The following is a 56,588-nucleotide window of genomic DNA, read 5'->3' on the forward strand; positions in this document are numbered from 1 at the left end:
CTGCAACCGCCGGGTGGGGAAGGTCGACGCCGTCACCGTGGCGAGCTCGGCAGCATCCTCCGGGCCGAGCTCGGCCACCGGGTCACCGTGTTCACGCAGCTCGCGCGCCCACTCCCAGAACGAGGGCCCCGGCGCGACCGGACCGTCGCAGACGACCGAGTCGTCGGTCCACATCGTGACGTCGGCGGCCATCGAGTTCATCGCCAGCAGCGGCGACTGGGCGTGCCGCCAGATCCGTCCGGCGCCCGCCGGGTAGGGATCGACCAGGTGCACGTCCAGTCCGGGACCGGCGAGCACGTCCGCGTACATGCCGGGAGCGCCCGCGACCATGCGTTCCAGCACGCCGACGCCGCGCGGACCGGCTCCGACGATCACGACGGCCGGGCTCCTCGGGCCGGTGCGCCGCGCCGGGCCACCGGCACACGGCTGGGCGCCCGGGGACGGCGGGGCAGCAGGGGACGGCGGGGTACTGGGAGTCACGGACGCTCCTCGGGAAGTGGGACCGGGCGGCGGGGCCGGGTCTCACACCGCCGTGCGCAGCCGACACAGGTCGACGTGCCTGCGCTTGACGAGGGGGACGTCCACAGGTCCACGGTAGGCCGATCACCCCGCCGTCGGCCAGCCACCGGTTCGTCACCCGCTGCGATGCGGCGGGCGGCCCCGGCCGTCCGTCGGGCGCACGATCACCCTTCGCCCCTGACGCGATCACGACCGGTCACCGCTGAATCACCTCCGGCCACCGTGTCCTGCATCGCACCTGTGTTCTACACAGTGTCAAAGACCGCCGACGCGGGTACAACGGAGATCGACCCACTGAATCGAGCCGGATGCACGACCACGTTGCAGGACCGGATGCCGCACCCGACCCCGACACGTTCAACGGAGAACGTCGCATGACCGCAGAGCTGATCCGCCCGGAGACCCCGGACGTCGCACCCACAGCAGGCGGGCCCCCGACCCCGGAGCCCGCCACCGAGCGGACGGCCGTCGACCGCCTGCTCGACTCCCTCGACGACCTGGTGCGCAGGCACCGGGCGCTCGCCGCGCACGACGGCGGATGCGCCTCACTGCACGCCGAGCTCATCGCCGCGGAGCTCGATCAGCAGCTCGCCGTGCTCCGGAAGGTACCCCGCAGGCCCCGGAACTGACGGGTCGTGGTGGTGCCGCGCCGCCCACGGGGGCGCGGCGTCACCGATTAGGGTCGTCGGCGTGGCAGACACCGTCGACAGCACCGCCGGCTCCGAACTCGTCCACCTCGACGTGGCCGAGGGCGTCGCGACGATCACCCTGGACTCGCCGCGCAACCGCAACGCGCTCTCGGCGCAGCTGCGCCGGGAGCTGATCACGCACCTGGACGACGCGCTCGCCGACGACGCGGTGCGAGTCGTCGTGCTCACCCACACCGGCACCGTGTTCTGCGCCGGGATGGACCTCAAGGAGTCGCGGGGCGCCGACGCGCAGCAGCAGGGCGTCACCGAGGTGCCCCGGATCCTGACGACACTCTGGGACTCCCCCAAGCCGGTCGTCGCCCGCCTGGCCGGCCCGGCCAGGGCGGGTGGGGTCGGGATCGTCGCCGCCTGCGACATCGCGGTGGCCGCCGAGCCCGTCACGTTCGCGTTCTCCGAGGTCCGGATCGGTGTCGTGCCGGCGGTCATCTCGGTGACGGTGCTGCCGCGGTTGACCGCCAGGGCAGCACACGAGCTGTTCCTCACCGGTGAGACCTTCGACGCCCGCCGGGCGGCCGCGATCGGCCTGATCAACAGCGCGGTGCCGGTCGAACAGCTCGACGAGGAGGTCGCCCGCTACACCGGGATGCTCCGGCTGGGCGCCCCCGGCGCACTCGCCGGGACCAAGGCGATGCTCCGCCGCGAGCGGCCGGCCACCATGGCCGAGGACTTCGCTGCGATGAACACCCTCTCGGCCTCCTACTTCGCCTCCGACGAGGGCCAGGAGGGGATCCGGGCGTTCGGGGAGAAGCGCAGGCCGTCCTGGGTTCCGCAGGACTGATCACGCGAACCCGCCTACCCTGGGTGCCATGACCAGCACCGCACCCGGGATCGGCACCGACCCGGCCACGGTCCTGGATCTCCTGGCCGGACGCCGCCTGGTCGTCCTCACCGGCGCCGGACTGTCCACCGACTCCGGGATCCCCGACTACCGGGGGCCCGGGTCGCGGCCGCGCAACCCGATGACCTACTCCGAGTTCGTCTCCGGTGAGCCCGCACAGCGCCGCTACTGGGCACGCAGCCACGTCGGATGGGCACGGATGCGCCGGGCCGAGCCGAACCCGGGACATGTCGCGCTCGCCGCGCTCGCCGCGGCCGGGCAGGTCGAGCGGTTGATCACCCAGAACGTCGACGGCCTGCACGGTGCCGCCGGTCACCGTGGCGTGATCGACCTGCACGGCCGGATCGACGAGGTGGTGTGCCTGGACTGCCGCCGGGTCAGCCCCCGCGACGAGCTGCAGGCCCGACTGACGGCGTCGAACCCGGGGTTCACCGAGGCGCACAGCGCGCAGGTGGAGACCGCCCCGGACGGTGACGCCGCCGTCGAGATCACCGACGGGTTCCGGATCGTGCCCTGCGCGAGCTGTGGCGGCACGCTCAAGCCGCACGTGGTCTTCTTCGGGGAGAACGTCCCGAAGGAGCGGGTCGCCCGCTGCTACGCGGCGGTCGCCGAACTCGGCCCGCAGGACGGCGCGCTGCTGGTCGCCGGATCGTCGCTGCAGGTCATGTCCGGGCTGCGGTTCGTCCGGGCGGCCCGCAAGGCAGGCGTGCCGGTCGTGATCGTCAACCGTGGGCCCACCCGGGGCGACGAGCTGGCCACGGTGCGGGTGGACGCCGGCTGCTCGGAGACCCTCACCGCGCTCGCCGCGCGACCGCTCTGACCGCGCCCGGTCGCTCACTCCGGCCGGTCGGGGGCCCGGTCGAAGCGCTCGGTGGCCCGGTCCAGCCCGATCGCCACGCCCGCGCACAGCGGCAGCACCACGACGGTCACGAACACGACCTGGAAGACGAACGGGAGCTGGGTCAGCCACAGCTCGAAGGCGTCCCACCCGTCGATGATCGTGCGCACACTCCACACGGTAGTACGGCGACCCAGCGGCTAGGTTCGGGCCCATGTTCGCTGTGTACGCCCAGGAGCCCAACGCCGACGCCCCGCTCGACTCCCTCGTCGTGGGCGAACGACCCGAACCGGAGGTCCCGGAGGGCTGGGTGCGGGTGAAGGTCTCCGCCGCCAGCCTCAACATGCACGACCTCTGGACCCTGCGCGGTGTCGGCATCAAGCCCGAGCAGTTCCCGATGATCCTCGGTTGCGACGGCGCCGGAACGCTGGACGACGGCACCGAGGTCGTCCTCTACCCGATCATCGGCGACCCCGACTGGCGCGGTGACGAGACGCTCGACCCGAAGCGGACCCTGCTCACCGAGAAGCACCAGGGCACGATGGCCGACACCGTGGTGGTCCCCGCCCGCAACGCGGTCCCGGCACCGAAGGGGATCACCGCGGCACAGGGCGCGGTGCTGGGCACCGCATGGCTGACCGCGTACCGGATGCTGTTCACCCGGTCGAACCTGCAGCCCGGGCAGACGGTGCTCGTCCAGGGCGCGTCGGGCGGCGTCTCCACGGCACTGGTCCAGCTCGCCTCCGCGGCCGGGCTGACGGTCTGGGTCACCGGGCGCGACGCGGAGAAGCGGGCGCTGGCCGAGCGGCTCGGCGCGCACGCCACGTTCGAGTCCGGGGCGAAGCTGCCCGGCAAGGTGGACGCGGTGATGGAGTCCGTGGGCGAGGCCACCTGGAAGCACTCGATGCGGGCGCTGAAGCCCGGCGGGCGCATCGTCATCTGCGGTTCCACGTCAGGGCCGAACCCGCCCGCGGACCTGCAGCGGCTGTTCTTCCTGCAGCTCGAGGTCGTCGGCTCGACGATGGGTACCCGCGCCGAGCTCGCGGACCTGATGGAGTTCGTCGCGACCTCCGGCATCGCTCCGGAGATCGGGACCGAGCTGCCGATGACGTCGGCGGCGGAGGCGTTCGAGGCGATGGCGGCCGGGCGGACGGCCGGCAAGATCGTGCTCACCCGCTGAGTCGCCGGTCGTTGAGCCGGACGGCCGTATCGCACCGGACGGGAGATTCGTTACGTGATCCGGATGTGATGCAGTCGTGATGCACCCGGATGGCGGTGGACGGTATATATCCACGCTGGTCCTGGCCATGTTCGTCACCGCAGTGTGACGACCGCCCGGCGCTGGGGGCAGGTTTCCCCAGGACAGGTTCGGATTTCGCCCGTTCGGCAAGTACAGTCCGTCATCGTGACCGAGCCTTTCAGTCGACGGGCGTCGGGTGCTGCCACCATGGCAGCCCCGGCGCCTGGAGCCACAGGTGTCGTCGAGTTCCTGGACCGGGTCGACCACGCCGTGGCCACAGCCCTGTCCACCAACCCCGCCGCGACCGACGTCAGCCGTGACGGCTGGCGGGTCCTGTTGATGCTCGCCCGCGGCACCGGCCGCAGCATGGGCGAGATCGCAGGGCACACGTCGCTGCCCGCCCCCACGGCGACCCGGATCGTGGACCGCCTGGTCGAGCGGAAGCTCGCCTACCGGTCGGCCGACCCGCTCGACCGCCGCCGGGTGCTGGTGCACCTCTCGGCCGAGGGACGGACCGTGGTCGAGTCGGTGTGCCAGCGGGTGCAGCGCATCCTCTCCCCGCGCCGGGCACCCGCCGCCCGTCCCGCCGCGTGCGACAGCACGATCCCCGGCCCCCGCGCAGGCAGTGCGGTGTAGAGCCGTGTAGAGCCCCCGCTCCTCCCCGTCGCCCCCCACACACCACGGGCCCGGAACCCCTGAGGGATCCGGGCCCGCTCTCGTGTTCGCGTGCGCTACTTCTTGGGCTTCTCGGTGGCCTGGCCCCCACCGGTGGACAGCGCCGCCACGAAGGCCTCCTGCGGGACCTCGACCCGGCCGATCGTCTTCATCCGCTTCTTGCCCTCCTTCTGCTTCTCCAGCAGCTTGCGCTTACGGCTGATGTCACCGCCGTAGCACTTGGCGAGCACGTCCTTGCGGATGGCGCGGATCGTCTCGCGGGCGATGATCCGGGCTCCGACCGCAGCCTGGATCGGCACCTCGTACTGCTGGCGCGGGATCAGCTCGCGCAGTTTGGTGGCCATCGCGGTGCCGTAGGCGTACGCCGAGTCCTTGTGCACGATGGCGGAGAACGCGTCCACCGGTTCGCCCTGCAGCAGGATGTCGACCTTGACCAGGTCGGCGGCCTGCTCGCCGGCCTCCTCGTAGTCGAGGCTGGCGTAGCCCCGGGTGCGCGACTTCAACGCGTCGAAGAAGTCGAAGATGATCTCGCCCATCGGGATCGTGTAACGCAGCTCGACCCGGCTCTCGGACAGGTAGTCCATCCCGCCGAGCTGGCCGCGCCGGCTCTGACAGAGCTCCATGATCGCGCCGACGAACTCGGACGGGGTGAGGATCGTGATCTTCGTGATCGGCTCGCGGACCTCGGCGATCTTGCCGGTCGGCCAGTCGCTGGGGTTGGTGACCTCCAGCTCCGTGCCGTCGTCGGTGGTGACCTGGTAGACGACGTTGGGCGCCGTCGAGATCAGGTCGAGGTCGTACTCGCGCTCCAGCCGGTCCCGGGTGATCTCGAGGTGCAGCAAACCGAGGAAACCGCAGCGGAAGCCGAACCCGAGCGCGGCCGAGGTCTCCGGCTCGTAGGTGAGGGCGGCGTCGTTGAGCTGCAGCTTGTCCAGCGCCTCACGCAGCTCCGGGTACTGGGAGCCGTCGATCGGGTACAGCCCCGAGTAGACCATCGGCTTCGGCTCGCGGTAGCCGGTCAGCGGGGCGTCCGCGCCGTGGCGCTTGCTGGTGACGGTGTCGCCGACCTTCGACTGGCGGACGTCCTTCACCCCGGTGATCAGGTAACCGACCTCGCCGACCCCGAGCCCGTCGCTGGGCTTCGGCTCCGGCGAGACGATGCCGATCTCCAGCAGCTCGTGCTCGGCGCCGGTGGACATCATCTTGATCTTCTCGCGGGGTGTGAGCTTCCCGTCGACGACCCGGACGTAGGTGACGACACCGCGATAGGTGTCGTAGACCGAGTCGAAGATCATCGCCCTGGCGGGGGCGTCGGCGTCGCCGACCGGGGCCGGCACCTGGGCGACGACCGCGTCGAGCACCGCCTCGACCCCCTCACCGGTCTTGGCCGAGCAGCGCAGCACGTCCTCGGGCTCGCAGCCGGTGATGTGCGCGATCTCCGCGGCGTAGCGCTCCGGGTCCGCCGCCGGCAGGTCGATCTTGTTCAGGACCGGGATGATGTGCAGGTCCTTCTCCATCGCCAGATACAGATTGGCCAGGGTCTGCGCCTCGATCCCCTGCGCGGCGTCGACCAGCAGGATCGCGCCCTCGCAGGCCTCCAGCGCCCGGGACACCTCGTAGGTGAAGTCCACGTGCCCCGGCGTGTCGATCAGGTGCAGGACGTACTCCGCCGGGTCACCCGCGGCACCGGGGCCCGCTTCGCCCGCGCTCGTCACGGTCCAGGGCAGGCGCACGTTCTGCGCCTTGATCGTGATGCCGCGCTCGCGCTCGATGTCCATCCGGTCGAGGTACTGCGCCCGGGCGCTGCGCTCGTCGAGCACCCCGGTCATCTGCAGCATCCGGTCGGCCAGGGTCGATTTCCCGTGGTCGATGTGGGCGATGATGCAGAAGTTCCGGATGCGCTCCGGCGGGGTGAACGTGCGGTCGGCGTACGTCGTCACTCGGTTGTACTCGGCTTTCGCTGTCGCGTCGGGTGCGCGTCCATCGTCCCATGTCGTGCCCGGCGGCCCCCCACGGCAGCCGGGTCGACCGCCGGGGGCCGCCCGCTGTCGGCCCGAGGACCCCGCGAGACCCCCGGAAGGCACGACGATAGATTCCTCCCGTACCGCGCCCCGCGAGGTCCGGTGCCGGCGGAGCGGCCCCGCAGGAGGGCCGGATTCTCCCGCTGGTAGCCTTGACCGCTGAGCGCTCGGCGTGCTCGCCCGGGACGGTACGACCGTTCGGTGCCGCCGGAGCGGACCGGACTCGAGCAGACCAGCCGAAACGCAGCAGGCAGGAAGACCAGGTAGACGTGGCCAACATCAAGTCGCAGATCAAGCGGGTCAAGACCAACGAGAAGCGCCGGCAGCGCAACAAGTCGGTGAAGTCCTCGGTCAAGACCGCCATCCGCCACTTCCGCGAGGCCGCGGAGCAGGGCGCGGACAACGCCGTCGAGCTGCAGCGCAAGGCGGCTCGGGCACTGGACAAGGCGGCCAGCAAGGGCGTCATCCACAAGAACCAGGCGGCGAACCGCAAGTCGGCGCTCGCCAAGCAGCTCAACAAGATCGACGCCTGAGCCGATCGCTCGCAGCACGACGGCGCCGTCCCGGCATCGGGGCGGCGCCGTCGTCGTGATCGTGGGCGGGGCGGTCAGCGCCCCGCGCGGGCCTCGACCACCGCCAGCACCGCCCGCTCCAGTGCATAGCCCGGATCGGCGGCGACACCCTTCACGTCGGCGTTGACGCGGGCGGTCGCGGCGATCGCCACGGCCAGCTGCTCCGGGCGCCACTGCCGGACCGTCCCCTGCGCCTTGCGGATCTTCCACGGCGGCATGCCCAGCTCGCCGGCCAACCGGTTCGGGTCACCCCGGCCCGCCGAGCCGACCTTCGCCAGGGTCCGCACCGAGTCGGCCAGCGCATCCGCGATCAGGACGTGCGGGACCCCCAGGACGAGGGCCCAGCGCAGCGCCTCCAGCGCACCCCGGCGGTCGCCGGCGACGGCCGCGTCCGCGACCGCGAAACCGGACGACTCGGCCCGGCCACGGTGGTAGCGGCGGACCCCGGCCTCGTCGATCTTCCCACCGGTGTCGGCGACGAGCTGCCCGGCCGCCGAGGCGAGTTCGCGCAGGTCCGATCCGACCGCCTCGACCAGCACCGCCAGCGCGGCCGGCGTGATGCTCCCACCGTGGCGACGCACCTCGGCGTGCACGAAGTCCGACCGCTCGTCGGCCCGGGTGATCCGGTTGCAGGTCGTGACCTGCGCCCCGGCCTTCTTCAACAGGTCGACCAGCGCCTTGCCCTTCGCACCGCCGGCGTGCTGGGCGACCAGGACGATGCCCGGCGCCGGATCCTTCGCGTACTCGGCGACCGCGGCGAGCATGTCCTTCGTCGCGTCCTGCGCGTGGGTGAGCACGATCACCCGGCTCTCCGCGAACAGCGACGGGCTGAGGTGACCGGCCAGCTCACCGGGCGCGACCTCGGAGGTACGGAAGCGGCGGAGCTCGACCTCGGGGTCCTCCTGCCGGATGCGGCGGACCAGCTCCGACACGGCCCGCTCGGCCAGGAACTCCTCGTCGCCCACCACCAGCTGCAGCGGATCGGGCGGTCCGGCGTCACGCGTCCTGCTCACGTGTCTCATCGTGGCCCACGGCACCGACGCCCGGTGAGCCGCGTCCCGTTCCGGACACGTCGGCTGGCCAGCGGCACATCTCGTCGCGTAGCGTTCCTGTCGCCAGTCCGATCACCGGCCGGCGACAATCGAATATGGCTCATCCAGAGGGGTAGAGGGAACGGCCCGTTGAAGCCCCGGCAACCGGCGTCGCACGACGATCCGCCCGCCTGCGCGTGACCGCGCGGCAGGACGTCGACGAACACGGTGCCAATTCCGACCCGCCGGCCCGGCGGGACAGATGAGGAGATCTCGTGACTCTCACTGCTGCGCCCGAAACGACGTCCGCCTACGACCTGGGCCCCGCCCGCGCGCTGTCCTGTCGCGAGTGCGGCCACGAGGTGCCACTGGCCGCGGAGTTCGCCTGCCCCCGCTGTTTCGGGCCGCTCGAGGTCGCCTACGACTTCCCGAAGGTGACCCGGGCAGCGATCGAGGCAGGCCCGAAGTCGATCTGGCGCTACCAGGACCTGCTCCCGGTGCCGAGCACCGTGCAGGAGCACCGCAACACCGAGCCCGGGCTCACCCGGCTGATCGAGGCCGACAACCTGGCCCGCGCGCTCGGGGTGCGCAAGCTGTGGGTGAAGGACGACACCGGGAACCCCACCCACTCGTTCAAGGACCGGGTCGTCGCGGTCGCCCTCGCGGCCGCCCGTGAACTCGGCTTCTCGGTGCTGTGCTGCCCCTCCACCGGGAACCTGGCCAACGCCGTCGCCGCCGCGGCGGCCCGGGCGGGCTGGGACTCGGTCGTGCTCATCCCGTCCTCGCTGGAGCAGCCGAAGATCATCACCACCGCGGTGTACGGCGGCACGCTGCTCGCGGTCGACGGCAACTACGACGACGTGAACCGGCTGGCCACCGAGCTCGCCGCGGAGCACGAGGACTGGGCGTTCGTGAACGTCAACGTCCGCCCGTACTACGCCGAGGGTTCCAAGACCCTGGGCTACGAGGTGGCGGAGCAGCTGGGCTGGCGGCTGCCGCAGCAGGTGGTCGTTCCGGTCGCCTCCGGGTCCCAGCTGACGAAGATCGACAAGGGGTTCACCGAGCTGGGCGGGCTCGGCCTGGTCGAGCCGACCCCGTACACGGTGTTCGGTGCGCAGGCCACCGGTTGTTCGCCGGTCGCCTCCGCGTTCGAAGCCGGGCACGACGTGATCCAGCCGCAGAAGCCGGACACCATCGCCCGGTCGCTCGCGATCGGGAACCCGGCCGACGGCCCGTACGTCCTCGACTCGGTCCGGCGCACCGGCGGATCGGTCGGGCACGTCTCCGACACCGAGGTCGTCGAGGGGATCCGGCTGCTCGCCGAGACCGAGGGTGTGTTCGCCGAGACCGCGGGCGGGGTCACCGTCGCCACGACGAAGAAGCTGCTCGAGGCCGGGAAGATCGACCCGGACGCCGAGACCGTCCTGATGATCACCGGAGACGGCCTGAAGACCCTGGACGCGGTGTCCGGTGAGGTCGGCCCGACCGCCACCGTGCCCTCGACCAGCGCGGCCGTCCGCGAGGCGCTGGCGCACCGCCGCTGAGCAGCCGCCGGTGGGACCGCCGGGCCGGGCGGCCGGCCGGCGGCCCCGCCGTCCGGGCGCCGGGCGGGGATCGCCCCGTTCGACGACCGCGAGCTCGGCCGGGTCGGTCCCGGTCACCGCGACGTCACCCGAGCGATCGGTTCTCGCGACCGTGACCCCGGAGCGCATCAACCGGTCGACCAGCTCCGGGTTCGGGTGGCCGTAGGTGTTGCCGTTGCCGGCGCTGACCAGTGCCGCACGCGGCCGCACCACGTCGATCAGCGCCGGTACCAGCTTCGCGGAGCCGTGGTGCGGCAGCTTCAGCACGTCGGCCCGCAGATCGCTGCCCGATCCGATCAGGTCGTCCTGCGCGGCGAGCTCGATGTCTCCGGTCAGCAGCACCGACCCGGCGGGCGTGGCGGCGTGCAGGACCAGCGAGCCGTCGTTCACGGCGGTCCCGTCCTCGCCGTCGACGGAGGCCGGCGGTCGCACCGGGCCGATCACCCGCAGATCCAGCCCGGGCCAGCGCAGCGCGTCCCCGCGGGCGAGTGCGACGACGGGGACACCGGCACGACCGGCCACCCGGACGAGTTCCCGCATCGCCGACTCCGGCTCCCGGACGGGGCCCACGGCGACCCCGCCCGCCGCCCGGTCGCGCAGCGCTCCGGCGAGTCCGCCGTGATGGTCGGAGTGCAGGTGGGTGATCACCACCAGATCGAGCACCCGGACACCGAGCCGGTCCAGGCAGACGTCGACGGCGTCGTCGGTCGGCCCGGTGTCGACCAGCACCGCATGCCCCTCGACACCGGTGGCCAGCACCAGGGCGTCACCCTGCCCGACGTCACACGCGATCACCCACCATCCCGCGGGCGGCCAGCCAGGTGGCGCGAAGCGGGTCGGGACGAGCACGAGGAGTGCCCCCACGAGCAACGCGATCAGCGCGGCCCGCAACCGGGGGATCCGGCCCATGGCCAGCAGGACCAGCAGCACCCCGGTGAGCAGCAGCGCTCCGGCCGTCCCGGCCGGCCACGGCACCTGGGCCCCCGGGACCGCGGCAGCCCGGTCCCCGACGAGCACCAGCCACCGCACGAACGGGCCGGCGGCCCAGGCGCACAGCCGCGTCGCGTCGGCGCTGACCGCCGAGAGCACGGCGCCGAGCACCCCGAGCACCGTCGCGGGAGCCACCGCGGGGGCGGCGAGGAGGTTCGCGACCACGGTGACCAGCCCGATCCGGCCGTTCAGTCCGGCGAGCAGTGGTGCGGTGGCGAGCGCCGCGACGACCGGGACGACGAGTGCCTCCGCCGGGCCGGGCGGCACGCCGCGCCGCCGCAGCGCGGCCGACCAGCGGGGCGCCACCAGGACCAGCCCGCCGGTCGCCGCCACCGACAGGCCGAACCCGGCGTCGACCGCGAGCGCCGGGTCGGCGAGCAGCAGCCCCAGTACCGCGGCGGACAGCGCCGGCAGCGCGGACCGGGCCCGCCCGACGGCCAGCGCGAGCAGGACGATCGCCCCCATCACCCCGGCCCGCAGGACCGACGGCGACGGCCGCGCGAGCACCACGAAACCGACCAGCGCCAGCATCGCCGCGGCCGCCGCGATCCGCGGGTCCACGCGGAACGCCCGGAGCAGGAGCAGCACCGCCCCCGTCACCACGGTCACGTTCGCCCCGGACACGGCGGTTAGGTGCGCGAGGCCCGCCGCGCGGAAGTCCTGCTCGGTCTCGGGCAGCTGGGCGCGGGTGTCACCGATGGCGAGCCCCGGCAGCAGCCCGGCCGGTGCCTCGGGCAGCGTCGCGAGCGAACCGTCGCGCAGCCCGTCACGTAGTCCTCCGGCGACGGTCTGCCACCACGGCGGCGGGTCGACCTCCTGCGGTGCCCCGCGCACCCGCAGCACCGCGACGGTGAGATCGCTCCGCCGGGCAGGTGCCAGCAACCCGGCGGCCGACACCGCCTGCCCCGGCAGTAGCTCGGCCCAGGTCTCGGCCGGGGCCAGCAGGACCACCTTCCCGCCGGTCGTCCACGAGCGGTCACCCGCGGTGGCGGTGAGCAGCTCGGCCGGGACCAGCGCGACGGCCCGGGCGGTGCCCGACTCGTCACCGCCGCCGGGACCGCGCAGGATCCGTGGGTCGTCGGTCAGCACCACCCGGACCTCCGCGGCCGCACCACGCACCGCCGGCTCCCGCAGCGGGTGCGCCGCCAGTGCCCAGGCGTGTCCGGTCACCAGCACCGCCGCCACCACCGCGCACCCACCGGCTGCGAGCACGATCGATCCCGGGGCGGCCGCGCGGGCACTGCTCCGCGCCCGGAGCAGCATGGTGAGCACCACCGCGGCGCCGCCCAGCGCCGCGGTGATCCCACCGGCGGGTCCGGCCAGCAGTCCGCACAGAACGGCGATCCATGTCGCCAGCGCCGCGGGGACCAGCCGGAGATCGGGCGGGGCGGGACGGACGTCGGTCTCCTCGTCCGCGCCCTCGCCGGACCGGGCGGTTCCCGGCCGGCTGTCGGCCCGCAGGCGGCCGGGCCTCCCGTGGGACGGCCGCATCAGACCCGGACCAGGTCCTGGAGCTGCGCGAACCTGCGTTCACCGATGCCGTCGATCTCGCGCAACTGTTCCACCCGGCTGAACCGCCCGTTCGCCGTGCGCCAGTCGATGATCTTCCCAGCGGTCACCGGCCCGACGCCGGGCAACGCATCCAGGTCGGCCGCCGTCGCCCGGTTGAGATCGATCTTCCCGGCGCCGGGGGCGCCCACCGAACCGGGTTCGGAGCCGGATGCCGGTTCCCCGCCCGGGGCGGGAGCCGCCGGGCCGGCCTCGACGGCACCGGGGACGCCGATCGCGATCTGCTCACCGTCGCCGAGCCGGCGGGCCAGGTTGAGCCCGGTCAGGTCGACCCCCGGGAGGGCACCCCCCACCGCGTCCACCGCATCGGCGACCCGTGACCCGTCCGGGATCCGGACCAGCCCCGGCCGCGCGACCCGGCCGACGACGCTGATCACCAGCGGACCCGCCGTCACCGGCGACGCTGCCCCGGGGTGACCGGGCGCCGCGGTCTCCGCCGGGGCCGCGCTCACCTCCGGCAACCCGGCGACCGGGTGAGCGGTGGGTCTGTTCGACCACACCCCGACACCGGCCAGGGCGGCGCCGGCGAGCACCACACCGATCAGCACCATCGCCCCCGGCCGGCCCGGGTCGACCCGTGCCCCCGACAGCGACGGCGGTAACCAGCGGATCACGACCCGGCGTAGCAGCGAGGGGCGGCCGCCGGGCGCCCGGGTGGTGCCCCCGCCGGAGGGGACCCCCGGCTCGGGCCCCCTGTGCGGTGCCGACGACGCGCTCACCGGCCCGGGCACCGGCACGAGGGGGACCGTCGGTGGGTCGCTCCCCCGGCCCGCCGCGGCACCGGGCCCCCGGCCGCTCCCGACGGCCGGACCGGTGTGGTCCGGCCGCCCGGGACCCGGGTGCACCGGCGGGCGCGCGGACAGCCCGGCGAGCCGCCGGGACGGGACTCGACTGGCATCCGACCTGGTCACGCCCTCGACGCTAGGAGCGCCGCGGGCCGTTGCGAGGGCGAGTTTCCGACCTGTGGACGTACCGGCGGGTTGTGGATGGACCGAGCCGGGACGCCACCCACCGCCGGCGCCCGCTGCTACACATCGACCGGTGCCGGCGCCCGCCGGGACGACGATCACGGAGGTGGTGGCGGTGCGGCAGAACTCACCCGGCGGGGACGACCACGACCCCGACCAGCCCGGGGCCGGCGTGCGCCCCGATCACCGCACCGACCTCCGACACGTGCGTCTCCGCGGCGTGCGGCAGCTGCGCGCGGAGCCGGTCGGCGATGTCCTCGGCACGCTCCCGGGCACCCAGGTGGTGCACGGCCAGCCTCGCCCCGGCCCCGGCTGCCGCCGCGACCGCCAGGGCGACCAGCCGTTCGGTCAGCCGAGCGGTGGTCCGCACCTTCTCCAGCGGCGCGATCCGCCCCTCGGACAGGTGCAGCAGTGGTTTCACCGCGATCGCGGCACCCAGCAGCGCCGAGGCGGCACCGATCCGCCCGCCGCGGCGCAGGCGTTCGAGGTCCTGCACCCCGAAGAGCACCCGGCACCGGGTCGCGACGTCGGCGGCGGCCGCAGCCGCCGCAGCGCCGTCGCCGGTTGCGGTCGCGATGTCCGCCGCGGACAGCACGGCGAAGCCCAGGCCCATCGCGATGGCCCGCGAGTCCACCACGCGGATCCGGCCGGGGGCCGTCTCCTGCGCCGCGAGGCGGGCCGCGTCCCAGGTCCCGGACAGCTCACGCGACAGGTGCACCGACACGATCTGCCCGGCACCGCCGCGCAGGAGGTCCTCGTACACCGCCGCGAACGACGCCGGTGCCGGTCGCGAGGTCTGGACGTCGAGCGTCCGATCGGCGAGGGCGGCGACGAGCTCGGCCGCGGTGATGTCCACCCCGTCGCGGGCGATCCGCCCGCCGAACCGCACCTCCAGCGGCACGACGTGCACGCCGTGGCGGTCGGCGGCGCCGGGCGGGAGGTAGGCGGTGGAATCGGTGACCACGGCGACCGGCGAGCTGGGCACGCGGGGACCCTACCGGTGGGCGGGGGCGCGGAGAGGTCGACGACCCGGCCCGCAGGCACCGGTCCCGCCGGCATCGGCCGGGTGCTCGGCCCGACCGCTCACCGGAAGATCGACGCCAGCGCCCGCTGGGCGTCGAGGTACCGGCCGTGGGCGTCGTCGAGCCGTTCCCGGGCCCGCGGGTCGGGTTCGAACTCGCGGTCCACCCGCACCATCCGCGCCGCGAGCTCCGGCACCGAGTCACCGGCACCGACGGCCATCCCGGCGAGCATGGCGGCGCCGAGCAACCCGGCCTCGCGTTCCGCGGTGCGGCGCATCGGCCGGCCCAGCACGTCGGCCTTCACCTGGCACCACAGGTCGCTGTTCGCCCCGCCACCGCACACGGCGAGTGCGGGAACGGGCCGACCGGCGGCGGCCTCCAGCGCGTCGAGCACGTGCCGGGCGGCGTGGGCGACCCCTTCCAGCACGGCTCGCGCCAGCTCGGCCCGCCCGGTCCCGAAGCCGGCGCCGAGCCAGTGGGCACGCAGGTGCGGGTCCCACAGCGGGGCCCGTTCCCCGGCGAGCTGCGGGAGGAACAGCACCGCCCCCGGCTGCGCGGTCGCCGCGGCGGCGAGCAGTTCCTCGGCGGTACCGCCCAGCGCGGAGCACGCCCAGTTCAGTGCGTCGCCACCGGCCTGTGTCGGTCCGGCGTGCACGTGCAGCCCGCGCCAGGTCGGGAAGGTGACGATCCCGGGCGCACCGGCGCCGGGTGTCGCCGCGACGGCCACCACCTCAGAGGTACCGGCCACGTCGATCGCGTCACCGGGGGCGGCGATACCGCCGCCGAGCAGCGCCGACCAGGCGTCCATCGTCCCGACGGCGACGGGCAGCCCCGGTGGCAGGCCGCCCGACCCGGTGGTCTCCCCCGCCACCGACGCCGGATCGGCCAGTGCCGGCAGCAGTCCGCGCAGCCCGGGGACGAGCAGGTCCAGCCAGTCCGGGTGGTCACCGTCCGGACCGACCAGGCCGATCGAGGAGAGCGGGTCCGCGACGGCCCGTCCGGTCAACCGGGCCAGGAACCAGTCCTTCGGCGCCAGCAGCTGCTCGGTTCGCCGCCACACGTCGGGGCGATGGGCCTGCAGCCATGCCGCGCGGGCGACGGGATGGGAGGCGTCGATGGTTCCGAGCCCGCCGCGCACGCGGGCCCGGTCCGCCGGAGCCAGCCGGTCGGTCAGGGCGGCCGCGGCCTCGGCACAGCGGCCGTCCTGCCAGGTGATCGCCGGGTGCAACGGCGTACCAGCGGCGTCGGCGACGAGATGGGTGTTGACCTGCGCGCACAACCCGACCGCGGTGAGGCCGCCCAGCGCCCCGGACGCCTCCAGCTCGGCGAGGGCACCGGTCAGCCCGCGCCACCAGTCCGCGGGATCCTGCTCGGCCCATCCCGGCCGGGGGCGGTGGGTGGGGTGCCTGCGGGTCGCCGCGGCCACCCGGTGGCCGTCGCCGGTGAACACCGCCGCCTTCACCGAGGTGGTGCCGAGGTCGATGCCGAGCAGCCTGCTCACGACGGTGCGCCCGTTCCGGCCGGGCTCCCGGCGACGACGGCGGCGAGCGCCGTACCGACGTCGCGGTGTGCTGCCCAGCCCCAGTGCATCCCGTCCGGGTTGCCGTGCCCGCCGAGCACGTGGGCGGCGACCAGCGATGCCACGTCGAGCAGGGACACGGCGGGCGCGGCGGCAGCCCAGGCCCGAATCGCGGCCTCGGTGGCCGCCCGGTGCGGGTGGGCCAGCCCGTAGTCGGCGGCCCGGTGCACCGACGGCAGCATCGCCACCACCGGTAGCTCCGGTCGCAGCGCGTGCACCCCCGCCCGGCAGCGTTCGAGGTACTGCACGGTGAGCCGGGGCGGGAGCGTCGCGGGCCCGCCACCGGGCAGCCGGGCCAGCGCGGGCGCGAGCAGCGGCTGCGCACGCCGGTAGCCCGAGCGTACGAGCCGGCGTAGCGACGGTGGCCGCAGGACCGGGATGAGCTCGCGCAGCGCGGTCGGCAGCGGCGAGGGCAGCGAGTCCATCCCGGACACTCCGAGCACGACGGCGTCCACCCGGGGCAACGCCGCCCACACCCGCGGGTCACCGGTGATCGCGGCCCAGGCGTGCCGGGCGGTCCAGCCGGCCCTCGCGACGAGCTCCACACCCCCACCGAGGTGGCCGGCGGCGACGTTCGGCCACAACCGTGCCTCGTCCGCCGGGTAGGGCCGGTCCGGACCGTGGAAGGCCAGCGAGTCGGCGACGACCAGGAGGTCAGGCACCGATGTTGTACCCCGACAACCGCCAGCGCGGATGGTCGTCGCGACGGGCCACCACGGCCCACTTCGCGTTGCCCATGCCGCCGATCACCGGCCATGCCGACTCCGGCAGGTCGAGCAACCCGCACACCATCCCGGCGATCATCCCGCCGTGCGCGACGAGCAGCACCGAACGTTCCACCGGGTCGTCGGCGTACTCGAGGTCCAGTTCGGCCACGACCGGCAGCGACCGGGCGACGACGTCCACCCGGGACTCGCCGCCCGGTGGCGCCCACCGCGGGTCCGACCGCCACAGGGCGATCGCACCCGGATCGCTGGCCGCTATCTCGTCGACGGTGCGGCCCTGCCAGTCACCCAGGTGGGTCTCGCGAAGCCGTTTGTCCACCGACACCGGCAGGCCCGTCGCACCGGCGACGACCATCGCGGTGTCGTAGGCGCGACTCAGGTCCGAGGTGATGATCCGGTCGAACGCCACGTCGGCGAGCAGCGGCGCCACGGCGGCGGCCTGTGCCCGCCCCTCGTCGGTCAGCTGGGTGTCGAGGTGTCCCTGCATCCGGCCACCGGCGTTGTATCCGGTCTGGCCGTGCCGGAGCAGTGTGATCCGCCGCAGCGTCATCCCGCGTCGTCCTCGTCGTCACCCGGTGGCTGTGCCCGCGGGACCTCGATGGTCGGGCAGTCCTTCCACAGCCGGTCCAGCCCGTAGAAGCCGCGCTGCTCGGTGTGCATCACGTGCACGACGATGTCGGTGAAGTCCAGCAGCACCCAGCCGTTGTCGGCGTCGCCCTCGCGTCGCGTGGGCTTGCTGCCGCGCTCGCGCAGCTTCTCCTCGACGGCGTCCACGATCGCCTGGACCTGGCGCTCGTTCTGCGCCGAGGCCAGCACGAAGCAGTCGGTGATCACCAGCTGCTCGGACACGTCGAGGGCGATGATGTCGGCGGCCTTCTTGTCCGCCGCGGCGGCCGCGGCCACCTTCGTCAGCTCGATCGCCTCCGGTGATGCCGTCACTACGCCTCACGTCCCCCGCGTGCTCGGTTCCCTCGGACGTGCTCGTCCGAGGACGACCCAGTGTGTCAGCCGGGCCGGCAGGGGTTGGGTGGCGGGCACCGCGCGAGATAGGTTCTCGCCACGGTGGACCGTCGAAGGAGACTCCCCATGGCCCTGGCCCCCGACCTCGAGGGCACGCAGTGCGAGCCGGTCAACTTCGCGTGGTCACGCGACGACGCGCTCCTCTACGCGGTCGCCGTCGGCGCCGGCGCCGAGGACCCGGCCTCCGAGTTGGCACTGACCACGGAGAACACCGCCGGGGTCCGCACGGTGGTGCTGCCCTCGTTCGCCGAGCTGGTGACGCGCCACGCCCGGGTCGATCTCGGCGACATCGACCCGCCCAGGCTGGTGCACGCCGAGCAGTCGTTCACCCTCGCCGCGCCGCTGCCGGTGCAGGGCCGGGCCCGGGTGACCTCGACGGTCACCGAGGTGTTGGACAAGGGCTCCGGGGCGCTGGTGCGGACCGAGGCCGAGGCGGTCGACGCGGAGACCGGTGCGCCGCTGCTGTCCACCGTGCGGTCGGTGTTCATCGGCGGCGAGGGCGGGTTCGGCGGTCGCCGCGGCACACGGCCGGACAATCCCGTGCCGCAGCGGGCCCCCGACCACGTCGTGGCCTACCGGACCTCCCCCGGCCAGGCCCTGCTGTACCGGCTGACCGGGGACCGCAATCCGCTGCACTCCGACCCGGAGTTCGCCGCGAAGGGCGGTTTCGACCGGCCGATCCTGCACGGCATGTGCACCTACGGCTTCACCGCGCGGGCGCTGGTCGCCACCGTCTGCGACGGGGACGCGGCGGCACTGCGCGGGATGGATGCCCGGTTCACCCGGCCGGTCCTGCCCGGCCAGGAGCTGACGGTGTCGATCTGGCGGACGGGCGACCAGGTCACCTTCCGCACAGCGGTCGGCGCCGACGTCGTGCTCGACCGGGGGATCGCGGCGCTGACCTGCTGAGCCCGGTCAGACGGCGACGGCGAGCCGGGCGGCGGAGGATCCGCCCGACCGGTCACCGCCCCGGTGGGCCAGTTCGACGAGGGCGTCGAGCGCAGCGATCTGCGGGTACCCGTGGTCGCGGTCGTGCCGGTGCGGCCATCGATGGTCGAGATCGCGGAAGGCGACCGCCCGGAGCCGGGTGGTCGCGATGTACCGCGGGTTGTCGCGGACGAACCGGGCGAAGGCGTCCCGGAGCTCGGGGCGCCGCGGGAGCCCGCCGCGGACGAAGCCCTCGATGTCGGCCCCGATCTCGTGGACGTACTCCCCGCACAACTGCACGACGAACGGGACGATCCACGCCTCGTCGAACCCGAACAGCTCACGGACCGCACGTTGACGCAGCCCCGCGTTCTCGTTGCGGGACATCCAGGCGGCGACGACGGCCTGCCGCCGAGGGCTCAACCGACTCAGGTGGGCCCGCGCGGGCCACGGGAACGCCACCCGGTAGGGGATCTGCACCGGGTCACCGTCGACGTGCACGTCGTGATCGGCGACCCCACCACCGGCGTCCTGCACGAGCTGGGCGGACACCGCACCCCACGGGGCCAGCGCTTGCATGGCGACGTGCGCGTCCCGGCGCACCCCGGGCGGAAGCGCGCGCAGCAGGAGCCCGGCGACGGCCGGGGTCGGGACCTGAATCACAAGCGGATTGTAACCCTGATGGCGCAGGGTGCGGTGACAGATGGTCACCGCACACGCTCCGCGGTCATCCCTTCGGCGGAGGGGCGACCCAGGACGACGACCGTCCCGGCGGCGACCCGCACCACCCGGCCGTCCGGACGTCTCGATCTCGTCTCGGCGAACTCATCAGCTTGCCTGCCACGAAACCAGGTCATAGGTTAGCCAACGCTAAGCGGACGGTTGCAGCCCGCGGTGGACGTCCGGAGGGGGAGGTGGGCGGGAGTGAGCGCTGTGACCAGCCCGGCGGCGCCCGGCGTCGGAGGGGATCGCCGAGGGGCCGGGACGGGCCGCCGGGCCGGCGGTCTCGTCGCCTCCGCCCTGCTCCTGCTCGCCGTCTGCGTGCTGAGCGTGACGGTCGGCGCCAAGCCGATACCGGTCCCCACCGTGGTCGACGCCTTCGCCGCGTTCGACCCCACGAACAACGATCACCTGTTCGTGCGGCTCGAGCGGGTCCCGCGCACGATCCTGGGTCTGCTCGCCGGTCTGGCACTGGGTCTGGCCGGCACGGTCATGCAGGCGGTCGCCCGCAACCCGCTCGCCGACCCGGGGGTGCTCGGCATCAACGCCGGGGCGTCGCTGCTCGTGGTCGTCGGCATCACCGCCTTCGGTCTCACCACCCTGACCGGGTACGTGTGGTTCGGCTTCATCGGCGCGGCCGTCGCGGCCGTCGTCGTCTACGGCGTCTCGTCGCTCGGCCGCGAAGGCGCGACCCCGATCAAGCTGGCGCTCGCCGGCGCCGCCGCGAACGCCGCCTTCGTCTCCTTCACCACCGCCGTGCTGCTCACCAACTCCGACGCCTTCGAGCAGTTCCGGCTCTGGCAGGTCGGCTCGCTGGCGGGCCGGGACTGGGAGGTCGTGACCTCGGTCCTGCCCTTCATCGCGGTTGGCGCCGTCGTGGCGCTGTTCTCCGGCGGGCTGTTGAACACGCTCGCCCTGGGCGACGACATGGCCCGGGCGCTCGGCCAGAACATCACCCGGGCCCGGGTGATCGCCGGTGCCGCGGTGGTCCTGTTGTGCGGGGCGGCCACCGCCGCGGCCGGGCCGATCGGGTTCGTCGGTCTCGCGATACCGCAGCTCGCCCGGCTCGTCGCGGGACCGGACAACCGCTGGCTGCTCCCCTACGCTGCACTGCTCGCGCCGGTGCTGGTCGTCGGCGCCGACGTGCTCGGCCGGATCATCGCCCGGCCGGGCGAGGTCCAGGTCGGGATCCTCACCGCGGTGGTGGGCGCCCCGGTGTTCATCGCGCTCGTGCGCGGACGACGGGTGAGCAGCCTGTGAGCGTCGACGACACCCCCCGCACCGGCCCCACCGGGGACGAGCTCGGCGCTCGTGAGCTGGCCGCCGTGCTGCGCAGCCGGGCGAGCGCGCGCACCCGCCGGATCGGGGTCGGCCTCTCGCTCGGCGCCGGCGTACTGCTCGTCGCCGCGGTCTCCCTCTGCGTCGGCGAGTCCGTCATACCGCTGCCGGACGTCCTGTCCACCCTCGCCGGACAGGGCAGCCGCAGCACCAACTACGTGATCCTGGAGCTCCGCCTGCCACGGGTGGTGACGGCCGTGCTCGTCGGGATCGGCTTCGGGCTGTCGGGGACCGTCATCCAGAGCCTGCTCGGCAACCCGCTGGCCAGCCCGGACGTCATCGGCATCAGCACCGGGGCGAGCGCCGCGGCGGTGCTGGGGATCATCCTGTTCGGTCTGGACGGCCTCGGCATCTCCGCGGTCGCACTCGCCGGGGCGTTGCTCACCGCAGCCGCGATGTACCTGCTGGCCTGGCGGAACGGGGTCACCGGATACCGGCTGATCCTGGTCGGGATCGGCCTGGCGGCGCTGCTCATGAGCGTGATCAGCTACTTCATGACCCGCGCCCAGGTCACCAGCGCGTCGGACGCTCTGGTCTGGATCAGCGGGAGCCTCAACGGCCGGAACTGGTCGCAGGCGGTCCCGCTGGCGATCGCGCTGGCCGTCCTCGTCCCGGTGACCGCGGTGCTGGCCCGGGTGCTCGGGCTGCTCGGCATGGGCGACGACGCGGCCCGCGGGCTGGGTGTACCGGTGCAGCAGGCCCGGCTCGGCCTGCTGCTCGGCGCAGTCGCCATCGCCGGCGTGGCGACCGCCGCGAGCGGACCGATCGCCTTCGTCGCGCTGCTCGCCGGGCCGATCGGCCGACGCCTCGCCAGGGACGGCGGCCCCGCGCTGCTGCCCTCCGCGCTCGTCGGCGCCCTGATCGTGCTGGTCGCGGATTTCCTCGCCCAGCACACCCCCGGCCTTCCGTTACTTCCCGTCGGCGTGCTCACCGGTGCGATCGGCGCGCCCTACCTGCTGTTCCAGCTGGCGACGATGAACCGTGCCGGCCGAGGAGGATGACCGATGACCCCGGACCAGGACGGCGCCCCCCGCCACACGCTGCGCGCCGAGCACCTCCGCCTCGCCTACGACCGGCGTGAGGTCGTGAAGGACCTCAGCCTCGACGTCCCCACCGGCGCCGTCACGATGATCATCGGCCCGAACGGTTGCGGCAAGTCCACCCTGTTGCGGGCGCTGGCCCGCCTGCTGGCGCCCGCCGACGGGAGCGTCTATCTCGACGGGCGCGACATCTCCGGGATCCCGAACCGGGAGGTCGCGACCGTGCTCGGCATCCTGCCGCAGGCACCGGTCGCCCCCGACGGGATCACCGTGACCGACCTGGTCAGTCGCGGCCGGTACCCGCATCAGGGTTGGTTCCGGAAGTGGACGGCCGAGGACGACGCGGCCGTCGCCGAGGCGCTGGCCGTGACCTCGACCGGGGAGCTCGCCGACCGTCCGGTCGACCAGCTCTCCGGGGGCCAGCGGCAACGCGTGTGGATCGCGATGGCCCTCGCGCAGCGCACCGATTTGCTCCTGCTCGACGAGCCGACGACCTACCTCGACCTCGCCAACCAGGTCGAGCTGCTGGACCTGCTGACCGACCTGAACCGCCGGTCGGGAACGACCATCGCGGTCGTCCTGCACGACCTGAACCTGGCCTGCCGGTACGCCGACCATCTCGTCGCGATGCGCGCCGGGGCGATCCTCGCGGAGGGCAGCCCGTCCGAGATCGTCACCCCGGGCATGATCGAGGAGGTGTTCCGGATGAAGGCGGACGTCCTGCGCGACCCCGTGTCCGGAACACCCATGATCGTGCCGATCGGGCGGCACCACGTCTCGGCCGCAACCGCACGGACCAGCACGAACGAAGTGGAGAACACAGCATGACGTTCCAGCGACGACGCCTGGCGACAGGTGTGGCGGCACTGCTCGCGGGACTGCTCGTCCTGGCCGGGTGCGGGCAGGTCGAGGAGGAACAGGCAGCCGAGGGGGCGACGATCGAGACGATGTTCGGCCCGGTGACCGTTCCCGCCGACCCGCAGCGGGTGGTCGCCCTCGGCTGGTCCGACGCCGAGGCCGCGCTGGCCCTCGGGGTCCAACCGGTCGGCGTCAGTGACTGGATCCCGTTCGGCGGCAACGGTGTCGGTCCGTGGGCGGACGACCTGGTCACCGAGCCACCGACCATCCTCGGCACGCTGGAGCTCAGCTACGAGCAGATCTCCTCGCTCGAACCGGACCTGATCCTCAACACCCGGTCGGACAACAGCCGCGAGAAGCACGACGAGCTGTCCAAGATCGCTCCGACCGTGTCGCCGCCGCCCGGTGTCGTCGCCTACGGCACGACGTGGGTCCAGCAGACCGAGATGGTCGCCGCGGCGCTCGGCAAGCAGGAGGAGGGCGCCCGCCAGATCGCCGAGGTCGAGCAGGCCTTCGCCGACGCCCGGGCCGCTCACCCGGAGTTCGAGGGCAAGACGGTGGCGGTCGGCGCCTACTTCAGCGACCAGTACGGCGGCTACGTCCGGGGTGACGCCCGGGTCGACTTCATGGAGAGCCTCGGGTTCGTCAACAAGCCTGAGATCCAGGCCCAGGCCGGTGACACCTTCTTCATCGAGCTTGCCCGCGAGCAGATCGAGCAGCTCAGCGCCGACCTGACGGTGATGTTCCCGATCGGTGGTGACGCCACCCCGCTCCGCGAGGACCCGGTGCTGAACCAGATCCCGTCGGCCCGGGCGGGCAACCTGCTGATCCTGGACGACGAGGGCGTGGTCCAGGCGTTCTCCGCCGGTTCGGTCCTGTCGACCCGGTACGCGATCGACAACGCCGTTCCGATCTTCGCCGACGCGCTGTCCTGATCCGCTCGGCCATGGGCGGCCCCGGTGGCTGCCACATCGCCGCCGGGACCGCCGCGGCACGAGGTCAGCACGGTGCCGGGCGTGGGTGCCGGTCGTGCGGTCAGCGGGGGCGCAGCACGTAGCCGGTGTAGCCGAACTCCGACCCGAACTCCTCGCGGATCCGGATCTCCCGCCCGACCTCGTCGAGCACACCGGGATCGACGCCGTCGGCCCGGAGCAGCTCCAGCCGCGCGGCAAGCGGGCGGTAGTAGGAGTCCCAGTCGCTGTCCGGGAGCAGGTAGGCGGCGTGCACCGTGTACCCGGCCTGCTGTGCGGCGGCGACGTTGCCGGCCGTCGTCCGCATCGCCGGGTACCCGGCGTCCCAGAACTCCCTCGCGCCCGGCGACGGGTCGGTCGTCGTCCACTCGGCCTCGGTGAGCACCAGTGCACCGCCGGGTGCGAGCAGCCGGCGCCAGGACGCCAGGGCCGCGTCGAACCCCATGATGTACGCTGAGCCCTCCGCCCACACCAGGTCGGCCGCGCCGTCGGGCAGTGGCAGGTCGTCCATCGACGCGACGAGCGGGCGGACCCGTTCGCCGAGCCCGGAGATCGCGGCGCGCGCCTGCAGCCGGTGCAGGTAGGGCTCGTACGCGTCGACGGCGACGACCTCACCGCCGGTCGCGGCGGCCAGCGCCAGCGTCGCCGGCCCGGTACCACTGCCGATGTCGACGATCCGCGGTGCCTCCGGCAGCCGCCCGACGAGTTGCAGCAGCAGCGCCGTCGTCCCCTCCGATCCGGGGGCCTCGCGCGGCAGGTCCTCGTGAGCGGCCCGGAAGGCCTGCTCCAGCGGTGTGGTCACGGCCGCGGATCATGCCGGTCCCGGCCCGTCCCCGCAGCAGATACGCCCGGACACGAACGGATCCGCCCGCATCGGCACGGGACGACGGTGCTGCGGCCACCGCCGTGACCCGGCCAGGCCGCGGTGCCCGGGCAGACCGGGCCACCTGGCCGAGCCGGGCCCGGCGCCGCGGCCGACGGGGGCTCAGGGCCGGATGACGACCTTCAGCGCCTGGTTGGCGGCCGCGTTCTTGAAGACGTCGTAGGCCTCGTCGATCTGGTCGAAGGTGAACTCGTGCGTCCCCATCTTCTCGGCCGGGATCCGCCCGCCGGCCACCATCTTCAGCAGCGTCGGGATGGAGACGGTGTCGACCAGCCCCATGGTCAGCGTGACGTTCGAGATCCACATGTCCTGCATCGGCAGCTCCACCGGGGTGCCGTGCACGCCGACGTTGGCGATGGTGCCGCCGGGTCGCACCAGCGATGCGGCCGTCAGCAGGGTCTCCGGGTAGCCGACCGCCTCGATGGCGACGTCCACGCCGAGCCCGTCGGTCAGCGCCGTCACGTCCCCGACGGTGCCGGGCCCGACCTCGACCGCGTCGGTCGCGCCGAACTCGAGCGCCTTCTCCAGCCGGAACTTGTTGGAGTCGATGGCGATCACCTTCGACGCGCCCCACAATCCGGTCGTGAGCACCGCGGACAGTCCGACCGCACCGGCCCCCACGACGGCCACGGTGTCACCGGGGCGGACGTTGCCGGCCAGCACACCCACCTCGTACCCGGTGGGCAGCGAGTCGGCCAGGAAGATCGCCTGCTCGTCGGTGACGCCCTGCGGTACCGCGTAGAGCGAGGTGTCGGCGTAGGGCACCCGGACGTACTCGGCCTGGGTCCCGTCGATCAGGTGCCCGAAGATCCAGCCGATGCCGCCGACGGTCTGGCAGTGCGACGGCATCCCGCGCTGGCAGTACGCGCAGCGGCCGCACTTGGTGATCGCCGGGACGAGCACCCGGTCACCGACCGAGAACCCGCTGACCGCGTCACCGACCGCGGTGATGGTGCCGACCGCCTCGTGACCGAGGATCCGGCCGTCGGTGACCGCAGGGACGTCACCCTGGAGGATGTGCAGGTCGGTACCGCAGATGGTGGTGGTGTCGACCTTGACGACGACGTCGGTCGGGTCCTGGACGGCCGCGTCCGGGACGTCCTCCCATGCCTTGTTGTCCGGGCCGTGGTAGACGAGTGCCTTCATCTGCTGCCTCCGCGTGTCGGTGAGCGGGTTTCGTTGTCCGGCGTCATGGACGCTAGTGACCCGAAACACATTCGAGTGTCGCGATATAGGACTATCCCGCGGGTGGACGGCCCGGCCGCAGGGCCGGTCGTCCCGGGATCGGGACACTCTCAGCCGATGTAGCTGATCCCGAAGGCGTCGATCTTGCGGTACAGCGACGAACGGGCGAGCCCGAGCATCTCGGCGGCCTTGTAGCGGTTGCCGCGCGACTCGTAGAGCGCCTGGATGATCGCGTCGCACTGGGCGGCCTCGAGCATCGACATCCGTGGGGCCCGGCCGGTGAAGCAGGACGCGGGCAGGTCCGGCGCCTGGATCACGCCGATCGGCTTGCGGGCCACGACGTAGCGCAGGACGTCGGTCAGCTCGCGCAGGTTCCCCGGCCAGGCGTACCCCTCCAGGACCCGCACGACCTGCAACGACAACCGGAGCGAGCGGCCGCCGGAGAGCGAGTGCAGGATCGACAGCGCGATGTCGCCGAGCTCGTCGGCGCGGTAGCGCAACGCCGGGACCCGGACGGTCTCGTGGAAGTGGCGGAGCAGCAGTCCGTAGGGGCGGGTCGCGTCCACCGAGGCGGAGTCCACGCAGCCGGCCACGACCAGCGGCCCCGGCATCGCCACCAGGGTGCGCAGCGACTCGTCGAGCCGGCGCGCGGCGACCGGCCCGAGCAGGTTCATCTGGGACAGCACCAACAGCTGCGACCGGTCCCCCGGATCGCGGGCGACGCCGGCGAGCGGGTCGGGGCCGCCGTTGCCGATCGTGGCGCAGTCGACGATCCGGGTCCGGCCTCGCGGGTGTGCGCGGCGGAACTGTTCGACGGCCAGCGTCCGCTTCCCGGACCCGGCCTCCCCGACGAGCAACTGGTGGCGGCCCTGGCCGATCGCCGCGGCGACCTCGTGCCGGGCCCGCAGGTAGGGGCTGAGCAGCTCGCGGTTGGCGCGGCGACGGGCCTCGGAGTGGGTGCGGCCCTCGCCGTCGCGCAGGTCGGCGGCGTAGTCACGGCGCCCGGTCGGGGCGACGTGCGAGCCCTGCCGCCGCACCGCCTCCGGGACGACGGCGGCCCGGGACTCGTCGACCGGCCCGCCGGCGACCACGCAACCACCCCCCGGCACCGGGGTCACGGCGATCTGCGCGCACCGCCCGGACGGCAGGTCGGTGTGCCGCGGACCGTCCTCGCACAGCACGGCGCCGCCGATCGCGAGATCACCGAGCACCTGCTGGTCCGCGGCGGGCATCCGGCGCACCCCCGGTGAGCTGAGCAGGAACGCGCCGTCGGTGGCGAGCACCCAGGTGTGACCTGCGGCCTCGGCGGCGGCGTAACTGTCGTGCACCGCCCTGGCCAGCCGGGTGCGGCGGCCCCGGACGAGCGCGCCGACCTCCGCGGCGAGCGCCCGGGCGAGGGCGAGCCCCAGCTCACCGGGCGGCACGCTCACGTGCCCGAGGACGACGACGACGTCGTCCGGCCCCCCGCCGTCCCCGGTGACGACGGCGGCGGCCTCCGCCAGCCAGGTGAGGTCCGGATGCAGGTGCTCGGGACCGTCGACGCGCGCCGCACCGCCGGTGTGCGGGGCGAGTGCGGCGGCGGTCGTGCCGACGACGTCCTCGGCGATCCGGAACCCGGGCGTGAGCAGGACGGCGTCCAGCAGTGCGGCGAGGTCGTCGTCGCCGTCCCGGCGGACCCGCAGCACCCCGTCCCCGCCGACCAGGGCCAGCGAGAACGGCAGGTCCGGGGTGAGCGCCAGGAACCCGGCGAACGCCTCGGCGGCCTCGACGACCGCCGACCCGGCGTTCTCGTGCCCGGCGAAGACCGGTTCGCCGAGTTTCGAACGCTCCCAGGAGCGGAGCACCTCGGGGCGCACCGCGGGCGACGGACCGAACCGGCCCGCCCCGAGGAAGCTGCGGCGCGCCGACTCGACCGCGACCAGGTCCGCCACCCCGTCGCCGGCCATCACACCTCGGTGTCGAGCAGTTCCTGGAGGTGATGGTCGATCTGCCCGATGTAGGTCGGCGAGACACCGAACAGGGCGAGGTGCCCGAGCAGGTCGTCGATCACCCGGATCGTGGCGTGCGGGGTGAGTTCCAGCTCGGCCTCGTGGTCGCGGACCGGGAAGAACATGTCCTCGTTGATCGGCATGATCCGGGCGACGGCCGTGTTGCGGCCCAGCGCCGCCTCCAGGTCACCGCCGGTGTGCCGGGCGACGTCACCGCGCTGCCACTTCCAGGCCATGCAGAGCAGGTCGTTGGGATCCATCTGGGTGAAGTAGGGCTCCAGGAACCCCTCGACGAACTGTTCCTTCGACTCGAACTCCAGCCCCCGCCACAGCTCCTGCTTCCAGAACTCGGTGGAGAAGCCCATGACCGCCCAGATGCCGGCGTGCCGCTTGAGCCCGTCGACGACGTCGGTGTTCGAGGAGTACTCGCCACCCTTGAAGCCGGGATCGGAGGTGATCGCCTCGACCAGGGCCTTGGTGTAGAGGAAGTCGTGCGGCGTGTTCTGCGCGGTGCCCGCGATCGGGGCGGCGCGCTTGACCCTGCCGGGGAAGCGCACCATCCACTCGTAGGTCTGCTGGGCCCCCATCGACCCGCCGACGACCAGCTGCAGCGTCTCGATGCCGAAGTGCTCGCGCAGCAGCCGCTCCTGGGCGCGGACGTCGTCGCCGATCCGCACGTGCGGGAACCGCGACATCGCGATCCCGGCGTTCGCGCCGGCGGCGTTGTGCGGGCTGGTGGACAGCCCGTTGCCGATCTGGTTGATCACGACGATGAAGTAGCGGTCCGGGTTCAGCGCCCGGTCTGGCCCGATGTAGACGTCGCGGAAGATCTGGTGGGTTCCCGAGTACCACGTCGTCACCAGGATCGCGTTGTCCCTGGCCTCGTTCAGCGTGCCGAAGGTGGCGACGGCGAGGTTCAGGTCAGGGATCACCCCGCCCTCCTCCAGGGCGAACTCCCCGAGGCTGATCAGGTCGTAGTCACCGTGGAACTCGTGCGTGTAGTAGGGGTTCTCGATCGCCATTGATCCTCTGCTCCTCGACGCCGCGGGCCTGCTCCGCGACTCTCCCCCGTCGTGAACCGGGGCACAAGGATCGGCGCGGGCCGCGATCGGCGGGCCCTGCCCGAGGGTCAGGTCCAGAGCACGACGAGCACGAGCATGCCCAGCACGACGAGGTTCCCGAGCACGACGAGCGCCAACCAGGGCCAGGCGGGCGAGGGAGCGGGCCCGGCGGGGTGCCGGGTCGCGGCCGCGGGTTCGTCGTGCCGCCGGTGGCGGGGGCCGGAACGGCGCAGCGACTCGATGTCGGCGCGGCCGAGGATCGGCGCGGTCAGGGCGTCGGCGTCGGCGTTCATACCTGGTCAACGCGCGACCCGACGACAGGGCACCGCAATTCGACCCCTCGTGTCGCACAACATGATCGATGTCGCCCATCGTGCCCCGGTCGCGGTGAGCGCCACTCGCCCGACCCGTGGCGCCGAGGGTGACCGTCACCGCACGTGCACGCCTCGGCACCGCAGTTCAGAACGAGGTCCGTGAGACCGACTCCGGGTGCAGCACCACGCGCACGTTGTCCGCGGCGCGGATCTCGGCGAGGTCGTCCGCCCGCTCGTCGAGGTCCCAGTAGCGGCCCGCGAGCCGGGTGACGAGCTCGTCCACCCCGTCCTCGTGCACCGTGGTGCGACCGGTCACGGCGACCCACCGCTCGCGTTCCCCGACCGGGGCCGGGACGAGCAGCGAGGCGCGCGGATCACGGTCGAGCCGGCGCATCCTCGGCGAGCTGCGCAGGCTGAACAGCTGGATCGTGCGGTCCGGGCCGACCTCGAACCAGACCGGCCGGGGCTGCGGCGGGTCCGCCGCACCGGCGACGGCCAGCATCCCGAGGAGGGGGCGGGCGAGGAACTCGACGTCCTCGGTGGTGAGCCCGTCGGTTCTGCTCATCGTGTTCCTTCCGGTTTCTCGGCCGGGCACCCGGGTGGCTGCCGTGCCGGTGAGTCAACACCGCGGGCCCGGAGGTCTCATGGCCGGCCGGACGGGCCGGCCGGACGGGCCGGCGCCGTCAGTCCGCCGGCTCGGCCACCTCGAACGGCAGCAGCACCTGGAAGCGGGTGTTCCCCGGTTCGGAGAGCACCCGCAGGTCGCCGTGGTGCCGGCGCACCACGATCCGCCAGGAGATGTCCAGGCCGAGCCCGGTGCCCTCGCCGACGGCCTTGGTGGTGAAGAACGGTTCGAAGATCCGGGAGCGGATCTCCTCCGGCACGCCGGGGCCGGTGTCGGCGACCTCGACCAGAAGCCAGTCGCCGTCCCGCCCGGTGCGCACGGTGAGCGTGCCGTCGCCGCCCATCGCCTGCACCGCGTTGACGATCAGGTTGGTCCACACCTGGTTCAGCTCGGCGGCGTAGACCGAGACCTCCGGCAGGGTGCGGTCGAAGTCCTTGACCACGGTGATGCCGTCGAGCTTGCCGGACAGCATGACCAGTGTGGACTTGAGCAGCTCGTGCACGTCGACGGTCTGGTACGGCGCCCGGTCCATCTGCGAGTACTGCTTCGCGGCGCCGACCAGGGTCGACATCCGGGTGGTCGAGTCCGCGATCTCGTTCATCAGCAGTTCGGTCTCGACCGTGTAGTTCAGCCAGCGGACCGCGCTCTCCAGGGTCGGTCCGGGCACGCTCGCCCGGACCTGCTCCAGCCAGTCGACGTCGATCCCGGCGGCGGCGAAGTTCGGTGCGACGTCCCAGGCGCCCGCGATCCCCTGCTCCTCCAGCCACTCGCCGACGGCGTCCTCGGCGTCACCCGCCTCGATCGGGCTCAGGTCGGGGGCCTTGCCGACCCGGTCGGCCGCGTCCTCCTGCAGTCGCATCAGGGTCTCGAGATCGGCCCGCTGGTAGGAGCCGGCCGCGATCAGGCCGAGCTTGTGCCGCATCGCGGCGACCCGTTCGCGCAGCGTGGCGGTGGCCCGCACGGCGGCCGCGGCCGGGTTGTTGAGCTCGTGGGTCAGACCGGCCGACAGCGACCCCAGCGCCAGCAGGCGCTCCCGCTGGTCGACCACCTGCTGACTGTTCCTGATCCCGAAGAACAGCCCTTCGAGCAGGTGCAGCGCCATCGGGAACCACTCCTGCATGAGTATCCCGAGCTTGTCCGCGTCGAGCACGAAGAACCGGGAGGGCACGGTAACCCGCAACGAGTTGCCGTACACCTGCGGGACCCGGTCCCCGAGATAGGCGGTCCAGGCCCCGGCATACACGCCGCGCTGGGAGGTCCGCTCCACCTCGACGTCCTCGCCGCCGGAGCGGCGGTGCAGCACCACCGTGCCCTCGATCAGCACGAAGAAGCAGGTCGCCGGCTCGCCCTCGGTGTAGACCGGGCCGGGCTGGTGCACCTCGACCCGGCCCCACCCGCAGAGCGCGGCCAGCTGCTCGTCGGTCAGCTTCTCGAACAGGAACAGGGTGCGCAGCTCGTCCGGGTCGCAGGTGGTCGGCGTGGGCTCGGTCATGACGGGTTCTCCAGGTAGCGGTGGACGAGGGACACGGCCATCGCCCCGTCGCCGACGGCGGACGCGACCCGCTTGACCGACTCGGCCCGCACGTCGCCGGCGACGAACACCCCGGGCAGGCTCGTCTCCAGGTGCAACGGGTCCCGATCGACGTTCCAGCCCGCCGGACGCCTGCCGTCCACCACCAGATCCGGGCCGGCGAGCACGAACCCGCCCTCGTCACGCCGGATCCGCTCGCCCAGCCACTCGGTCCGCGGGCTGGCGCCGATGAAGACGAACAGGTAGCCCGCGTCCACCGTCTCGGTCTCGCCGCTCCCCCGGTCGCGCAGGGTGAGCTTCTCCAGGCGCTCGCCACCGGTGGCCTCGACGACCTCGGTGCCGGTGCGGACCGTGATCGCGTCGATCCCCTCGATCTGCTCGATGAGGTACTGCGACATGGAGGCCTGCAGGCCAGGGCCGCGCACCAGGATGGTGACGCTCCGCGCGAAGCGGGAGAAGTACACCGCGGCCTGACCTGCGGAGTTGGCACCGCCGACGATGTAGACGTCGTCACCGGCGCAGGCCGACGCCTCGGTCAGCGCGGAGCCGTAGTACACGCCGCGGCCGACCAGGTCGGCCAGCCCGGGCGCGGTCAGCTCCCGGTAGGAGACGCCGGTGGCGAGCACGACGGCGTGTGCGTTGATCGCGGTGCCGTCGGCGAACCGGACGGTCCGGGCGCTGCCGTTCGCCTCCAGACCGACGACGTCGCGGGTGGTCAGCACCTCGGCACCGAGCCGGACCGCCTGCCGGCGGGCCCGATCGGTGAGCTGGGCACCGGACACACCGTCCGGGAAGCCCAGGTAGTTCTCGATCCGGGAGCTCTGCCCGGCCTGGCCACCGGTCGCGGTGCGCTCGACCAGGACGGTGCGCAGCCCCTCGGACGCGCCGTACACGCTCGCGCCGAGCCCGGCGGGGCCGCCGCCGACCACGACGAGATCGTAGAAGTCGGTGGCCGGGGCCGTCGCCAGCCCGACCCGGTCGGCGAGCTGGGCCTCCCCCGGTGCCACCAGGCACTCCCCGGACGGGGAGATCACGACCGGGAGCCGGGAGTCGTCCACCCCCGCGGCGGTCAGCAACCGGCACGCCTCCGGCCCCTCGACCGGGTACCAGCGATACGGGACCTGGTTGCGCGCCAGGAAGTCGCGGACCTCGTGCGAGCGGGCGGACCAGCGGTGCCCGATCACCCGGGTCTCGCAGACCTCCCGGCGCTCGGTCCGCTCCCAGGCCTCGATCATCGCGTCGAGGACCGGGTAGAGCTTCTCCTCCGGCGGGTCCCACGGCTTGAGCAGGTAGTGGTCCAGGTCGACGACGTTGATCGCGGTGATCGCCGCCGAGGTGTCGGCATAGGCGGTGAGCAGCACCCGGCGGGCCGCCGGGTAGAGGTCGATCGCGTGTTCCAGGAAGTCCAGCCCGTTCATGCCGGGCATCCGGTAGTCCGCCAGGAGCACGGCGACGTCGTTGCCGCGCAGGGCCATCTCCTTGAGCGTGTCGAGCGCGGCCTGGCCGGACTCGGCGCGGACCACCCGGAACCGTTCGCCGTAGCGGCGGCGCAGGTCGCGGGCCACGGCGCGGGAGACGCTCGGATCGTCGTCGACGGTCACGAGTGCGGGTTTCGCGGGCAGGAACGAGCCGGCGGACGACGCCGGGGATTCCGTCATGACACCATCCTGCCGCCCCCACGGTTGTCGCGGCAGGTTCATCCGGCCGACCGCGTTCCCGGCCGGGCCGGTCGTCGTGGACACGGGGTTGGCTCCTCTCGGGGCGGTGGGTCCATCGGACACCCTGCCGTCGCGGCACACGCAAGCCCGGGACGTGAACCGGGCCCGGCTGGTGCCGGTCGGTCCGGTCGGCGTTGAACGAGCCGATGAGGGCTGGTACGTTCGGCGTCACCGACCTACCTGATCCACAGGGGAGTCACCGCGCTGCCGCGCGGCTCCGATCAGGAGGTCGTTTCTCATGACGTCGTACGTCGATCAGTGGCGAGCGCAGGGCGCCCCGGCAGCGCGGGTGCTGTGGGACATGATCGACGGGCCGATACCACGAGGCCTGCTCGGCGTCGGCGATCCGGACGTCCACCGCATCGACGGTCGCTGGACGATGTTCCTGGGCGGCTTCTCGACCGGTTTCCGCAACCGCCTGTACCGCGCCACCCTCACCGAGGGGACCGATCCGGGCGGGCGTTGGTCGGTCGACGTCGACGACCGCGGGCGTGCGGTGGCCCTGGCGGCCGATCCTCCACGCCGCGGCTGGGACGCCGCCGGCATGCACACCCCCAGCTACGTCCCTCCCTCGGGGGGCAACGGGCCGCGCCTGTACTACACCGGGCGGGCCACCACGAAGCACTACGGCCCGCGAAGCCGGTACGCGATCGGCGTCCTGGAGTACCGGGACGGACGCTGGCAGCGACACCCCGATCCCGTCCTGCAGGGCACGCCGCCCCGGTCCAGCGTGCTGGAACCCTTCGTGGTCCACACCGAGGGCTGCTACCGGATGTGGTACCAGGCCAACCCGCACGAGATCGGCCCCGGCGAGCTGCCCGACTACGAGCTGCGCTGCACCGAGAGCGTCGACGGCATCACCGACTGGTCACCCCCCAGGACGTTCGCCGACTCCTCGGAGGGCTTCTTCGACAACGCCGTGGCGCGCGGCGGTGAGGGCTGGGTCATGATCCTGGCCCGCGGCTCCGACCTGCACGCCACACCGGGCCTGCCCACCCAGGGACTGTGGTGGATCACCGCACCGCGACCGAGCGCCGATCGTCGCGACTGGTCGCCGCCGCGACGGCTGCTCGACACCGACGCCCCGGGTACCCCGAACTGGATGGCTCGCGGCACCTACGGCCCCGCACTCGCCTTCTCCGAACCCGCCGGCACCAGGGCGACCGTCCACGTCACCGGGACGCACTCGGTGCCCCGGTGGCCGTGGCTGGCGCTCCGGCATCTCGTGCAGCTCCGGCGACCCCCGGTACCCGCGCCCTTCTACCTCGGCGTCGGCAGCATCACGGTCGACCTGGGAAACGTGTCGCGCTGATCGGAAGGTCGCAGCGTCACGAGCTCGGGGCCGCGGCTCCCGTCAATAGGCCGGTTCTATCGTCGCATCGAGCAGCCGTCTTGGACGCGTGACCCTCCTGTGACACACAGTCTTCACGACAGATCATCGATCCAGAGATCGTGAGGTTGCTGCGTGAAGACGACGACCACGAGCAGTGGGCGGGTCCCTCGACTGCTCTCCCTCTTCCGGCGCGAGCTGGAGCTGTGCAACGTACGGCCCGGTGAGAACATCGCGATCTACACCGAGGGCGGTGAGGCGGCCGAGTACGCCGAGGCATGGGCGACCGCGGCCGTCGCGCTCGGCGCGACCCCGTTCCACCTGGACCTGCCGGCCCAGGCGCCCTCCACGGGCAGTGACATCGGCGGTTCGCCGGACGGGCACGGGCTGGCGAAGAACCCCGCCGCCGTGGCCGCGCTCAAGGCGGCCGACATGGTCATCGACCTGGCGTTCCTGCTGCACTCAGCCGAGCAGGAGGAGATCACCGCGGCCGGGACCCGGATGTTGATCTGCGTCGAGCCGGTGGACACCCTCGAGCGGCTGTTCCCGACCGTCGCGCTACGCGACGAGGCGAAGGCCAGCTACGAGATGCTGAAGAACGCCAAGACCATGCGGATGTCCAGTGCCGGCGGCACCGAGATCAGCTACGAGTTCGGCGACTACACCGCCTCCTGCCAGTACGGCATCGCGGACGAGCCCGGCCGCTGGGACCACTTCGCGAGCGCCCTGGTCGGGCACCTGCCGAGCCGGGGCAAGGCCGAGGGCGTCGTCGTCCTGCAGCCCGGTGACATGCTGTTCCCCTTCCGGCGCTACGTCAACGATCCGGTCACCATGACGGTGAAGGACGGGTTCATCACCTCCTTCGAGGGAGGTTCGGACGCCCGGTTCCTGCGCGACTTCTACGAGTCCTACGCCGACCCGGGCGCCTACCAGGTCTCGCACGTGAACTGGGGGCTCAACCCGAACGCCCGCTGGGACGCCATCGCCCTGGGCACCGGCGGGATCGGGATGGACTGCCGGTCGATCCGCGGTGGGGTGTTGTTCTCGACCGGACCGAACCTGCACCACGGCGGGGACAACGCCACGAAGTGCCACGTCGACATCCCGATGCGCAACCACTCGCTCTGGGTCGACGACCAGCTCATCGTCGACAACGGCCGGGTCGTCCACGACGCCCTCGCCCAGGCCTGACGTGCCGGCGCCCCGCCGCTGGGCGGAGCTGACGGCGCCCGAGCTCGGCGAGTCCGCCGCGCGCGGTGACGTCATCCTGCTGCCGGTCGGCGCCGTCGAGCAGCACGGCGCCCATCTGCCCGTCGACACCGACATCCGGCTCGCGGTCGCGGCGGCCGACGCCGTCGCGACCCGGTTCGGGCGGGCGATCGTCGCCCCGCCGGTCTGGTGGGGACTCTCGAACATGCTCAACATCCTCGACCAGTGGGCCCCGGTCGGCCTGATCGCGGTCGCCGCCACCCTGGTGATCATCACCGGCAACCTGGACCTGTCGACGGGGGCGGTGTTCGCCTTCTCCGGAGTGGTCGCCGCGCTGACCGCGCAGTCCGCGGGCCCGCTCGTCGGTGTGCTGGCCGGCGTGCTGGCCGGAGTGCTGTGCGGCACCGTCAACGCGCTGCTGGTGACGGTCGGGCGGATCAACGCGTTCATGGCGACCCTCGCGACCAGCATCATCGTCGGTGGCACGGCGACGCTCGCCGCCGACGCCAAGTTGATCACCGTCTCCGACCCGGCCTTCAGCACACTCGGCTCGGGAAGCCTGCTCGGCCTGAAGTACTCCGTGTGGTGCTTCGCGGTGTTCGCGCTGGTCTGCGGCTTCGTGCTGGCCCGCACCCGGGCCGGCCGGGCGATCTACGCCACCGGCGGCAACGCGGAGGCCGCCACCCTGTCCGGGATCCGGGTCTCGTGGGTGCGGGCCGCGACGTTCGTGGTCAGCGGCGGGGCGGCGGCGCTCGCCGGCGTCATCGTCGCGTCCCGGGTGTCCACCGGGCAGGCGGACGCGGGCGGCCTGACGCTGACCTTCCAGGCCATCACCGCCGTCGTCATCGGCGGCACGAGCACCCTCGGCGGACAGGGCGCCATCTGGCGGACGATCCTGGGGCTGGGGATCCTGGCCATGATCGACAACGGGTTCAACCTGCTCGGCGTCGACGCGCTCTACCAGACCATCTTCACCGGGGCGATCATCCTGGCCGCAGTGGCGGTCGACGCCTGGGCACGGAAGTCCCGGCAATGACCGGCGTGCTCGGTGAGCCCCGGCTGTTCGCGAGCGGCGGGTCCTTCCTGGAGGGGCTGCGCCGCCACGACGGCCGCTGGTGGGCGTCGGACTTCCACCGTGGTGTCGTCCTGGCGTTCGGCACCGACGGTGTCGAGCAGGAGATCCTGCGGATCGACGACCGCCCGTCCGGCCTGGTCTGGCTTCCGGACGGCTCGCTGCTGGTGGTGGCGATGGACTCGCGACGGATCCTGCGTCGCCGTCCCGACGGGACCGTGACGGTGCACGCCGACCTGCGCGCGCTGGCGCCGGGACCGCTCAACGACATGGTGGTGGACGCCACCGGTACCGCCTACGTCGGTGAGTACGGCTTCGAGCTGGAGCAGGGCGCCCCGTTCGCGACGGGCAGCGTGATCGCCGTCGCGCCGGACGGCGCGGCCGAGGTGCTGGCCACGGACCTGTGGTTCCCCAACGGGGCCGTCGTCGCGGGGGGCGAGCTGGTGGTGGGCGAGTCCTTCGCCGGCCGGTACACCGCGATCTCCCTGGACGGACGACGGCGCCGGACCTGGGCCCGGCTGGCGCCGCCGCCGTCCGCACCGGACGTCGCGACGATTATGGCCGAGGTCGCCTTCATGCCCGACGGCTGCGCACTCGACGCCGACGGGCACCTGTGGTCCTGCGACTCGACCCACCAGCGGGCCTGCCTGGTCGCCGAGGGCGGGGAGATCCTGGCCGAGCTCGCGGCACCACCGGGCATGCAGTACTTCGCGTGCGCCCTCGGCCCGCGCGAGCTGCTGCTCAGCGCCGGGCCGCCGTTCGGGTCCGACCACGCCGGAACCCGCGACAGCGTCCTGCTCACCGTCCCGGTGGCGGTCGGTGTCCCCGGAGCGAAGGGTCGATGAGTGCCCCCGCTGCATCAGTCGAGGCGTCCGGAACGTCAGGGGTGAACCGTGTGCACTGCGCGGCGTCGGGTGTCATCGGGGCGCTGGCGGAGATCATCTGAATCACCGCGAGGGCTTCGGCCCCCGCATCGCCGGCCGCCGCTGCATCCCCGGCGGTCTCGCTGCCGCCCCAGTGGGTGCGTCCGTGGGGCTCGGTCAGGGCGCTGCCGTGAGTCGTCATCACGTAGGGAGGTACCGCGGGGTTCCGACCGCCCGGTGCGAACGGTTCGGTTCCCCAGCGGTGGTCGGCGAAGTCGATCGGGGCGGCAGCTTCCGCCCCGTACAGCTCGACGGGCTGCTCGATGACCCGATCGCGCCGGACCTGCGGCCCGAAGCCGTCGTACGCGCGCGGGTCGCAGAAGGCCATGAGCACACCTGGGCCTCCCGGATCCTCGTGATGGACTGATGGCCGTCACGCATGGATACAGGCCCGCACCGGCCGTCGACATCGGCGTGTTCGCGATCACGGGCGGCCTGTTCCTCAGGCGCTTCCGCTTCGGGCAGCTGCACGTCGCCCCCGCGGTGTTCCACCTCGTTCGACGACGGCAACCGCACGATCTTCTACACCACGGCACTGGCGACGTGGGGACCCAGGGTTTCGTGTACTACTTCGCCTACCGGGCATTGCGTGACCACAACAACCGAGCGCCCGGGCCGGCAGCCTCCGGGGTGGCGGTCGCGGGCAACGAGCAGTCCGGACAGGAACAGGGCGGCCTCTGCAGCGAAGTGCTCAACTCGACGAGGTCGTTCCGCGCTGTCGCTGCCGTCCTGCCTTCGCCCGTGCCATGGCACGAGGGTACGACCGGCTCGTGCGAATCGTGTCATGCGAGATCGCGGGTGATCGTGCTGCGAGGATCGACGCTGGGTCAGATGCGTGGGCGCGGCAGGGTTCGAACCTGCGACCGCTCGGGTGTAAACCGAGTGCTCTCCCGCTGAGCTACGCGCCCCTGGCCGGTCGTGACCGACCGGCCCAGTGTCACACGGCGTCCAACGCCCTACGCCACCCGTCCTGGTCCCGTGGTTCACCCGGCTGGTTCACCTCGGCGAAGGCGAGGGTCCGGTCGGTGCGGACCAGGAAGGTCCCCCGCACGGCCATCCCCTTGTCCACGTTGAACACCCCGTAGTCCGAGGCCACGGCTCCGTGCGGCCAGAAGTCCGACAGCAACGGGAAGGTGAACCCGGCCGAGGCGGCCCACGCGGCCAGCGCGAACGTCGGGTCGCAGGAGATCGCCAGCACCTGGACCCGATCGTTCTGGAACGACTCCAGCGACTCCTGGACGGCCGTCAGCTCCCCGCCGCAGATCCCGGAGAACGCGAACGGGTAGAAGACGACCAGTGCCGCCCGCCCCGATCCGAGGATCGACGAGAGTGCGACCGGCTGCCGATCCTGGTCGGGGAGGACGAACTCGGGGACGCTCGCCCCCACCGCGGGTGACACGGCCCTCACCGTAGTCACCCGCGAGGAGCCTTCAGCGCTTGCCCTTGCCCTGCTTCGGCGGGACCAGCTTCGACCCCACCCAGTCCTCACCGAGTGTGGCGTTGCTCGTCTGCGACAGCCCCGCGGTGGGCGCCGCCTCCGCTATCTCGGACGGTTGGAGGTGGCCGTCACGGCCGGTCTTGGGCGTCAGGACCCAGACCACCCCGTCGTCGGCCAGTGGGGTGCGGGCGTCGACCAGTGTGTCGACCAGATCGCCGTCCCCGTCGCGGAACCACAGGAGGACGACGTCGATGACCTCCTGGGCGTCCTCGTCCAGCAGTTCCTCACCGATGATCGCTTCGACGGCCTCTCTGACCTGCTCGTCGACGTCGGTGTCGTATCCCAGCTCCTGGACGATCTGGCCCGGCTCGATGCCGAGCTTCCCCGCGATGTCGGACGCACCGGCATCTGCCGCGGTCACCACTCGTTCCCCTTTCACGCTGCTCACGCAGTCCATCGTCATCGGTTCCGCGTGCCGGCGCCAGCCCTGACACGAATTCGGATGCGGCATCCGAACACGAGCGCGGGACCCGGCGCAACCGGCTGTCACCGGATCAGCACCCGCAGCGGGGTGCCGCGCACGTCACCCCGCCGTCCGTTCAGTTACGTCGCAGTAGTACCTATCCTCGCCCGAACACCTCGAGAACTCGGACCGCGGTATACCGGTGCTGAGTTTCGGGCCCGCGCCGGAGCAGGCACGATGGGCATCGGACACGCCCGTCGCGCCGGCCGGCAGCACCGCACTGCCACCCGTCGACCCGGGGCCCGATGCGGCGGCGCGGACGTGAGGAGAACAGGGCCGGGTGACCCCGGCCGCCGACAGATCAGGCAGGGAGAACCCTTGACCGCGCAGAGCAGCAGTGCCGGCAGTACCGACAACGGGGAGCCGCGCCGCGTCAACATCATCCGGGACGGGCTCGCCGCCCACCTCCCGGACATCGACCCGGAGGAGACGGCCGAGTGGCTGGAGTCCTTCGACGCGGTCCTGGACAACGTCGGCCAGCAGCGCGCCCGCTACCTGATGCTGACGCTGCTGCAGCGCGCCCGTGAGAAGCACGTGGGGGTCCCGGCGCTGACCGCGACCGACTACGTCAACACCATCCCGACCGACCGCGAGCCGTGGTTCCCCGGCGACGAGGAGGTCGAGCGGACCTACCGGCGCTGGATCCGGTGGAACGCCGCCATGACCGTGCACCGCGCCCAGCGCCCGGGCATCGGGGTCGGCGGGCACATCTCGTCCTACGCCTCTTCCGCGACGCTCTACGAGGTCGGGTTCAACCACTTCTTCCGCGGCAAGGACCATCCCGGCGGGGGCGACCAGATCTACATCCAGGGCCACGCCTCCCCCGGCGTGTACGCCCGCGCCTTCCTCGAGGGACGGCTGACCGAGGACCGCCTCGACGGCTTCCGCCAGGAGCTCAGCCACGCCGGGCCGGGCGGCGGTCTGCCCTCCTACCCGCACCCGCGGCTGATGCCCGACTTCTGGGAGTTCCCCACCGTCTCGATGGGCATCGGCCCGATGAACGCGATCATGCAGGCCCGGTTCAACCGGTACCTGGGTGACCGCGGCATCTCCGACACCCGCGACCAGCACGTCTGGGCGTTCCTGGGCGACGGCGAGATGGACGAGCCCGAGTCCCGCGGCATGATCCACGTCGCCGCGAACGAGGGCCTGGACAACCTGACCTTCGTCATCAACTGCAACCTGCAGCGCCTCGACGGCCCGGTCCGCGGCAACGGGAAGATCATCCAGGAGCTGGAGGCGTTCTTCCGGGGCGCCGGCTGGAACGTGATCAAGGTCGTCTGGGGCCGCGAGTGGGACGCGCTGCTGCACGCCGACCGCGACGGCGCGCTCATCAACCTGATGAACACCACGCCGGACGGTGACTACCAGACCTACAAGGCCAACGACGGCGCCTACGTCCGCGACCACTTCTTCGGCCGCGACCCGCGCACCAAGGCACTCGTCGACCCGATGAGCGACGCCGAGATCTGGAACCTCAAGCGCGGCGGCCACGACTACCGCAAGGTGCACGCCGCCTACGCCGCGGCGACCGCGCACCACGGCCAGCCGACCGTCATCCTGGCCAAGACGATCAAGGGGTACGGCCTCGGCTCGCACTTCGCGGGCCGCAACGCCACCCACCAGATGAAGAAGCTGACCCTCGACGACCTCAAGCAGTTCCGCGACGAGCAGCGCATCCCGATCAGCGACAAGCAGCTGGAAGCCGATCCGTACCTGCCGCCGTACTACCACCCCGGTGAGGACGACGAGGCCATCCAGTACCTGCGCGAGCGCCGTCGTCAGCTGGGCGGCCCGCTGCCCTCGCGCCGGACGACGAGCAAGCCCCTGGTGCTGCCCGGCGACAAGGTCTACGAGGTCATCAAGAAGGGGTCGGGCAAGCAGGAGGTCGCCACCACGATGGCGTTCGTCCGGCTCCTCCGCGAGCTCATCAAGGACCCGGAGATCGGCGGCCGTTTCGTCCCGATCATCCCGGACGAGGCCCGTACCTTCGGTATGGACTCGATGTTCCCGACGCAGAAGATCTACAACCCGCACGGGCAGAACTACACCTCGGTCGACGCCGAGCTGATGCTCGCCTACAAGGAGTCCGAGCAGGGCCAGATCCTGCACGAGGGCATCAACGAGGCCGGCTCGGTCGGCTCGTTCACCGCGGCCGGCACCTCGTACGCCACGCACGGCGAGCCGATGATCCCGGTCTACGTCTTCTACTCGATGTTCGGCTTCCAGCGCACCGGCGACTCGATCTGGGCCGCCGCGGACCAGATGGCCCGCGGGTTCCTGGTCGGGGCGACCGCCGGCCGCACCACGCTGACCGGCGAGGGCCTGCAGCACAACGACGGCCACTCGTTGCTGCTGGCCTCGACCAATCCCGCGGTCGTCGCCTACGACCCGGCGTTCTCCTTCGAGGTGGCGCACATCGTCCAGGACGGTCTGCGCCGGATGGTCGGCGAGGACCCGGAGAACGTCATCTACTACCTGACGGTCTACAACGAGCCCTACACCCAACCCGCCCAGCCCGAGGACCTGGACACCGAGGGCCTGCTGCGCGGCATGTACCGCTACGCGACCGCCCCCGAGGGTTCCGGCCCGGTCGTGCGGCTGCTCGCCTCCGGTGTCTCGGTGCCGTGGGCGGTGCAGGCCCGGCAGATGCTCGCCGACGAGTGGGACGTGCGCGCCGAGGTCTGGTCGGTCACCTCATGGGGCGAGCTGCGCCGCGACGGCGTCGACGCCGAGCACCACAAGCTGCTCCACCCCGGTGACGAGTCGATCACGCCGTACGTGACGACCAAGCTCGGCGAGGGCGAGCACGCCGATGCGCCCGTCATCGCGGTGTCGGACTGGATGCGGGCCGTGCCCGACCAGATCCGGCAGTGGTCCCCGGCGCCGTTCGTCTCCCTGGGCACCGACGGGTTCGGCCTGTCCGACACCCGCCCCGCGGTACGCAGGCACTTCGCCGTCGACGCCGAGTCCATCGTGGTCGGTGCGCTGTCCGCCCTGGCCGAGCAGGGCCAGATCAAGGTGGAGACGGCGGCCGACGCCGCAGCCGGCTACAAGATCGACGACCCGCGGGCGGCCGGTCCGCAGACCAGCGACTCCGGCGCCGCCTGAGTCGTGACGCCGCGACGGCGGTCCGTTGCCCCCGGCAACGGACCGCCGTCAGCTTTTTCGCCCCTCCCCGGGCGGCGCAGATCACGATAAGCTCCGCCCGACGGTGCGTGTGGTGATCACTCGTCGCCCGGCAGCACCGTCCTGACCAGGGCGTGGACCGTGTGCGCCGCTGGCCGGCGGCCACGGGACGAGGTGTCCCGGGCCGATGAACGAGGGAGCAGGAATGGCAGAGGGCACCGTCAAGTGGTTCAACAGCGAGAAGGGCTACGGCTTCCTCGCTCCCGACGGTGGTGGCGCGGACGTGTTCGTGCACTACTCGGCGATCCAGACGAACGGGTACAAGACGCTCGACGAGGGCCAGCGCGTCGCGTTCGACATCGAGCAGGGCCAGAAGGGGCCGCAGGCGAGCGCCGTCACGCCGCTCTGAGCGGCCGCCGCGAAACGGGCCGCCGGTAGCCGGCGACCCTGCGTCAAGCGTCCGGCCCGGATCACGTCGCCCGGGCCGGGAGATTCGTTGCCCGGAGCCCGGCAACCTCGACCGCCGTATCGGCGCTGCGGCAGCAGCCGTGCCAGCAGCGCCGGTACCGTCAGTAGCCCAGTGCTCCGTGCATCTCCCACACCAGGATCTCGGCGCCGTCCGGGCCTGCGGTGACCCGACGGCCACCGCCGTCGTCGACGATCCTGGCCGCGTCGCCGGCCCCCAACGGACCGACACCTTCTGTCGTCGTGGCCGCCTCCAGGTCAGCGGTACCGCGGGCGACGAAGGCGTGCACGTACGGCGCTGCCGGGAGACGCGTGTCGCGACCGGGCCGTAGCTGCACCACGTGCAGGGCCGCCCCTCGCTGGCGCAGCGCGAGCAGCGACGTCCGGCGATGCCGTGCGAGCCCGGACGCCAGCACCACCGACTCCCCCGGCGCCGCGGACGCCTCCCCGACCTCGTACTCCGGCGCCCCGCCCGGCCCGTCCGGTACCACCCACATCTGCACGAACCGGGCATCCGCGGCGGGCGTCGCGTGCTCGGAGTGCCGCACCCCGGAACCGGCACCGAGCCGCTGCACCTGCCCGGGCGCGACCCGCTCGATCCGGCCGCTGCCGGTGTCCCGGTGCTCCAGCTCCCCCTCCAGCACCCAGGTGATGATCTCGGTGTCCCGGTGCGGGTGCTCGTCGTAACCCCGCCCGGGCAGCACCCGGTCCTCGTTGTGCAGCAACAGCAGCCCGAAGTGGGTGTTCGCCGGGTCGTAGTGCGCGCCTGCGGAGAAGCTGTGCCGGGAGTCCAGCCAACCGGTCCGGGTGCGGAATCGCTCACCGGCGCGGTGCAGCGTGAGGCGCGGGCCGTGCTCTGCGGTACTCATCGTCGTGTCATGCTGCCCGACGTGCGCCGCCCTCCGATCGCGGCCGCGACGTTGCGCCGCCTGGAACTGGCCTCGGCGCCGCTCGCGGCGGCCTGCCTGGCCGAGATGGAGCGCACCCGTCCCTGGTTCGCCGACCTGCCGGCCGACCAGCGCGCCGGGGTCGCACTGGTCACCCAGGCCGGGGTCGCGAACTTCGTGTCGTGGCTGCGCGAACCGGACCGCACCACCCCGCTCACCGCCGAGGCGTTCCGGATCGCACCGCGCGACCTGGCCCGGCGGATCAGTCTGCGGCAGACCGTGGAGCTGGTGCGGATCGCCGCGGACGTGTTCGAGGAGCACCTGCCGCCGCTCGCCGGGGACGCCACCGAGCAGCACGAGCTCACCGAGGCGGTGCTGCGCTTCGGTCGCGAGATCGCGTTCGCGGCGGCGACGGTCTACGCCGGCGCTGCCGAGTCCCGCGGTGCATGGGACGCCCGCCTGGAGGCCTTGGTCGTCGACGCGGTGCTGCGCGGCGACGACGACGGCGCGCTCGTCTCCCGGGCCGCGGCGCTCGGCTGGAACCCCGCGGCACCGGTGCACTGCCTGGTCGGCAGTGTCCCCGGCAGCGGTTCGGAGTCCCCGCAGCTCATCGTGGAGCTGCGCAAGCTCGCCGCCCGGTTGCACCACGACGTGCTGGTCGGGGTCCAGGGACGCCGGCTGGTGGTGCTGCTGCACCCCACCGGGCGGGCCGGGCCGGAACCGACCGGCCCGGTGCTCACCGAGATCGCCGCCCGCTTCGGGGCCGGACCGGTCGTCGCGGGCCAGCCGAGCGCCGATCTCGCCGGTGCCGGTGCCTCGGTCGCGGAGGCACTCGCCGGCCTCGCGGCCGCTCCCGGTTACCCCGACGCGCCCCGTCCGGTCGCCACCCGGGACCTGCTCCCCGAACGCGCACTGTGCGGTGATCCGACGGCGCGGCGACGGCTCGCCGAGGACGTGCTCGCCCCGTTGCACGAGGCCGGTGGAGAGCTGCTGCGCACGCTCGCCGCCTACCTGGAGGGCGGCGGGAGCCTGGAGGGCTGCGCCCGGGCGCTCTACGTCCACCCGAACACCGTCCGGTACCGGCTGCGCCGGGTCACCGAGCTGGTCGGCCTGTCGCCCACCGACCCGCGGCAGGCGTTCGTACTGCGCACCGCACTCGTCGCCGACCGCACCGGGCGGGTCCGGGAGAGCGTGTCCGGCAGCGAACCGCTCACCCCGCTCGACGACGCCCGGCCCACCGGGATCGGCTCGGCCGCAACAGCCGAGGAGATGTCGTGAAACCTACAAACACAGACCCGTACGTGTCGGTAACGAGGGCTCGGTCACACTGTCTTATTGGAGGGTTCCTCCAACTACGGTGGGTCGAAGTTCGTCGTAACCGGCATGCCGCCGCCGCCCCCGAGAGGTGTGTGATGTCCCGGTGATCGCCCTGCTCGCGCCCGGCCAGGGGGCCCAGACCCCCGGCATGCTCACTCCGTGGCTGGCGGAACCCGCCGCCGAGAAGCTCGTCGCCGGCTGGTCCGACGCGGTCGGCCTGGACCTGGTCCGGCTGGGCACCACCGCCGACGCGACGGAGATCACCGACACCGCCGTCACCCAGCCGCTGATCGTCAGCCTCGGACTGCTCGCGGCACGGCGGCTGCGTGAGACGGTGGAACTGCCCGCGGACACCGTGGTGGCGGGTCACTCGATCGGCGAGCTCACCGCCTACGCGATCGCCGGCGTGCTCGACGACGACGCCGCCGTCGCGCTCGCCGGTGTCCGGGGCCGGGAGATGGCGGCCGCCTGTGCGGTCGCGCCCACCTCGATGGCCGCCGTGCTCGGCGGCGACCCCGACGTCGTGCTCGCCCGGCTCGCCGAGCTCGGCCTGGACCCGGCGAACCGCAACGGCGCCGGCCAGATCGTCGCCGCGGGGGCCAAGGAGGCCATCGGCGAGCTGGTCGTGGCGCCGCCGGAGGGGGCCCGGGTCAAGGAGCTCCCGGTCGCCGGCGCCTTCCACACCGCACACATGGAGCCCGCCCGCGCGGCGCTGGCCGAGCACGCGGCGTCGGTCGAGGTCTCCGACCCCGAGCTGACCCTGCTCTCCAACGCCGACGGCGGCGTCGTCGGCTCCGGGGCCGACGCGCTCGACCGGTTGGTCGCCCAGGTGACCCGTCCGGTCCGCTGGGACTCGTGCATGCAGACCCTGGCCGCCCGGTCGGTCGGGGCGACCCTCGAGCTGCCCCCGGGTGCGACGCTGACCGGCCTGGTCAAGCGGGCGATCAAGGGCACCCCCACGCTCGCGCTCAAGACCCCCGACCAGCTCGACGCCGCCGCACAACTGATCGAGGAGCACCGGAATTGAGCCGGATCCGCCTGGCAGAACCGACCGTCGGCGCGCAGCTGCTGGGCCTGGGCAGCGCGCAGCCCGAGCACGTCGTCACCAACGACGACCTGGCCCGGCGCGTCGAGACCGACGACGCGTGGATCCGGTCACGGGTCGGCATCGCCGAGCGCCGGATCGCCGACGCGACCACGTCGCTGCCCGACCTGGCTGTCGAGGCCGGGCTGGCCGCGCTGAAGGACGCCGAACTCGACCCGGCCGGGCTCGGCGGGGTGATCGTCGCCACCTGCACGATGCCCAATCCCATCCCGAACGCCGCCGCCCAGGTCGCCACCCGGCTGGGCGCGAACGGGGTCCCCGCCTTCGACCTCAACGCCGCCTGCGCCGGGTTCTCCTACGCGCTCGGCGTCGCCGCCGACATGGTCCGCGGCGGGAGCGTCACCAACGTGCTGGTGATCGGCGCCGAGAAGCTCTCCGACTGGATGGACTGGGACGACCGCTCGACCAGCATCATCTTCGCCGACGGGGCGGGAGCCGCGCTGGTCGGCCCGGCCACCGCACAGGACGGCGTCGGCGTCGGACCGGTCAGCTGGGGCAGCTCCGGTGACCAGGCCTCCGCGATCCGGATCCTCGGCGAGTCGACGAACAAGCTGCACCAGGAGGGCCAGGCGGTGTTCCGCTGGGCCACCACGGCGGTCGCTCCGGTCGCGCTGGACGCGATCGAACGCGCCGGGCTGACCCCGGCCGACATCGACGTGCTGATCCCGCACCAGGCGAACCTGCGGATCGTCGAGGCCATCGCCCGCAAGCTGCGCTCCAAGGGCGCCCGGGACGATCTCGTCGTCGCCGACGACATCGTGCACTCCGGCAACACCTCGTCCGCGTCCATCCCGATGGCGCTGGACCACATGCGCACCGCCGGCCGGGTACGGTCCGGCGACGTGCTGCTGCTCGTAGGCTTCGGCGCAGGCCTGTCCTACGCCGGGCAGGTCGTCGTCTGTCCCTGAGACGGCAGCCTGGTAGGAACCCGTACGACCCCCACCACCCCCATCGGAGGAGAACCGAACGTGGCTGACAACGCTGAGATCCTGTCCGGGCTTGCCGAGATCGTCGAGGAGGTCGCCGGCATCGACACCGCCGAGGTGACCCCGGAGAAGTCCTTCGTCGACGACCTGGACATCGACTCGCTGTCGATGGTGGAGATCGCCGTGCAGGCCGAGGACAAGTTCGGCGCGAAGATCCCGGACGACCAGCTGGCCGAGCTGAAGACCGTCGGCGACGCCGTCGACTTCATCGCCAAGCACCAGTGAGCCGTGCCGGCGAGCTCATCCGTCTCGTCGGGGAAAAGGAGACGTCATGACCGACGGAGTGGTCGTCACCGGTTTCGGGGCCACCACCCCGCTCGGCGGGGACGCCGCCTCCACCTGGGAGGCACTGCTCGCCGGGAAGTCCGGCGTGAGCACCGTCGAGGCGGAGTGGACCGAGCGCTTCGACCTCCCGGTGCAGATCGCGGCGCAGCTCGCGGTCGAGCCCACCGAGATCATCCCGCGGGTGCAGGCCCGCCGGATGGACCGTTGCGAGCAGGTCGCGATGGTCGCCGCCAAGGAGGCATGGGCCCATTCCGGTCTCGGTCCGGTCCCCGGTGAGGACGGCGCGGCCGTGGCGGCCGAGCGGCTCGCCGTGGTGATCGGCGCCGGCATCGGCGGTGCGCCGACGCTGCTCGCGCAGGACGACCTGCTCGAGGAGCACGGCCTACGCAAGGTCTCGCCGCTCACCGTCCCGATGCTCATGCCGAACGGGCCGGCCGCGATGGTCAGCCTGGAGTACAAGGCCAAGGGCGGGGTGCACTCCCCCGCGTCGGCGTGCGCGACCGGTGCCGAGGCGCTCGCCTGGGCCTACCGGTTGCTGCAGGCCGGCGAGGTGGACGTGGTGCTCGCCGGTGGCGCCGAGTCCTGCATCGTCCCGATCACCGTGGCCGGCTTCGTGCAGGCGCGCACCCTGTCCACCCGCAACGACGACCCGGAGCGCGCCTCCCGGCCGTTCGACACCGGGCGGGACGGGTTCGTCCTCGGCGAGGGTGCCGGCGTGCTGGTGCTCGAACGCGAGGAGTTCGCGAGGGCACGTGGAGCACAGGTGCACGGCAGGCTCGCCGGGATCGGGATGACCTCGGACGCCTACCACATCACCGGGCCCGACCCGGAGGGCGAGGGCCAGGTCCGCGCCATGCAGAAGGCGGTCGCGACCGCCGGGCTCGGGGCCTCCGACGTCACCCACGTCAACTGTCACGCCACCTCCACGGTGGTCGGCGACGTGGGCGAGTCGGTGGCCGTGCGCAAGGCGCTCGGTGACCACCCGGTGCTCACGGCACCGAAGTCGGCGCTGGGCCACCTGGTCGGCGGGGCCGGGGCGGTCGAGGGGATCGTCACGCTGCTGTCGGTGCGCGACGACGTCATCCCGGCCACCCTCAACCTGGACGACAAGGATCCGAAGGTCGAGCTCGACGTGGTCCACGGTGAACCCAGGAGGACCACCGTCGACGCGGCGCTGAACAACTCGTTCGGGTTCGGCGGGCACAACGCCTCGCTGCTGTTCACGAAGGCCTGACCCGCGTCACGCGGACGGCGGCGGTCCCGGTTCGTCCAGGGCCGCCGCCGTCGCTGTGTGCCCGTAGGGCGACGCCGCGCTGTGCCGTAGGGGTGACGCCGCGCGGGGCCGAGGTCAGCAGGGCGCGCCGAGCACCCCTCCGGCGTCCCCGACCAGCATCCGCGGCGGGGACCCGCCCATGGGATACGCCGCCTGCCAGCAGATGCGTCCGACCTGCAGCCCCGGCGGCCCGTCGGACGGGTCCTGGACGCTGACGAAGCGCACCAGCGCCACCACGGCACCACCCGGCGCCGGATCGATCCGGTCCACCCGGATGGTGCCGTCCACGGTGGAGCCGACACCGGCCAGCCAGTCCTCGCGCGGCTGTTGCTCGGCCCGCTCCGGGCTGACCACGCGCGTCCACGTCTCGTAGTCGCGGCTGTTGACCGCGTTGAAGTACAGCTGAACCTGTTCGAGCACCAGCCGCGCCGCCGGGTGGCCGGCCGCACCGGCGCTGATCGTCACGATCGGGTCCCCGGCGCCCTGCTGCGGCAGGGCCGGGGGTGCCGCGGCCGGCGGGACACCACGCGGAGCGGCGCCGGCCGCCGTCCACGCCGTGCCGCCGACCGCGACCAGCGCGATCACCAGCCCGGCGGCCACCGCAGCGGCCCGGGCGCTCATCGCCGGCTCCTGCACACATCGGACAGTGTGCCGGGGCCGGTGCGGCTCAGCCGACCCGGTGGTTCAACCAGGTCACCGCGGCGCCGTCGCCGGCGAAGCGGAAGGATTCGAGTTCGTCGTCCCAGGCGGTGCCGAGCAGCTGGTCCAGCCGCCGCGCCAGGCCCGCTCCGCCGTTCTCCGCCATCACCGCGCGCAGCTGGTCCTCGGGCAGTACGACGTCACCGTTCGCGCTGGTGCGCCCGTGCCACATGCCGAGTCCCGGCACGTGCATGAACCGCTCGCCGTCCATCCCCGGGCTGGGCTCCTCGGTCACCTCGAACCGCAGCATCGACCATGCGCGCAACGCGCTCGCGAGGGCGGACCCGCTCCCGGCGGGACCGTTCCACGAGCATTCGGCCCGCATCTGCCCGGACGCGACCGGCTGCGCGGACCACTCGAGGGAGACCCGCGTTCCGAGAACGCCCGAGAGCGCCCACTCGACGTGCGGACAGACCGCAGTCGGCGACGAGTGGACGAACACCACTCCGCGTGTGCTCACTGCCAACCTCCGCTGTCGTCGACGAGGATCGTCTTCCCCTACGTCCTCGGGACTCTGCGGTGTGCGGCGCGGGCACTCGTGCGCTGGCATCGTGTGCTGCGTGTGGGGCTCGGGTGACCTCCGTTGCGGGTGGGGAATCCGGTGCTGCCACTGTGCCGCATTCCGGCTCCGGCGGCCACCCCGACACGTCCTCCGAGTGAACGATCACCGGCGTGTCGCGGTGCGCCGCGCGGATCAGGCGGTGTAAGTGGCGAGCGTCGCGCCGGACTCCGGGTCCGGTGCCTCCGTGCGTGTGAGCTCCCCCAGATCGGCGAGCACGTCGAGGTGCGCCACCGTCTCGAGCACCGCCAGCATCCGGTTGAACAGGTCCATGTCGTCGAACCGGTGCTCGCGACGGGTCCAGCGCAGCACCCGGGCCACGGCCAGGGCGGTCGGGTTGCCTGCGGCCACCGCGTCCCGGCACTGCGCGAGCCGGACGTCGTGGTGGGCCAGCAGCTCCTCGACGCGGGCGTGCACCCGTCCGCCCACCGGTCCGTGCGCGGGCAGCAGATCGGCGTCCGGCCGGGCCCGGACCAGCCTCAGCGAGTCGAGGAACTGGCCGAGCGGGCTCGCCACCGGCGCCGGCTGCAGTCCGATCGACGGGGTGATCCGTGGCAGCACATGGTCCCCGGCGAACAGCAGCTCGTGCGCGTCGTCGGCGAAGACGAGATGCCCCCTGGTGTGGCCGGGGGTCTCCAGCGCGGTCAGCGACCGGGTGTCGGCCTGCTCGCCGACGGTGATCACGGCCCGGTCGGCTATCCACTCGTCGGGCGCCTGCCACTCCTCGGGATCCGGACGCGGCCAGGGACCGCTCCGGCCGATCTCGTCGACCAGCGCCGCCGCTCCGCAGCGGAGCAACCGGGTCCGGTCGGGTTCACGATCCGGGCGTGCCGGCTCGGCGATGACGTCCATGTTCGGCTTCTCGCCCGCACCGAGCAGCACCCGGGCCCCGTACTCGCGGCGCAGCACCGAGGCCAGCGTGTAGTGGTCGCGGTGCGCATGGGTGATGAGGAACCGGCGGACGTCACCGAGCCCGGAGCCGAGCGTGGCGAGGGACTTCTCCAGCAGGTCCCGGGCCTCGTCGATGGCCCATCCGGAGTCGACGAGGGTCCAACCGCCCGCGTCGGCGATCGCGTAGACGTTCACCGCCCGCAGTCCGTCGTTGGGCAGCGGCAGCGGGATCCGGAAGACACCCGGGGCGCTGCGGTACACCCCCGGTGCCGTCCAGTCGCCGCTCGGGTCGTCGTCGGTCACGGTCGGGAGGCTCACCCACAGCACGATAGATCGTGCGCAGTGCTATCGGGTCCGTCGGGCCACCGATCGCCGCGCGGACGCCGCCGCGGACGCTCGACGGAGCCGTACACCCTCTTCCGCAGCGAACGAACACGATACGTGTGCGATACGTGACGCTGCGCCGATCTCGCTCGTTGAGTCCACCCGAGGGTGGGACACGTTCACACCCGGAGGGGGCCCTGATCCGCGCTACCGTCCCTGCGTTCGGTGATCGCGATGATCGGGGGCCGCGGGCACCCGGTCCGAGGAGGGGCGCAACGATGGGGGCAGGGATCCCGGAGCAACGGCCCGGGCAGGACACGCCGTTCCTCACCGTGGCCGAGGTGGCCGAGCGGATGCGGGTGTCGAGGATGACGGTGTACCGACTGGTGCACTCCGGCGAGTTGCCGGCGGTGCGCTTCGGCCGCTCGTTCCGGGTGCCTCCGGAGTCGGTGGAGTCGTTGATCGAGTCGGCCCGTTTCACGGGGGGCTGACGCGGCCTAGCCGAAACCGTGGCTGCGGATCGCGGCCGGGCCGCCCTCGCGCAGCGCATCGAGGACCGCCCGCTCGTGCGGCACCGTCGCCGCGGGCAGCTCCGCGAGCCGGAACCACGTCAACCCGGCCGTCTTCCCGGTCTCCGCCGCCTGCGGCTCGCCGGTCCAGCGGCGGCAGGTGAAGTAGAAGTCGACCCGCTCGTCGATCGGCCTGCCGTTGCCGTGCGTCCGGTGGACCGTGGTGAGCGGGACGAGATCGGCGGGGGCGATCGTCACCCCGAGCTCCTCGCGGGCCTCGCGGACGGCCGCGCGCAGCGCGTCCTCGCCACGCTCCACGTGGCCGGCCGCGGCCGCCGCCCAGTGGCCGTCCATGTAGCCGGTGTTCACCCGCAGCTGCAGCAGCACCTCGGTGCGCTCGCCCTCCCCGCGCAGCAGCAGCACGTAGGACGCCGGGACCACCTGGTAGCGATCGGTCACCGCCCGACCCTAGGCCGTGCCGGGCCCGGGGGGGACGTCCGGTCGGGTGCCGCCGCGGGCGACCCACCGGTGCAACACCGGGGTAACACGGCGGCACTACCGTCGCCGGATGACGGTCCACACCACCCGGCGGGTCCGGGTCGACGACCGGCTGGGGGTCGTGCCGCCGCGGGGTTCGGAGCTGCGGTTCCGGACCGTGCACGGCTACCGGCGCGCTTTCCGGGTCGCCGGGTCGGGTCCGGCGGTGGTCCTGGTGCACGGCATCGGTGACAGTTCCGCGACCTGGGAGGCGGTGCTCCCGGCGCTCGCCCGCAAGCACCTGGTGATCGCCCCCGACCTGCTCGGGCACGGCGACTCCGCGAAACCGCGCGCCGACTACTCGGTGGCCGCCTACGCCAACGGCATCCGGGATCTGCTCGGCGTCCTGGGCGTCTCGCGGGCCACCCTCGTCGGGCACTCGCTCGGCGGCGGGGTGGCCATGCAGTTCGCCTACCAGTTCCCGGAGCGGACCGAACGGCTCGTGCTCGTCGGCACCGGCGGGGCGGGGCCGGAGGTGACACCGCTGCTGCGCGCGGTGAGCGTTCCCGGCGCGCAGGCGCTGCTCGCCGCCCTGCAACTGCCACCGATGCGCTGGCAGGCGGGTCTGCTGATCGACGCGCTGCGGGTGCTCGGCACCGACCTCGGTCACGATGCCGACGACCTCCTCCGGGTGGTCGACACGCTGCCCGATGCCACTGCCCGGGCCGCGTTCGTCCGGACCCTGCGGGCGGTCGTCGACTGGCGCGGTCAGGTCGTGACCATGCTCGACCGCTGCTACCTGACCCACGGGATGCCCACGATGCTGGTCTGGGGCGAGCGCGACGCGGTGGTGCCCGTCGAGCACGCCCACACCGCGCACCGGGCGATGCCGGGCAGCCGGTTGGAGATCTTCGGTGACACCGGGCACTTCCCGTTCCGCTCCGACCCGGCCCGGTTCGTCGGCGTGCTGGAGGACTTCCTCGCGTCGACCGAACCGGCCCGCTGGAGCCCGGAGCAGTGGCGGCAGCTGCTGCGGTGCCCGTCGCCCGCCCCCGCCGAGCCGGGATCGGGCCCGGTCTCGGCGACCTGAGGGCCCGGCTCAGGGGAGCACACCGAGCCATTCCGCGGCACAGTCCGGGCACACCCCGGTCGCCGGATCGGTGCGGAGCACCTGACGCAGGCAGACCCCGCAGTGTGCGAGACGCCGGCGGGCCCGGCGGACCAGGCGGTCCCGGATCTGCCGTACCAGCAGCATCCCGTCGCTCTCCGGGTCGGTGCAGCCCACGACGTCAGGTACCCGGTGGACCTCGACCGGGTCGACACCGCCGGCCTGCGCCCCTGGTTCGGGACGGGCGAGCAGCGGCGGCCCCGACGGCGCGAGCCCGAGCATCAGCTGCGGCGGCTCCCCGGCCACGAACCACTCGACGGGTTCGGGCTCGGCACCGGGAGGCGTCAGCCCCGCGGAACGCAGATCGGTGTCGGTCCAGCCCCCGGCGCGCAGATCGGCCGGGCTCAACCCGAAGTGCCGCAACACCTCCGTCGGAAGGCCCAGTTCACTCAGCTCGGAGGGCGACGGCACGCCGACATACATCCGGCCGCGGCCGTCCGCCCGGCCCTCGCCCACCGCCGACACCGGTCCGCTGCGGGAGACGTCCGGGCCCACCCGGCGCCAGGGGGCACCGAGGACCAGGGCGACGATCCTCGGGTCGGTCCGCAACCGTTCGGCGATCTCCGCGGTCCGGTCGGTCCGGTCGGGCACGGCCACCTCGTCCCCGTCGCATCCCCGCTCTCCCACACCCACCCCCTCCGGTACCGGCCGGACACGACGCACGGCCGGCCGGAGACCGCTCACGCGCTGAGCCGTCATCGTCGAACTCGACCCCGGCACACGTCACCGGGACGACAGCGTCCGGCGGCGCCGGCGCATGGGTAGGCCCTTCGGGCGACACCGCTCACGTGGTGAGCGGTTGCGCCGGTACTCCCCCCGGCGGCGGGCCGGGACGCACCGCGGGGCGGTACCGGAACCCGGTACCGCCCCGTGGGTGGAGCGTCAGCTGCAACCGCTGGTCGAACCGCAGCCCTCGCAGAGGTAGCAGGACCCGGCGGGGCGCATCTTCGTCCCGCAGGTCATGCACAGCGGGGCGTCGGCAGCCTTGCCCAGCCGCAGCTCGAGCAGCTCGGTGGAACTGCCGACCTCGACCGGGGCGGGTTCGACAGCCGGGTCCTTCTTCTCCGCGGTCGTCGGCACCGACGACCGGAACTCGTCGAGGTCGAGGCTCTCCCCGTTCGGGCCGTACTCGTTCTCGACCTGGGCGGACCGCTCGTCCGAGGAGAAGATGCCCAGCTGGGCCCGCTTCTCGTAGGGCAGGTGGTCCAGCGCGAGCCTGCGGAAGAGGTAGTCGAGCACCGACGTGGCGATCCGGACGTCCGGGTCGTCGGTCATGCCGGCCGGCTCGAAGCGCAAGTTGGAGAACTTCGAGACGTAGAACTCCAGCGGGATCCCGTACTGCAGACCGACCGAGATCGACATGGAGAACGCGTCCATCACGCCGGCCAGCGTCGAACCCTGCTTGCCGAGCTTGACGAAGATCTCACCGAGACCGTCGTCGGGGTAGCTGCCCGCGGTGAGGTAGCCCTCGGCGCCCCCTACGGTGAACGACACCGTCTCGCTCGGGCGCTTCTTCGGGAGCCGCTTGCGGATCGGCCGCTGCTCGACCACGACCCTCGGCTCCGCCTCCTGGGCGGTCTTCTCACCGGACCCGCCCTTGCCGGCGGACAGCGGTTGCCCCACCTTGCAGTTGTCGCGGTAGATGGCCAGTGCCTTGAGGCCGAGCCGCCAGCCCTCGAGGTAGATCCGCTCGACGTCGGCGACGGTGGCCCGCTCCGGCATGTTCACCGTCTTGGAGATCGCCCCGGACAGGAACGGCTGCGCGGCCGCCATCATGCGGACGTGCCCCATCGGAGCGATCGACCGCTCCCCCATGGCGCAGTCGAACACCTCGTAGTGCTCGGGCTTCATGCCCGGGGCGTCGACGACGTGGCCGTGCTCGGCGACGTACTCGACGATGGCCTCCGCCTGCTCCGGCTGGTAACCGAGGTTGTCCAGCGCGCGGCGCACGGACTGGTTGACGATCTGCATCGAGCCGCCGCCGACCAGCTTCTTGAACTTGACCAGCGCCAGGTCCGGCTCGATGCCGGTGGTGTCGCAGTCCATCATCAGCCCGATCGTGCCGGTCGGCGCCAGCACCGAGGCCTGCGCGTTGCGCCAGCCGTTGGCCTCGCCGATCTCCTGGCACCGCCGCCAGGTCTGCGACGCGAGCTTCTGGATCGGGTCGGACGCCGGGAAGCTGCGGATCCCGTCGTTCGCCGCGGCGTGCTTGCGGATCACCCGCTGGTGGGCCTCGGCGTTGCGGGCGTAACCCTCGTACGGGCCGACGACGCCGGCGAGCTCGGCCGAACGCTTGTACGCGGCGCCGGTCATCAGTGAGGTGATGGCACCGGCGAGCGCACGGCCGCCCTCGGAGTCGTAGGCGTGCCCGGTCGCCATCAGCAGCGCGCCCAGGTTCGCGTAGCCGATCCCCAGCTGACGGAACCGGCGGGTCGTCTCGGCGATCGGGTCGGTCGGGAAGTCCGCGAAGCAGATGGAGATGTCCATCGCGGTGATGATCAGCTCGACGGCCTTCGCGAAGGTCTCGGCGTCGAACCGGTCCTCGGCGTCGAGGAACTTCAGCAGGTTCAGCGACGCGAGGTTGCAGCTGGAGTTGTCCAGGTGCATGTACTCCGAGCAGGGGTTGGACGCCGTGATCCGCCCCGACTCGGGCGTCGTGTGCCAGTCGTTGATCGTGTCGTCGTACTGGACGCCGGGGTCGGCGCAGTTCCAGGCCGCCTCGGCGATCCCGCGGAAGAGCTTCCGGGCGTTGATGCGGTCGATGACCTCGCCGGTCATCCGGGCACGCAGACCGAAGTCGGTGTCCTCCTCGACCGCGCGCATGAACTCGTCGCTCACACGGACCGAGTTGTTCGCGTTCTGGTACTGCACCGAGGTGATGTCGGTCCCACCCAGGTCCATGTCGAACCCGGCATCACGCAGCACCCGGACCTTGGCCTCCTCCTTGGCCTTGGTCTCGA

The 56,588-nt window shown here is 72.7% G+C and carries 55 protein-coding genes, 1 tRNA gene, 1 pseudogene and 1 riboswitch (2 of these 58 cut by a window edge); of the genes and pseudogenes, 25 read left to right on the plus strand and 32 right to left on the minus strand.

Features of this window, described 5'->3' with window-relative positions; translation table 11 throughout:
• Both AB0J24_RS05040 and AB0J24_RS05045 read right to left on the minus strand, forming a co-directional pair.
• Positions 1-375, minus strand: the 5' portion of a protein-coding gene (locus tag AB0J24_RS05040; protein ID WP_358675629.1) for an FAD/NAD(P)-binding protein. The gene continues 1,548 nt to the left of window position 1, outside the view; the window shows 375 of its 1,923 coding nt (coding positions 1-375); its start codon is at positions 373-375; the stop codon falls past the left edge of the window.
• A 147-nt stretch (positions 376-522) separates the two neighbouring features.
• A complete protein-coding gene (locus AB0J24_RS05045) occupies positions 523-585 on the minus strand; it encodes a putative leader peptide (protein ID WP_358676429.1) in 63 nt (20 codons plus the stop codon).
• 308 nt (positions 586-893) lie between these two features.
• On the opposite strand from AB0J24_RS05045, the gene AB0J24_RS05050 reads away from it, so the two are divergent.
• The 3 genes from AB0J24_RS05050 (at position 894) to AB0J24_RS05060 (ending at position 2,887) form a co-directional block, all read left to right on the plus strand.
• The gene (locus tag AB0J24_RS05050) at positions 894-1,148 is read left to right on the plus strand and encodes a hypothetical protein (protein WP_358675632.1); all 255 of its coding nucleotides are present in this window, start codon (positions 894-896) and stop codon (positions 1,146-1,148) included.
• 61 nt (positions 1,149-1,209) lie between these two features.
• Positions 1,210-2,007 (plus strand): enoyl-CoA hydratase-related protein, encoded by a 798-nt coding sequence (locus AB0J24_RS05055; protein WP_358675635.1) that lies wholly within the window; start codon positions 1,210-1,212, stop codon positions 2,005-2,007.
• A 28-nt stretch (positions 2,008-2,035) separates the two neighbouring features.
• Positions 2,036-2,887, plus strand: a complete 852-nt coding sequence (locus AB0J24_RS05060) for an NAD-dependent protein deacetylase (protein WP_358675638.1) — start codon at positions 2,036-2,038, stop codon at positions 2,885-2,887.
• Positions 2,888-2,901: 14 nt separating this feature from the next.
• Here the strand turns inward: AB0J24_RS05060 and AB0J24_RS05065 are convergent, their stop codons facing one another.
• The gene (locus tag AB0J24_RS05065) at positions 2,902-3,075 is read right to left on the minus strand and encodes a hypothetical protein (RefSeq protein ID WP_358675641.1); all 174 of its coding nucleotides are present in this window, start codon (positions 3,073-3,075) and stop codon (positions 2,902-2,904) included.
• 44 nt (positions 3,076-3,119) lie between these two features.
• On the opposite strand from AB0J24_RS05065, the gene AB0J24_RS05070 reads away from it, so the two are divergent.
• Together AB0J24_RS05070 and AB0J24_RS05075 are read left to right on the plus strand one after the other, a co-directional pair.
• Positions 3,120-4,085, plus strand: a complete 966-nt coding sequence (locus AB0J24_RS05070; protein ID WP_358675644.1) for a zinc-binding dehydrogenase — start codon at positions 3,120-3,122, stop codon at positions 4,083-4,085.
• Between the two features lie 225 nt (positions 4,086-4,310).
• Positions 4,311-4,781 (plus strand): MarR family transcriptional regulator, encoded by a 471-nt coding sequence (locus AB0J24_RS05075; protein WP_358675646.1) that lies wholly within the window; start codon positions 4,311-4,313, stop codon positions 4,779-4,781.
• Positions 4,782-4,876: 95 nt separating this feature from the next.
• Here the strand turns inward: AB0J24_RS05075 and lepA are convergent, their stop codons facing one another.
• The gene (lepA, locus tag AB0J24_RS05080; RefSeq protein ID WP_358675648.1) at positions 4,877-6,760 is read right to left on the minus strand and encodes a translation elongation factor 4; all 1,884 of its coding nucleotides are present in this window, start codon (positions 6,758-6,760) and stop codon (positions 4,877-4,879) included.
• A 350-nt stretch (positions 6,761-7,110) separates the two neighbouring features.
• On the opposite strand from lepA, the gene rpsT reads away from it, so the two are divergent.
• A complete protein-coding gene (gene rpsT, locus AB0J24_RS05085) occupies positions 7,111-7,374 on the plus strand; it encodes a 30S ribosomal protein S20 (RefSeq protein ID WP_358675651.1) in 264 nt (87 codons plus the stop codon).
• 74 nt (positions 7,375-7,448) lie between these two features.
• On the opposite strand, the gene holA is transcribed toward rpsT, so the two are convergent.
• Complete coding sequence (gene holA / locus AB0J24_RS05090; protein ID WP_358675654.1) at positions 7,449-8,435, minus strand: DNA polymerase III subunit delta; 987 nt, start codon at positions 8,433-8,435, stop codon at positions 7,449-7,451.
• Positions 8,436-8,562: 127 nt separating this feature from the next.
• Positions 8,563-8,713: riboswitch (SAM riboswitch) on the plus strand.
• A 6-nt stretch (positions 8,714-8,719) separates the two neighbouring features.
• Between holA and thrC the strand changes: the two genes are divergently transcribed.
• Entirely contained in the window at positions 8,720-9,988 is a 1,269-nt protein-coding gene (gene thrC / locus AB0J24_RS05095; RefSeq protein WP_358675657.1) for a threonine synthase, read from the plus strand.
• A gap of 279 nt (positions 9,989-10,267) precedes the next feature.
• Here thrC and AB0J24_RS05100 read toward each other — a convergent pair.
• From AB0J24_RS05100 to rsfS, 7 genes and pseudogenes are all read right to left on the minus strand, one after another.
• Positions 10,268-12,508, minus strand: a pseudogene (locus AB0J24_RS05100) (ComEC/Rec2 family competence protein); the annotation flags it as partial.
• Positions 12,508-13,200 (minus strand): ComEA family DNA-binding protein, encoded by a 693-nt coding sequence (locus tag AB0J24_RS05105; protein ID WP_358675659.1) that lies wholly within the window; start codon positions 13,198-13,200, stop codon positions 12,508-12,510. The gene AB0J24_RS05105 and the pseudogene AB0J24_RS05100, both read right to left, overlap by 1 nt.
• A gap of 481 nt (positions 13,201-13,681) precedes the next feature.
• Entirely contained in the window at positions 13,682-14,539 is an 858-nt protein-coding gene (locus AB0J24_RS05110; protein WP_358675662.1) for a DegV family protein, read from the minus strand.
• Between the two features lie 98 nt (positions 14,540-14,637).
• Entirely contained in the window at positions 14,638-16,077 is a 1,440-nt protein-coding gene (locus tag AB0J24_RS05115) for an FGGY-family carbohydrate kinase (RefSeq protein WP_358675664.1), read from the minus strand.
• Complete coding sequence (gene octT / locus AB0J24_RS05120) at positions 16,074-16,817, minus strand: diglucosylglycerate octanoyltransferase (protein WP_358675666.1); 744 nt, start codon at positions 16,815-16,817, stop codon at positions 16,074-16,076. The genes AB0J24_RS05115 and octT overlap by 4 nt, the downstream gene beginning before the upstream one ends.
• On the minus strand, positions 16,810-17,430 hold the full coding sequence (locus AB0J24_RS05125) for a histidine phosphatase family protein (protein WP_358675668.1): 621 nt from the start codon (positions 17,428-17,430) through the stop codon (positions 16,810-16,812). Before AB0J24_RS05125 ends, octT begins: the two co-directional genes overlap by 8 nt.
• A complete protein-coding gene (rsfS, locus tag AB0J24_RS05130; protein ID WP_358675670.1) occupies positions 17,427-17,819 on the minus strand; it encodes a ribosome silencing factor in 393 nt (130 codons plus the stop codon). Before rsfS ends, AB0J24_RS05125 begins: the two co-directional genes overlap by 4 nt.
• A gap of 147 nt (positions 17,820-17,966) precedes the next feature.
• On the opposite strand from rsfS, the gene AB0J24_RS05135 reads away from it, so the two are divergent.
• The gene (locus AB0J24_RS05135) at positions 17,967-18,809 is read left to right on the plus strand and encodes a MaoC/PaaZ C-terminal domain-containing protein (RefSeq protein ID WP_358675672.1); all 843 of its coding nucleotides are present in this window, start codon (positions 17,967-17,969) and stop codon (positions 18,807-18,809) included.
• 6 nt (positions 18,810-18,815) lie between these two features.
• Here the strand turns inward: AB0J24_RS05135 and AB0J24_RS05140 are convergent, their stop codons facing one another.
• Positions 18,816-19,490, minus strand: coding sequence for a hypothetical protein (locus AB0J24_RS05140; protein ID WP_358675674.1), 675 nt, complete (start codon positions 19,488-19,490; stop codon positions 18,816-18,818).
• 261 nt (positions 19,491-19,751) lie between these two features.
• Between AB0J24_RS05140 and AB0J24_RS05145 the strand changes: the two genes are divergently transcribed.
• Genes AB0J24_RS05145 through AB0J24_RS05160 form a run of 4 tightly spaced genes read left to right on the plus strand, consistent with a single transcriptional unit; the run spans position 19,752 to position 23,718 of the window.
• Positions 19,752-20,807 (plus strand): iron chelate uptake ABC transporter family permease subunit, encoded by a 1,056-nt coding sequence (locus AB0J24_RS05145; protein WP_358675676.1) that lies wholly within the window; start codon positions 19,752-19,754, stop codon positions 20,805-20,807.
• Positions 20,804-21,886, plus strand: coding sequence for an iron chelate uptake ABC transporter family permease subunit (locus AB0J24_RS05150; protein WP_358675679.1), 1,083 nt, complete (start codon positions 20,804-20,806; stop codon positions 21,884-21,886). Before AB0J24_RS05145 ends, AB0J24_RS05150 begins: the two co-directional genes overlap by 4 nt.
• Before the next feature lie 3 nt (positions 21,887-21,889).
• Entirely contained in the window at positions 21,890-22,753 is an 864-nt protein-coding gene (locus AB0J24_RS05155; RefSeq protein WP_358675681.1) for an ABC transporter ATP-binding protein, read from the plus strand.
• Complete coding sequence (locus tag AB0J24_RS05160; protein WP_358675684.1) at positions 22,750-23,718, plus strand: iron-siderophore ABC transporter substrate-binding protein; 969 nt, start codon at positions 22,750-22,752, stop codon at positions 23,716-23,718. The genes AB0J24_RS05155 and AB0J24_RS05160 overlap by 4 nt, the downstream gene beginning before the upstream one ends.
• Positions 23,719-23,818: 100 nt before the next feature.
• On the opposite strand, the gene AB0J24_RS05165 is transcribed toward AB0J24_RS05160, so the two are convergent.
• From AB0J24_RS05165 to AB0J24_RS05200, 8 genes are all read right to left on the minus strand, one after another.
• Positions 23,819-24,556, minus strand: coding sequence for a class I SAM-dependent methyltransferase (locus AB0J24_RS05165; protein ID WP_358675687.1), 738 nt, complete (start codon positions 24,554-24,556; stop codon positions 23,819-23,821).
• Positions 24,557-24,739: 183 nt separating this feature from the next.
• On the minus strand, positions 24,740-25,783 hold the full coding sequence (locus tag AB0J24_RS05170; RefSeq protein ID WP_358675689.1) for an alcohol dehydrogenase catalytic domain-containing protein: 1,044 nt from the start codon (positions 25,781-25,783) through the stop codon (positions 24,740-24,742).
• A 149-nt stretch (positions 25,784-25,932) separates the two neighbouring features.
• On the minus strand, positions 25,933-27,768 hold the full coding sequence (locus AB0J24_RS05175) for a helix-turn-helix domain-containing protein (protein ID WP_358675692.1): 1,836 nt from the start codon (positions 27,766-27,768) through the stop codon (positions 25,933-25,935).
• Complete coding sequence (locus AB0J24_RS05180; protein ID WP_358675695.1) at positions 27,768-28,832, minus strand: alpha/beta fold hydrolase; 1,065 nt, start codon at positions 28,830-28,832, stop codon at positions 27,768-27,770. Before AB0J24_RS05180 ends, AB0J24_RS05175 begins: the two co-directional genes overlap by 1 nt.
• 107 nt (positions 28,833-28,939) lie before the next feature.
• On the minus strand, positions 28,940-29,164 hold the full coding sequence (locus tag AB0J24_RS05185) for a hypothetical protein (protein WP_358675697.1): 225 nt from the start codon (positions 29,162-29,164) through the stop codon (positions 28,940-28,942).
• A gap of 166 nt (positions 29,165-29,330) precedes the next feature.
• Positions 29,331-29,750, minus strand: a complete 420-nt coding sequence (locus tag AB0J24_RS05190; protein ID WP_358675700.1) for a pyridoxamine 5'-phosphate oxidase family protein — start codon at positions 29,748-29,750, stop codon at positions 29,331-29,333.
• A gap of 118 nt (positions 29,751-29,868) precedes the next feature.
• A complete protein-coding gene (locus AB0J24_RS05195; protein ID WP_358675703.1) occupies positions 29,869-31,302 on the minus strand; it encodes an ATP-binding protein in 1,434 nt (477 codons plus the stop codon).
• The gene (locus AB0J24_RS05200) at positions 31,299-32,999 is read right to left on the minus strand and encodes an FAD-dependent oxidoreductase (RefSeq protein ID WP_358675705.1); all 1,701 of its coding nucleotides are present in this window, start codon (positions 32,997-32,999) and stop codon (positions 31,299-31,301) included. The genes AB0J24_RS05195 and AB0J24_RS05200 overlap by 4 nt, the downstream gene beginning before the upstream one ends.
• Before the next feature lie 298 nt (positions 33,000-33,297).
• Here AB0J24_RS05200 and AB0J24_RS05205 point away from each other — a divergent pair, with 298 nt between their 5' ends.
• From AB0J24_RS05205 to AB0J24_RS05220, 4 genes are all read left to right on the plus strand, one after another.
• Positions 33,298-34,371: a hypothetical protein gene (locus AB0J24_RS05205; protein ID WP_358675708.1), complete on the plus strand. Its 1,074-nt coding sequence runs from the start codon at positions 33,298-33,300 to the stop codon at positions 34,369-34,371.
• A gap of 153 nt (positions 34,372-34,524) precedes the next feature.
• On the plus strand, positions 34,525-35,580 hold the full coding sequence (locus tag AB0J24_RS05210) for a leucyl aminopeptidase (protein ID WP_358675710.1): 1,056 nt from the start codon (positions 34,525-34,527) through the stop codon (positions 35,578-35,580).
• Position 35,581: 1 nt separating this feature from the next.
• Complete coding sequence (locus AB0J24_RS05215; RefSeq protein WP_358675713.1) at positions 35,582-36,634, plus strand: creatininase family protein; 1,053 nt, start codon at positions 35,582-35,584, stop codon at positions 36,632-36,634.
• Positions 36,631-37,515: an SMP-30/gluconolactonase/LRE family protein gene (locus tag AB0J24_RS05220; RefSeq protein WP_358675716.1), complete on the plus strand. Its 885-nt coding sequence runs from the start codon at positions 36,631-36,633 to the stop codon at positions 37,513-37,515. The genes AB0J24_RS05215 and AB0J24_RS05220 overlap by 4 nt, the downstream gene beginning before the upstream one ends.
• Here the strand turns inward: AB0J24_RS05220 and AB0J24_RS05225 are convergent.
• The 4 genes from AB0J24_RS05225 to AB0J24_RS05240 all read right to left on the minus strand — a co-directional run bounded on the left by AB0J24_RS05225 (position 37,469) and on the right by AB0J24_RS05240 (position 39,455).
• Positions 37,469-37,921: an FAD-dependent oxidoreductase gene (locus tag AB0J24_RS05225; protein WP_358675719.1), complete on the minus strand. Its 453-nt coding sequence runs from the start codon at positions 37,919-37,921 to the stop codon at positions 37,469-37,471. The genes AB0J24_RS05220 and AB0J24_RS05225 overlap by 47 nt on opposite strands.
• Positions 37,922-38,429: 508 nt before the next feature.
• Positions 38,430-38,501 (minus strand) — tRNA-Val (locus AB0J24_RS05230).
• Positions 38,502-38,530: 29 nt separating this feature from the next.
• Entirely contained in the window at positions 38,531-38,992 is a 462-nt protein-coding gene (locus AB0J24_RS05235) for a redoxin domain-containing protein (RefSeq protein WP_358675722.1), read from the minus strand.
• A 31-nt stretch (positions 38,993-39,023) separates the two neighbouring features.
• Complete coding sequence (locus AB0J24_RS05240; protein WP_358676432.1) at positions 39,024-39,455, minus strand: DUF3052 domain-containing protein; 432 nt, start codon at positions 39,453-39,455, stop codon at positions 39,024-39,026.
• A 417-nt stretch (positions 39,456-39,872) separates the two neighbouring features.
• On the opposite strand from AB0J24_RS05240, the gene aceE reads away from it, so the two are divergent.
• Both aceE and AB0J24_RS05250 read left to right on the plus strand, forming a co-directional pair.
• On the plus strand, positions 39,873-42,665 hold the full coding sequence (aceE, locus tag AB0J24_RS05245; protein WP_358675725.1) for a pyruvate dehydrogenase (acetyl-transferring), homodimeric type: 2,793 nt from the start codon (positions 39,873-39,875) through the stop codon (positions 42,663-42,665).
• A gap of 223 nt (positions 42,666-42,888) precedes the next feature.
• Complete coding sequence (locus AB0J24_RS05250; protein WP_085915279.1) at positions 42,889-43,092, plus strand: cold-shock protein; 204 nt, start codon at positions 42,889-42,891, stop codon at positions 43,090-43,092.
• Between the two features lie 160 nt (positions 43,093-43,252).
• Here AB0J24_RS05250 and AB0J24_RS05255 read toward each other — a convergent pair whose 3' ends face one another.
• A complete protein-coding gene (locus tag AB0J24_RS05255; protein ID WP_358675728.1) occupies positions 43,253-44,017 on the minus strand; it encodes a pirin family protein in 765 nt (254 codons plus the stop codon).
• 9 nt (positions 44,018-44,026) lie between these two features.
• Here AB0J24_RS05255 and AB0J24_RS05260 point away from each other — a divergent pair, with 9 nt between their 5' ends.
• The 5 genes from AB0J24_RS05260 to AB0J24_RS05280 all read left to right on the plus strand — a co-directional run bounded on the left by AB0J24_RS05260 (position 44,027) and on the right by AB0J24_RS05280 (position 48,962).
• Entirely contained in the window at positions 44,027-45,313 is a 1,287-nt protein-coding gene (locus tag AB0J24_RS05260; RefSeq protein WP_358675731.1) for a helix-turn-helix domain-containing protein, read from the plus strand.
• Positions 45,314-45,455: 142 nt separating this feature from the next.
• Positions 45,456-46,379: an ACP S-malonyltransferase gene (locus AB0J24_RS05265; protein ID WP_358675734.1), complete on the plus strand. Its 924-nt coding sequence runs from the start codon at positions 45,456-45,458 to the stop codon at positions 46,377-46,379.
• A complete protein-coding gene (locus tag AB0J24_RS05270) occupies positions 46,376-47,365 on the plus strand; it encodes a beta-ketoacyl-ACP synthase III (protein ID WP_358675737.1) in 990 nt (329 codons plus the stop codon). The genes AB0J24_RS05265 and AB0J24_RS05270 overlap by 4 nt, the downstream gene beginning before the upstream one ends.
• 60 nt (positions 47,366-47,425) lie before the next feature.
• Positions 47,426-47,668 carry an acyl carrier protein gene (locus AB0J24_RS05275; RefSeq protein ID WP_010231572.1) on the plus strand — a complete coding sequence of 81 codons (243 nt, stop codon included), beginning with the start codon at positions 47,426-47,428 and terminating at the stop codon, positions 47,666-47,668.
• 46 nt (positions 47,669-47,714) lie between these two features.
• Positions 47,715-48,962, plus strand: coding sequence for a beta-ketoacyl-[acyl-carrier-protein] synthase family protein (locus AB0J24_RS05280; RefSeq protein WP_358675740.1), 1,248 nt, complete (start codon positions 47,715-47,717; stop codon positions 48,960-48,962).
• A 114-nt stretch (positions 48,963-49,076) separates the two neighbouring features.
• Here AB0J24_RS05280 and AB0J24_RS05285 read toward each other — a convergent pair whose 3' ends face one another.
• The 3 genes from AB0J24_RS05285 to AB0J24_RS05295 form a co-directional block, all read right to left on the minus strand.
• A complete protein-coding gene (locus AB0J24_RS05285) occupies positions 49,077-49,622 on the minus strand; it encodes a hypothetical protein (protein WP_358675743.1) in 546 nt (181 codons plus the stop codon).
• A 46-nt stretch (positions 49,623-49,668) separates the two neighbouring features.
• Positions 49,669-50,160, minus strand: coding sequence for a DUF3145 domain-containing protein (locus AB0J24_RS05290; protein ID WP_358675746.1), 492 nt, complete (start codon positions 50,158-50,160; stop codon positions 49,669-49,671).
• A 234-nt stretch (positions 50,161-50,394) separates the two neighbouring features.
• Positions 50,395-51,468: an MBL fold metallo-hydrolase gene (locus AB0J24_RS05295; protein ID WP_358675749.1), complete on the minus strand. Its 1,074-nt coding sequence runs from the start codon at positions 51,466-51,468 to the stop codon at positions 50,395-50,397.
• A 284-nt stretch (positions 51,469-51,752) separates the two neighbouring features.
• Here AB0J24_RS05295 and AB0J24_RS05300 point away from each other — a divergent pair, with 284 nt between their 5' ends.
• On the plus strand, positions 51,753-51,965 hold the full coding sequence (locus AB0J24_RS05300) for a helix-turn-helix domain-containing protein (protein WP_358675752.1): 213 nt from the start codon (positions 51,753-51,755) through the stop codon (positions 51,963-51,965).
• A 6-nt stretch (positions 51,966-51,971) separates the two neighbouring features.
• On the opposite strand, the gene AB0J24_RS05305 is transcribed toward AB0J24_RS05300, so the two are convergent.
• Positions 51,972-52,442, minus strand: coding sequence for an NUDIX domain-containing protein (locus AB0J24_RS05305; protein WP_358675755.1), 471 nt, complete (start codon positions 52,440-52,442; stop codon positions 51,972-51,974).
• 109 nt (positions 52,443-52,551) lie between these two features.
• Here AB0J24_RS05305 and AB0J24_RS05310 point away from each other — a divergent pair, with 109 nt between their 5' ends.
• The gene (locus AB0J24_RS05310) at positions 52,552-53,550 is read left to right on the plus strand and encodes an alpha/beta hydrolase (RefSeq protein ID WP_358675758.1); all 999 of its coding nucleotides are present in this window, start codon (positions 52,552-52,554) and stop codon (positions 53,548-53,550) included.
• Between the two features lie 9 nt (positions 53,551-53,559).
• Here the strand turns inward: AB0J24_RS05310 and AB0J24_RS05315 are convergent, their stop codons facing one another.
• Both AB0J24_RS05315 and AB0J24_RS05320 read right to left on the minus strand, forming a co-directional pair.
• Complete coding sequence (locus AB0J24_RS05315) at positions 53,560-54,219, minus strand: hypothetical protein (RefSeq protein ID WP_358675761.1); 660 nt, start codon at positions 54,217-54,219, stop codon at positions 53,560-53,562.
• A 291-nt stretch (positions 54,220-54,510) separates the two neighbouring features.
• Positions 54,511-56,588 carry the 3' portion of a vitamin B12-dependent ribonucleotide reductase gene (locus AB0J24_RS05320; protein ID WP_358675763.1) on the minus strand. Its footprint extends 805 nt past the window's final position, so only the last 2,078 of its 2,883 coding nucleotides appear in the window; its start codon lies off the right edge, out of view; it ends in the stop codon at positions 54,511-54,513.

Source organism: Pseudonocardia sp. NPDC049635, from assembly GCF_040659795.1.
GTDB lineage: Bacteria > Actinomycetota > Actinomycetes > Mycobacteriales > Pseudonocardiaceae > Pseudonocardia.

What these genes read in the sequence shown, in the direction of transcription:
- AB0J24_RS05190 (WP_358675700.1), bottom strand. Translation starts at nt 29,750, where the DNA reads ATGAGCAGAACCGACGGGCTCACCACCGAGGACGTCGAGTTCCTCGCC.
- AB0J24_RS05280 (WP_358675740.1), top strand. Translation starts at nt 47,715, where the DNA reads ATGACCGACGGAGTGGTCGTCACCGGTTTCGGGGCCACCACCCCGCTC.
- AB0J24_RS05195 (WP_358675703.1), bottom strand. Translation starts at nt 31,302, where the DNA reads ATGACCGAGCCCACGCCGACCACCTGCGACCCGGACGAGCTGCGCACC.
- AB0J24_RS05050 (WP_358675632.1), top strand. Translation starts at nt 894, where the DNA reads ATGACCGCAGAGCTGATCCGCCCGGAGACCCCGGACGTCGCACCCACA.
- AB0J24_RS05070 (WP_358675644.1), top strand. Translation starts at nt 3,120, where the DNA reads ATGTTCGCTGTGTACGCCCAGGAGCCCAACGCCGACGCCCCGCTCGAC.
- AB0J24_RS05205 (WP_358675708.1), top strand. Translation starts at nt 33,298, where the DNA reads ATGACGTCGTACGTCGATCAGTGGCGAGCGCAGGGCGCCCCGGCAGCG.
- AB0J24_RS05300 (WP_358675752.1), top strand. Translation starts at nt 51,753, where the DNA reads ATGGGGGCAGGGATCCCGGAGCAACGGCCCGGGCAGGACACGCCGTTC.
- AB0J24_RS05155 (WP_358675681.1), top strand. Translation starts at nt 21,890, where the DNA reads ATGACCCCGGACCAGGACGGCGCCCCCCGCCACACGCTGCGCGCCGAG.
- AB0J24_RS05170 (WP_358675689.1), bottom strand. Translation starts at nt 25,783, where the DNA reads ATGAAGGCACTCGTCTACCACGGCCCGGACAACAAGGCATGGGAGGAC.
- AB0J24_RS05200 (WP_358675705.1), bottom strand. Translation starts at nt 32,999, where the DNA reads ATGACGGAATCCCCGGCGTCGTCCGCCGGCTCGTTCCTGCCCGCGAAA.
- AB0J24_RS05180 (WP_358675695.1), bottom strand. Translation starts at nt 28,832, where the DNA reads ATGGCGATCGAGAACCCCTACTACACGCACGAGTTCCACGGTGACTAC.
- AB0J24_RS05220 (WP_358675716.1), top strand. Translation starts at nt 36,631, where the DNA reads ATGACCGGCGTGCTCGGTGAGCCCCGGCTGTTCGCGAGCGGCGGGTCC.
- AB0J24_RS05310 (WP_358675758.1), top strand. Translation starts at nt 52,552, where the DNA reads ATGACGGTCCACACCACCCGGCGGGTCCGGGTCGACGACCGGCTGGGG.
- AB0J24_RS05125 (WP_358675668.1), bottom strand. Translation starts at nt 17,430, where the DNA reads ATGACGCTGCGGCGGATCACACTGCTCCGGCACGGCCAGACCGGATAC.
- holA (WP_358675654.1), bottom strand. Translation starts at nt 8,435, where the DNA reads ATGAGACACGTGAGCAGGACGCGTGACGCCGGACCGCCCGATCCGCTG.
- AB0J24_RS05260 (WP_358675731.1), top strand. Translation starts at nt 44,027, where the DNA reads ATGCTGCCCGACGTGCGCCGCCCTCCGATCGCGGCCGCGACGTTGCGC.
- AB0J24_RS05160 (WP_358675684.1), top strand. Translation starts at nt 22,750, where the DNA reads ATGACGTTCCAGCGACGACGCCTGGCGACAGGTGTGGCGGCACTGCTC.
- AB0J24_RS05250 (WP_085915279.1), top strand. Translation starts at nt 42,889, where the DNA reads ATGGCAGAGGGCACCGTCAAGTGGTTCAACAGCGAGAAGGGCTACGGC.
- AB0J24_RS05285 (WP_358675743.1), bottom strand. Translation starts at nt 49,622, where the DNA reads ATGAGCGCCCGGGCCGCTGCGGTGGCCGCCGGGCTGGTGATCGCGCTG.
- AB0J24_RS05135 (WP_358675672.1), top strand. Translation starts at nt 17,967, where the DNA reads ATGGCCCTGGCCCCCGACCTCGAGGGCACGCAGTGCGAGCCGGTCAAC.
- AB0J24_RS05255 (WP_358675728.1), bottom strand. Translation starts at nt 44,017, where the DNA reads ATGAGTACCGCAGAGCACGGCCCGCGCCTCACGCTGCACCGCGCCGGT.
- AB0J24_RS05225 (WP_358675719.1), bottom strand. Translation starts at nt 37,921, where the DNA reads ATGGCCTTCTGCGACCCGCGCGCGTACGACGGCTTCGGGCCGCAGGTC.
- AB0J24_RS05060 (WP_358675638.1), top strand. Translation starts at nt 2,036, where the DNA reads ATGACCAGCACCGCACCCGGGATCGGCACCGACCCGGCCACGGTCCTG.
- AB0J24_RS05185 (WP_358675697.1), bottom strand. Translation starts at nt 29,164, where the DNA reads ATGAACGCCGACGCCGACGCCCTGACCGCGCCGATCCTCGGCCGCGCC.
- AB0J24_RS05175 (WP_358675692.1), bottom strand. Translation starts at nt 27,768, where the DNA reads ATGGCCGGCGACGGGGTGGCGGACCTGGTCGCGGTCGAGTCGGCGCGC.